At 59.3% G+C, this 57671-nt stretch carries 56 protein-coding genes (1 of these 56 running past the window's edge); 36 read left to right on the top strand and 20 right to left on the bottom strand.

The annotated features are described in order from the left end of the window. A protein-coding gene (locus NTD87_RS03070; protein WP_262111789.1) for an LTA synthase family protein crosses the window boundary here: on the bottom strand, window positions 1-1900 show its 5' portion. The gene continues 188 nt to the left of window position 1, outside the view; the window shows 1900 of its 2088 coding nt (coding positions 1-1900); it begins with the start codon at window positions 1898-1900; its stop codon lies off the left edge, out of view. A gap of 389 nt (window positions 1901-2289) precedes the next feature. Here NTD87_RS03070 and NTD87_RS03065 point away from each other — a divergent pair, with 389 nt between their 5' ends. The 4 genes from NTD87_RS03065 (at window position 2290) to NTD87_RS03050 (ending at window position 8343) form a co-directional block, all read left to right on the top strand. Next, entirely contained in the window at window positions 2290-2631 is a 342-nt protein-coding gene (locus tag NTD87_RS03065; RefSeq protein WP_262111788.1) for a hypothetical protein, read from the top strand. A gap of 98 nt (window positions 2632-2729) precedes the next feature. Next, on the top strand, window positions 2730-3989 hold the full coding sequence (locus tag NTD87_RS03060; protein WP_262111787.1) for a TolC family protein: 1260 nt from the start codon (window positions 2730-2732) through the stop codon (window positions 3987-3989). Beyond that, window positions 3986-5224, top strand: a complete 1239-nt coding sequence (locus NTD87_RS03055; protein ID WP_262111785.1) for an efflux RND transporter periplasmic adaptor subunit — start codon at window positions 3986-3988, stop codon at window positions 5222-5224. Before NTD87_RS03060 ends, NTD87_RS03055 begins: the two co-directional genes overlap by 4 nt. Continuing rightward, complete coding sequence (locus tag NTD87_RS03050) at window positions 5221-8343, top strand: efflux RND transporter permease subunit (RefSeq protein WP_262111783.1); 3123 nt, start codon at window positions 5221-5223, stop codon at window positions 8341-8343. Before NTD87_RS03055 ends, NTD87_RS03050 begins: the two co-directional genes overlap by 4 nt. Before the next feature lie 39 nt (window positions 8344-8382). Here the strand turns inward: NTD87_RS03050 and speE are convergent, their stop codons facing one another. The 5 genes from speE to NTD87_RS03025 all read right to left on the bottom strand — a co-directional run bounded on the left by speE (window position 8383) and on the right by NTD87_RS03025 (window position 13038). Continuing rightward, window positions 8383-9258 (bottom strand): polyamine aminopropyltransferase, encoded by an 876-nt coding sequence (speE, locus tag NTD87_RS03045; protein WP_262111782.1) that lies wholly within the window; start codon window positions 9256-9258, stop codon window positions 8383-8385. A 285-nt stretch (window positions 9259-9543) separates the two neighbouring features. Further along, window positions 9544-9735 (bottom strand): PLDc N-terminal domain-containing protein, encoded by a 192-nt coding sequence (locus NTD87_RS03040; protein ID WP_262111781.1) that lies wholly within the window; start codon window positions 9733-9735, stop codon window positions 9544-9546. Window positions 9736-9823: 88 nt separating this feature from the next. Then, window positions 9824-10354: a hypothetical protein gene (locus NTD87_RS03035; protein WP_262111780.1), complete on the bottom strand. Its 531-nt coding sequence runs from the start codon at window positions 10352-10354 to the stop codon at window positions 9824-9826. A gap of 229 nt (window positions 10355-10583) precedes the next feature. Next, the gene (locus tag NTD87_RS03030) at window positions 10584-11102 is read right to left on the bottom strand and encodes an ankyrin repeat domain-containing protein (RefSeq protein WP_262111779.1); all 519 of its coding nucleotides are present in this window, start codon (window positions 11100-11102) and stop codon (window positions 10584-10586) included. A 97-nt stretch (window positions 11103-11199) separates the two neighbouring features. Next, entirely contained in the window at window positions 11200-13038 is a 1839-nt protein-coding gene (locus tag NTD87_RS03025) for a long-chain-acyl-CoA synthetase (protein ID WP_262111777.1), read from the bottom strand. A 430-nt stretch (window positions 13039-13468) separates the two neighbouring features. On the opposite strand from NTD87_RS03025, the gene NTD87_RS03020 reads away from it, so the two are divergent. After that, window positions 13469-13744 carry a DUF3509 domain-containing protein gene (locus tag NTD87_RS03020; protein WP_262111776.1) on the top strand — a complete coding sequence of 92 codons (276 nt, stop codon included), beginning with the start codon at window positions 13469-13471 and terminating at the stop codon, window positions 13742-13744. Window positions 13745-13814: 70 nt separating this feature from the next. Here the strand turns inward: NTD87_RS03020 and NTD87_RS03015 are convergent, their stop codons facing one another. The 6 genes from NTD87_RS03015 to aroC form a co-directional block, all read right to left on the bottom strand. Further along, window positions 13815-14081 carry a helix-turn-helix domain-containing protein gene (locus NTD87_RS03015; protein ID WP_262111775.1) on the bottom strand — a complete coding sequence of 89 codons (267 nt, stop codon included), beginning with the start codon at window positions 14079-14081 and terminating at the stop codon, window positions 13815-13817. 244 nt (window positions 14082-14325) lie between these two features. Next, window positions 14326-15009, bottom strand: coding sequence for an acireductone synthase (gene mtnC, locus NTD87_RS03010; protein ID WP_262111773.1), 684 nt, complete (start codon window positions 15007-15009; stop codon window positions 14326-14328). A 4-nt stretch (window positions 15010-15013) separates the two neighbouring features. Continuing rightward, window positions 15014-15559: a 1,2-dihydroxy-3-keto-5-methylthiopentene dioxygenase gene (locus tag NTD87_RS03005; RefSeq protein ID WP_262111771.1), complete on the bottom strand. Its 546-nt coding sequence runs from the start codon at window positions 15557-15559 to the stop codon at window positions 15014-15016. Window positions 15560-15652: 93 nt separating this feature from the next. Beyond that, window positions 15653-16273, bottom strand: coding sequence for a methylthioribulose 1-phosphate dehydratase (locus NTD87_RS03000; RefSeq protein WP_262111769.1), 621 nt, complete (start codon window positions 16271-16273; stop codon window positions 15653-15655). Continuing rightward, window positions 16270-17415: an MFS transporter gene (locus NTD87_RS02995; protein ID WP_262111768.1), complete on the bottom strand. Its 1146-nt coding sequence runs from the start codon at window positions 17413-17415 to the stop codon at window positions 16270-16272. The genes NTD87_RS03000 and NTD87_RS02995 overlap by 4 nt, the downstream gene beginning before the upstream one ends. A 34-nt stretch (window positions 17416-17449) precedes the next feature. Then, entirely contained in the window at window positions 17450-18541 is a 1092-nt protein-coding gene (aroC, locus tag NTD87_RS02990; RefSeq protein WP_262111767.1) for a chorismate synthase, read from the bottom strand. A gap of 238 nt (window positions 18542-18779) precedes the next feature. On the opposite strand from aroC, the gene NTD87_RS02985 reads away from it, so the two are divergent. Next, on the top strand, window positions 18780-19790 hold the full coding sequence (locus NTD87_RS02985; RefSeq protein ID WP_262111880.1) for an alpha/beta hydrolase: 1011 nt from the start codon (window positions 18780-18782) through the stop codon (window positions 19788-19790). A 99-nt stretch (window positions 19791-19889) separates the two neighbouring features. Further along, window positions 19890-20681, top strand: a complete 792-nt coding sequence (locus NTD87_RS02980; RefSeq protein WP_262111765.1) for a hypothetical protein — start codon at window positions 19890-19892, stop codon at window positions 20679-20681. A 151-nt stretch (window positions 20682-20832) separates the two neighbouring features. Here NTD87_RS02980 and prmB read toward each other — a convergent pair whose 3' ends face one another. Then, on the bottom strand, window positions 20833-21741 hold the full coding sequence (gene prmB / locus NTD87_RS02975) for a 50S ribosomal protein L3 N(5)-glutamine methyltransferase (protein WP_262111764.1): 909 nt from the start codon (window positions 21739-21741) through the stop codon (window positions 20833-20835). A gap of 238 nt (window positions 21742-21979) precedes the next feature. Between prmB and NTD87_RS02970 the strand changes: the two genes are divergently transcribed. The 7 genes from NTD87_RS02970 to NTD87_RS02940 all read left to right on the top strand — a co-directional run bounded on the left by NTD87_RS02970 (window position 21980) and on the right by NTD87_RS02940 (window position 27295). Beyond that, window positions 21980-22570, top strand: a complete 591-nt coding sequence (locus tag NTD87_RS02970) for a cysteine hydrolase family protein (RefSeq protein WP_262111763.1) — start codon at window positions 21980-21982, stop codon at window positions 22568-22570. A 133-nt stretch (window positions 22571-22703) separates the two neighbouring features. Continuing rightward, window positions 22704-23024 carry a hypothetical protein gene (locus tag NTD87_RS02965; protein ID WP_262111762.1) on the top strand — a complete coding sequence of 107 codons (321 nt, stop codon included), beginning with the start codon at window positions 22704-22706 and terminating at the stop codon, window positions 23022-23024. Between the two features lie 75 nt (window positions 23025-23099). Further along, on the top strand, window positions 23100-23657 hold the full coding sequence (locus tag NTD87_RS02960; RefSeq protein ID WP_095059191.1) for a Smr/MutS family protein: 558 nt from the start codon (window positions 23100-23102) through the stop codon (window positions 23655-23657). A gap of 77 nt (window positions 23658-23734) precedes the next feature. Beyond that, on the top strand, window positions 23735-24280 hold the full coding sequence (gene folE, locus NTD87_RS02955; RefSeq protein ID WP_019693029.1) for a GTP cyclohydrolase I FolE: 546 nt from the start codon (window positions 23735-23737) through the stop codon (window positions 24278-24280). Between the two features lie 100 nt (window positions 24281-24380). Continuing rightward, window positions 24381-24767, top strand: a complete 387-nt coding sequence (locus tag NTD87_RS02950) for a glutathione S-transferase N-terminal domain-containing protein (RefSeq protein ID WP_262111758.1) — start codon at window positions 24381-24383, stop codon at window positions 24765-24767. A gap of 487 nt (window positions 24768-25254) precedes the next feature. After that, window positions 25255-26604 (top strand): NCS2 family permease, encoded by a 1350-nt coding sequence (locus tag NTD87_RS02945; RefSeq protein ID WP_410017451.1) that lies wholly within the window; start codon window positions 25255-25257, stop codon window positions 26602-26604. A 64-nt stretch (window positions 26605-26668) separates the two neighbouring features. Then, on the top strand, window positions 26669-27295 hold the full coding sequence (locus NTD87_RS02940) for a LysE family translocator (RefSeq protein WP_262111757.1): 627 nt from the start codon (window positions 26669-26671) through the stop codon (window positions 27293-27295). A gap of 205 nt (window positions 27296-27500) precedes the next feature. Here NTD87_RS02940 and uraH read toward each other — a convergent pair whose 3' ends face one another. Continuing rightward, window positions 27501-27854 (bottom strand): hydroxyisourate hydrolase, encoded by a 354-nt coding sequence (gene uraH / locus NTD87_RS02935; protein ID WP_262111755.1) that lies wholly within the window; start codon window positions 27852-27854, stop codon window positions 27501-27503. Between the two features lie 435 nt (window positions 27855-28289). On the opposite strand from uraH, the gene puuE reads away from it, so the two are divergent. The 6 genes from puuE (at window position 28290) to NTD87_RS02905 (ending at window position 34333) form a co-directional block, all read left to right on the top strand. Continuing rightward, window positions 28290-29216: an allantoinase PuuE gene (gene puuE, locus NTD87_RS02930; RefSeq protein WP_262111751.1), complete on the top strand. Its 927-nt coding sequence runs from the start codon at window positions 28290-28292 to the stop codon at window positions 29214-29216. Further along, window positions 29213-29728 (top strand): 2-oxo-4-hydroxy-4-carboxy-5-ureidoimidazoline decarboxylase, encoded by a 516-nt coding sequence (gene uraD / locus NTD87_RS02925; RefSeq protein ID WP_262111750.1) that lies wholly within the window; start codon window positions 29213-29215, stop codon window positions 29726-29728. The genes puuE and uraD overlap by 4 nt, the downstream gene beginning before the upstream one ends. A 90-nt stretch (window positions 29729-29818) precedes the next feature. Then, window positions 29819-30814, top strand: a complete 996-nt coding sequence (gene alc, locus NTD87_RS02920) for an allantoicase (RefSeq protein ID WP_262111749.1) — start codon at window positions 29819-29821, stop codon at window positions 30812-30814. A gap of 117 nt (window positions 30815-30931) precedes the next feature. After that, window positions 30932-31435 carry an ureidoglycolate lyase gene (locus NTD87_RS02915; RefSeq protein ID WP_007988150.1) on the top strand — a complete coding sequence of 168 codons (504 nt, stop codon included), beginning with the start codon at window positions 30932-30934 and terminating at the stop codon, window positions 31433-31435. A gap of 50 nt (window positions 31436-31485) precedes the next feature. Then, window positions 31486-32787 carry a urate hydroxylase PuuD gene (locus tag NTD87_RS02910; protein WP_262111747.1) on the top strand — a complete coding sequence of 434 codons (1302 nt, stop codon included), beginning with the start codon at window positions 31486-31488 and terminating at the stop codon, window positions 32785-32787. Between the two features lie 187 nt (window positions 32788-32974). Continuing rightward, entirely contained in the window at window positions 32975-34333 is a 1359-nt protein-coding gene (locus tag NTD87_RS02905; protein ID WP_262111746.1) for a nucleobase:cation symporter-2 family protein, read from the top strand. Between the two features lie 7 nt (window positions 34334-34340). On the opposite strand, the gene NTD87_RS02900 is transcribed toward NTD87_RS02905, so the two are convergent. Together NTD87_RS02900 and NTD87_RS02895 are read right to left on the bottom strand one after the other, a co-directional pair. After that, a complete protein-coding gene (locus NTD87_RS02900; RefSeq protein WP_262111745.1) occupies window positions 34341-35504 on the bottom strand; it encodes a patatin-like phospholipase family protein in 1164 nt (387 codons plus the stop codon). Between the two features lie 47 nt (window positions 35505-35551). Further along, on the bottom strand, window positions 35552-36484 hold the full coding sequence (locus NTD87_RS02895) for a lipid A biosynthesis lauroyl acyltransferase (protein ID WP_262111743.1): 933 nt from the start codon (window positions 36482-36484) through the stop codon (window positions 35552-35554). 121 nt (window positions 36485-36605) lie between these two features. Here NTD87_RS02895 and minC point away from each other — a divergent pair, with 121 nt between their 5' ends. The 8 genes from minC (at window position 36606) to NTD87_RS02855 (ending at window position 44454) form a co-directional block, all read left to right on the top strand. Then, the gene (gene minC, locus NTD87_RS02890; protein ID WP_262111877.1) at window positions 36606-37343 is read left to right on the top strand and encodes a septum site-determining protein MinC; all 738 of its coding nucleotides are present in this window, start codon (window positions 36606-36608) and stop codon (window positions 37341-37343) included. 200 nt (window positions 37344-37543) lie between these two features. Continuing rightward, a complete protein-coding gene (minD, locus tag NTD87_RS02885; protein WP_262111741.1) occupies window positions 37544-38356 on the top strand; it encodes a septum site-determining protein MinD in 813 nt (270 codons plus the stop codon). Next, entirely contained in the window at window positions 38356-38610 is a 255-nt protein-coding gene (minE, locus tag NTD87_RS02880) for a cell division topological specificity factor MinE (RefSeq protein WP_019693048.1), read from the top strand. The genes minD and minE overlap by 1 nt, the downstream gene beginning before the upstream one ends. Before the next feature lie 91 nt (window positions 38611-38701). Then, window positions 38702-39337, top strand: coding sequence for an RluA family pseudouridine synthase (locus NTD87_RS02875; RefSeq protein WP_007940846.1), 636 nt, complete (start codon window positions 38702-38704; stop codon window positions 39335-39337). Window positions 39338-39394: 57 nt separating this feature from the next. Next, window positions 39395-40561 carry a hypothetical protein gene (locus tag NTD87_RS02870; protein ID WP_262111739.1) on the top strand — a complete coding sequence of 389 codons (1167 nt, stop codon included), beginning with the start codon at window positions 39395-39397 and terminating at the stop codon, window positions 40559-40561. A 29-nt stretch (window positions 40562-40590) separates the two neighbouring features. Continuing rightward, the gene (locus NTD87_RS02865; RefSeq protein ID WP_262111737.1) at window positions 40591-41880 is read left to right on the top strand and encodes a M18 family aminopeptidase; all 1290 of its coding nucleotides are present in this window, start codon (window positions 40591-40593) and stop codon (window positions 41878-41880) included. Window positions 41881-42020: 140 nt separating this feature from the next. Continuing rightward, window positions 42021-42197, top strand: a complete 177-nt coding sequence (locus NTD87_RS02860; RefSeq protein ID WP_262111735.1) for a hypothetical protein — start codon at window positions 42021-42023, stop codon at window positions 42195-42197. Window positions 42198-42297: 100 nt separating this feature from the next. After that, entirely contained in the window at window positions 42298-44454 is a 2157-nt protein-coding gene (locus NTD87_RS02855; protein ID WP_262111733.1) for a mechanosensitive ion channel family protein, read from the top strand. 180 nt (window positions 44455-44634) lie between these two features. Here the strand turns inward: NTD87_RS02855 and NTD87_RS02850 are convergent, their stop codons facing one another. Beyond that, window positions 44635-45348 (bottom strand): UTRA domain-containing protein, encoded by a 714-nt coding sequence (locus tag NTD87_RS02850; protein WP_262111732.1) that lies wholly within the window; start codon window positions 45346-45348, stop codon window positions 44635-44637. 349 nt (window positions 45349-45697) lie between these two features. Between NTD87_RS02850 and NTD87_RS02845 the strand changes: the two genes are divergently transcribed. The 6 genes from NTD87_RS02845 (at window position 45698) to NTD87_RS02820 (ending at window position 51084) form a co-directional block, all read left to right on the top strand. Continuing rightward, window positions 45698-46774 carry an ABC transporter substrate-binding protein gene (locus NTD87_RS02845; RefSeq protein ID WP_262111731.1) on the top strand — a complete coding sequence of 359 codons (1077 nt, stop codon included), beginning with the start codon at window positions 45698-45700 and terminating at the stop codon, window positions 46772-46774. Window positions 46775-46950: 176 nt separating this feature from the next. Further along, window positions 46951-47757 (top strand): alkaline phosphatase family protein, encoded by an 807-nt coding sequence (locus tag NTD87_RS02840; protein ID WP_262111730.1) that lies wholly within the window; start codon window positions 46951-46953, stop codon window positions 47755-47757. Beyond that, window positions 47754-48599 (top strand): ABC transporter permease, encoded by an 846-nt coding sequence (locus NTD87_RS02835; RefSeq protein WP_262111729.1) that lies wholly within the window; start codon window positions 47754-47756, stop codon window positions 48597-48599. The genes NTD87_RS02840 and NTD87_RS02835 overlap by 4 nt, the downstream gene beginning before the upstream one ends. Next, a complete protein-coding gene (locus tag NTD87_RS02830; RefSeq protein ID WP_262111728.1) occupies window positions 48586-49386 on the top strand; it encodes an ABC transporter permease in 801 nt (266 codons plus the stop codon). The genes NTD87_RS02835 and NTD87_RS02830 overlap by 14 nt, the downstream gene beginning before the upstream one ends. Continuing rightward, the gene (locus NTD87_RS02825) at window positions 49383-50387 is read left to right on the top strand and encodes an ABC transporter ATP-binding protein (protein ID WP_262111727.1); all 1005 of its coding nucleotides are present in this window, start codon (window positions 49383-49385) and stop codon (window positions 50385-50387) included. The genes NTD87_RS02830 and NTD87_RS02825 overlap by 4 nt, the downstream gene beginning before the upstream one ends. 43 nt (window positions 50388-50430) lie before the next feature. Next, entirely contained in the window at window positions 50431-51084 is a 654-nt protein-coding gene (locus NTD87_RS02820) for an HAD family hydrolase (RefSeq protein ID WP_262111726.1), read from the top strand. 115 nt (window positions 51085-51199) lie between these two features. On the opposite strand, the gene NTD87_RS02815 is transcribed toward NTD87_RS02820, so the two are convergent. Then, window positions 51200-52162, bottom strand: a complete 963-nt coding sequence (locus NTD87_RS02815) for a zinc-binding dehydrogenase (RefSeq protein WP_262111725.1) — start codon at window positions 52160-52162, stop codon at window positions 51200-51202. Window positions 52163-52384: 222 nt separating this feature from the next. Between NTD87_RS02815 and NTD87_RS02810 the strand changes: the two genes are divergently transcribed. Next, on the top strand, window positions 52385-54472 hold the full coding sequence (locus NTD87_RS02810; RefSeq protein WP_262111724.1) for a carboxy terminal-processing peptidase: 2088 nt from the start codon (window positions 52385-52387) through the stop codon (window positions 54470-54472). Between the two features lie 127 nt (window positions 54473-54599). After that, window positions 54600-56399: a bifunctional diguanylate cyclase/phosphodiesterase gene (locus NTD87_RS02805; protein WP_262111722.1), complete on the top strand. Its 1800-nt coding sequence runs from the start codon at window positions 54600-54602 to the stop codon at window positions 56397-56399. A 33-nt stretch (window positions 56400-56432) separates the two neighbouring features. Here the strand turns inward: NTD87_RS02805 and NTD87_RS02800 are convergent, their stop codons facing one another. Together NTD87_RS02800 and NTD87_RS02795 are read right to left on the bottom strand one after the other, a co-directional pair. Continuing rightward, window positions 56433-56846 (bottom strand): hypothetical protein, encoded by a 414-nt coding sequence (locus tag NTD87_RS02800; protein ID WP_262111720.1) that lies wholly within the window; start codon window positions 56844-56846, stop codon window positions 56433-56435. Beyond that, window positions 56846-57671, bottom strand: an 826-nt coding sequence (locus tag NTD87_RS02795; protein WP_262111719.1) for an RHS repeat domain-containing protein, incomplete at its 5' end; no start/stop codon positions are given. The genes NTD87_RS02795 and NTD87_RS02800, both read right to left, overlap by 1 nt.

Below are 57671 nucleotides of genomic sequence, written 5' to 3'. Positions count from 1 at the left end.
TCAGGATCTGGTCAGCCGTGACGATGGCCGTGGTCTGCTCGGTGCCCGATGGCTTGATCACGCCAAAACCGGTGTCGCCTTGCGGCAGATTGAGCAGGTCGCGGCCCCAGCACTGATGACGCACTTCGCCACCGAGACGGCCCATGATGGTCGGCACGATGTCGATCTGAGTGCCCACGGTGTGGTCACGTTGACCGAACTTCTCCTGGATGCCCGGTGCAATCATCAGCATCGGCACGTTGAAGCGGCCCAGGTCCATTTCGGTGATTTGCCGCTCGTTGCCAAAACCATGGTCGCCGACGATGACAAACAGGGTTTCCTTGAAGTACGGCTCTTTACGGGCCTTTTCAAAGAACTGCCCCAACGCCCAGTCGGCGTAGCGCATGGCGGTCAAATGCTCGTTCAGGCTGCCACGATCAGTGACTTGCTCGACCGGCAATGGCGTCGGCAACGCATACGGTGTGTGGTTGGACAGGGTTTGCAGCAGCGCGTAGAACGGCTTGCCTTCGCGCGCCTTGAGCTCCTGCAGGCCACGGTCAAACATGTCCTGGTCGGACACGCCCCAGGTTGGGTCGGAGAACACCGGGTTGACGTAGTCGTTACGTCCGATGAAGTTGGTCATGCCCTGGTTGCTGAAGAAGCCCGACTGGTTGTCCCAGGCGAAATCACCGTTGTAGACATACACATCGTCGTATTTACGGGCGCTGAGCAACTGTGGCAAGCCGGACAGCTTGTGGCTGCCTTCCGGGGTCTGCATCAGGTATTCGAAGCCCGGCAGGTTCGGGAAGCAGGCCATGGTGGCGAACATACCCTGGTGGGTATGGGTGCCGTTAGAGAAGAAACGGTCGAACAACAGGCCTTCTTTCGCCAGTTTGTCGAGGTTCGGCGTGATGTTGCCCGGCGCACCCAAGGCACCTACCGAGTGACCGGCCATGCTTTCCATCAGGATCACAACGACGTTCTTGATCGGCAGGGTTTTGTCGGCCGGCGGTGTGTAGTCGCGGCGTACCGCAGCGATATCGGCGTCAACCAGCTTATCGTCCGGCATTACCAGCATTTCGCGGACAATTTTCTGGGCTTCAGGCTGCTCCATGGTCGCCTTCCAGATGTTGTCGCGCTCTTCGGACATACGGCTCTTCGCAGCCTCAATCAACTGCAGCGTGCCGTTCAGGCCCAACTGGTTGGCGAAGTTCGAGTCGGTGGTGTAAACGTCACCCCAGCGCAGCGGCGGGCCTTGACGCAGGGTGCCACGGGCAGCCACGACGCAGATCAACAGGCAAACCACAAATACCGCGATGCGCGCATACCACGGAGCCACCTGACGGGTGCCGATGCTGCCACCGCTGAACGGGCCACGTGGACGGGTTGCACGGTCGGCGCCCTTGAATGCCAGGCTCAACAGCCAGGTGCCAACGACCCAGGCCAGCAGATAACGCACCACCGGGAAACCGTACCAGAGCATGCTCATCACGGTTTTCGGGTCTTCCTTCACATACTGGAAGACCAGACCGTTGAGGCGCTGGTGAAACTCGCGGTAGAAGTCCATCTCCATCAGGCCCAGGAACAGCGCGATGCTGGAGACGATGGTCAGCCAGAGCCGGAACAGACCACGGGCCGCCATTGCCCGGACACTGAACAGGGCCAGCAACAGCGGAATGCTGAGGTAAACCACCAGACGCAGGTCGAAACGCAGACCGTTGACAAAAGCTTCGAGGAAGGTCGAGGCCGGTGTGTTAAGAATCATCTCCCGGTTGTAAACCAGCAGCGCAACGCGCAGCAGGGAGAGCATCACCATCATGACCAGGGCGCAGAGCAGCGTATAAGACAGATGCGATTTGACGGTCGGTTGCAGCAAGCGATTCGAAGCTCGCTGCGGACTCAGGGCGTCCGGGATTGCCATGTCGTTTTAGGACCCATTGGAAGTTGAAGTTTCAAAGAAAAAGAAATAGCTGCGCCCTGCCCTCTCATTGCAGTGACTTGCAGGAAATGGCCGTAGGAGCTTGCGCGATGCGCAAATGTTGCACGATCACTCACGGCATTGCCATTCATTACTGGCGAGTTCCCCTCAAAGTTTGACTTCCATGGCTCTGGAACAAGAGTAAAGCCAAGGGCTTGGCGTGAAATCTGTGCGGGCGAATTGTCTTGGAGCGTTTGTGAAAATTTCGTACAACGCATATCTGGAAACACAATATACCTTCGGTAAACCGGCCTCCCCGAACATGCACAGAGTTACCCATCTCCCGGGATCGGCAATTGTCGTCAGTCCTTTCTACGACTAGACTCCAGCCCATGAAACACCGACTGCGACTGTTCCTGGTTTTGCTGATCAGCTTCGCCCTGCCCTTGAGCGCGATGGCTGGGGTTGCTGCGCCTACGGAACCCTGCCCGATGACCTCGATGGGCATGGCGATGATGGCCGGCATGGATCAAGGCTGCTGCCATGACATGGACAAAGCTTCGAATCACGGCAACCCGTGCAAGCCCGGTCAGGAATGCAAGTCCGGCGGTATTCTGCAAGTTTCAATGATCAAACCGGCTACCCCCCGGTTCAGCACACTCAGCATTTCCGTTTCCAGCGACTTTCTCCCAGCCCGGACCCTCTCCGGTGTGTGGCGCCCTCCTCGCGTCTGATTCCTGTGCTTCTTTGAACCCCCTCAAGCCATAGCGCCGAGGGACACCTGCGCGCCTGCATAAAAGGCGTGCAGTGGATCATCACAGGAATCATCCACATGAAATCCATGTGCAACTGCACCGGCTGGCCGCTCATGGCCGCCCTGGTGGCAAGCGTGCTTGCCACCCCGAACCTGGCCGCCGCGCCATTGACACTCGATGAGGCCTTGCGCCTGGCCGAGAACAACGCCCCCACCCTCAACGCCGAGGCTGCCCGCCTGCAAGCGGCCACTGCCGACGCCATCCCGGCCGGCGAACTGCCGGACCCCAAGTTACTGCTGGGCGTACAGAACTACCCCATCAGCGGCCCCAATCGCGGCTCCCTCAATGACGACTCCATGACCTCGCAAATGGTCGGGGTCGTGCAGCAGGTTCCTAATCGAGACAAACGCCAGGCCCGAGTCGAAGTCGCGGAAGCCGCCGTCGACCGGGCGCAGGCGCAAGGCCGCATCGAGCGCCTGAGTGTGCGTCAGGCCACCGCCCAAGCCTGGATCAACCTTTATTCGGTAGCGCGCAAAGAGGCGTTGTTCAAGGACTTCTACCAGGAAAACCGCCTGCTGGCCGAGACGGTTCGTGCGCAGATCGCCGGCGGCCGTGGCCAGCCTGCCGATGCGGTGACGCCGAAACAGGAAGCCGCACGCCTGGAGGAGCAACAGGATGAGCTGACCCGCCTGCGCGCCAGCGCCACTGCCGCGCTCAAACGCTGGATCGGTCCGGCCGCCAAGGATTCACCTGTGGGTAACTTGCCGGTGTGGCCGGTCGACGCCTTGGGCTACAGCCATAAATTGCAGGACCACCCGGTGCTTTCGGCCTTCGCGCCCATGACCCGCGAAGCTGAGGCCAAAGTACGGGAAGCCGAAGCGGAGAAAAAGTCCGACTGGAGCTGGGAAGTCGACTACCAACGTCGCAGCCGCGAGTTTGGTGACATGGTCAGCGTGCAACTGAGCTTCGACCTGCCGTTGTTCCCTGATAAACGGCAAAACCCGAAAGTCGCCGCCCGCCACGCCGAACTGAACCAGTTAGAGGCCGAACAGGAAGCGGTAACGCGCAAACACACCGAGGAACTGGAACAGGACCTGGCCGACTACCAACGCTTGAACCGGGCGGTACAACGCAGCCAGGCCAGCCTGCTGCCATTGGCCAGGGAAAAGGTCGAACTGAGCATGGCCAGTTACCGCGCAGGCAAAGGCGACCTGATGTCGGTGATTGCCGCTCGCCGCGAACTCATCGACGCCCGCCTCAAACACACCGATTACGAAGAACAACGAGCCCTGACCGGGGCACGGCTGTACTTCGCTTATGGAGAACACCACCAATGAGCACTTTTATCGTCAAAGGCGCCTTGTTGGCCGGGCTCTCGATCGTGATCGGGGCGGCCGGTGGTTACTGGTTCGCACAAACACACCGCACGGCCATCCCGGCAGCGGCCGCCGAGGCGCAAGACAACCCAAAAAACCCGCTGTACTGGTACGACCCCATGTACCCGCAGCAGAAGTTCGACAAACCGGGGCCGTCGCCCTTTATGGACATGCAACTGGTGCCGCGCTATGCCGACGCCGCAAGCGATACTGCGCCGCTGAGTATCGACCCGGGACTGACGCAGAATCTCGGCCTGCGTCTGGCCACCGTTACCCGCGGTGCGCTCGATCCAGGCACCGAAGTCGCGGGCGTGCTGACCCTCAACGAGCGCGACGTCGCGGTGATCCAGGCACGCGCTGGCGGTTTCGTCGAGCGAGTTTATGCCCGTGCACCCGGTGATGTGCTCAAGGCCAATGCACCACTGGCCGACATTCTGGTGCCGGAATGGGCCGCCGCGCAGGAGGAGTTTCTCGCCCTCAAACGTACGGGCGATGCGAGCCTGCTGAATGCTGCGCGCCAGCGACTGAAACTGGCCGGGATGCCGGCCGCGTTGATCAGTCAGGTGGAGCGCCAGTCGAAGGTCCAGACGGTGCAGACCTTGACCAGCCCGATTGGCGGCGTGTTGCAGACCCTTGAAGTCCGTGAAGGCATGAACGTGACCGCAGGCCAGACGCTGGCGCGGGTCAATGGTTTGAGCAGCGTCTGGTTATCGCTGGCCGTACCGGAATCTCAGGCGGGTTCCATCAGCGAAGGCCAGACCGTCAGCGCCCGTCTGCCGGCCTTCCCGGGCAAAATGCTCAGCGGCACCGTCAGTGCCGTCCTGCCCGAAACCAATACCGACAGCCGCACCCTTCGCGTGCGGATCGAGCTGGCCAACCCGCAGGGACAGCTCAGACCGGGCATGACCGCACAGGTGCAGTTCAAGCATTCAAACGAGCAAACCCGACTGTGGGTGCCAAGTGAAGCGCTGATCCGCACCGGTCGTCGAGTAATCGCGATCATTGCCAAGGACGCCGGGCACTACCAACCGGTCGAGGTCGAGGCCGGGCAAGAAAACGCCGGTAAAACCGTGGTGCTCAGGGGGTTGCAGGAAGGCCAGCAAGTGGTCAGCTCCGGGCAGTTTTTGATCGACTCGGAAGCGAGCCTCAAAGGCATCGTCGCCACACCACTGGATAACACCGGAGGCCAGCCATGATAGCTGCACTGATTCGCTGGTCGGTGGGCAACCGCTTGCTGGTGCTGCTGGCCACACTGTTCGTCACCGCGTGGGGCATCTGGTCGGTGCAAAGCACGCCGATCGACGCCTTGCCGGACCTCTCCGATGTCCAGGTGATCATCCGCACACCGTATGCCGGACAGGCACCGCAAATTGTCGAAAACCAGGTGACCTACCCACTGGCCACCACGATGCTCTCGGTGCCGGGGGCCAAGACCGTGCGCGGTTACTCGTTCTTCGGTGACAGCTTCGTTTATGTGATTTTCGAAGATGGCACCGACCTGTATTGGGCGCGCTCGCGGGTGCTTGAGTACTTGAGCCAGGTCCAGAGTCGTCTCCCGGCCAGTGCCAAACCAGCGTTGGGGCCGGATGCCACCGGGGTCGGCTGGATCTATCAATACGCCCTGGTCGACCGCTCCGGCAGCCATGACCTGGCGCAACTGCGCGCCTTGCAAGACTGGTTTATGAAATACGAGCTCAAGACCCTGCCCAACGTCGCCGAAGTGGCGACCATCGGCGGCATGGTCAAGCAGTATCAGGTACTGCTCGACCCCTTGAAGCTGGCGAATCTGGGGGTGACCCACAGCCAGGTGATCGAGGCCATCGGCAAGGCCAACCAGGAAACCGGCGGTGCCGTGCTGGAGATGGCCGAGACTGAATTCATGGTGCGTGCCTCCGGTTACCTGAAAACCCTCGATGACTTTCGCGCGGTCCCGCTCAAGCTCACCGCTGCGGGTGCTCCGGTGACCCTGGCGGATGTTGCGACGGTTCAATTGGGCCCGGAGATGCGTCGCGGGATCAGCGAACTCGACGGCGAAGGTGAAGCCGTCGGCGGTGTGGTGATTTTGCGCAGCGGCAAAAACGCCCGTGAAACCATCGCCGCTGTCAAAGAGCGCCTCGATGAACTGAAAAGCAGCCTGCCGCCTGGGGTGGAGATCGTCCCGACCTACGACCGCAGCAAACTGATCGACCGCGCCGTGCACAACCTCAGCTTCAAACTGCTCGAGGAGTTCATTGTCGTGGCGCTGGTGTGCGGGCTGTTTCTCTGGCACTTGCGTTCTTCGCTGGTGGCGATCATCTCGCTGCCGGTCGGGGTGTTGATTGCGTTTATCGTCATGCGCCACCAGGGGATCAACGCCAACATCATGTCCCTGGGCGGTATCGCGATTGCCATCGGGGCGATGGTCGATGCGGCGGTGGTGATGATCGAGAACGCCCACAAAAAAGTCGAAGCCTGGCACGTGGCCCATCCCGGCCAGCCCCTCAACGGCGAACATCACTGGCGAGTGATGACCGATGCGGCGACTGAAGTGGGTCCGGCGCTGTTCTTCTGCTTGCTGATCATCACCCTTTCGTTCATTCCGGTGTTCACCCTGCAGGCTCAGGAAGGACGGCTGTTCGGGCCGCTGGCTTTCACCAAAACCTACGCCATGGCGGCCGCAGCAGGGTTATCGGTCACGCTGGTGCCGGTGCTGATGGGCTACTGGATTCGCGGCTCGATCCCCAGCGAACAACGTAATCCGTTGAACCGCTGGCTGATTCGGCTGTATCAACCAGCCCTGAGTGCAGTGTTGCGCCGGCCAAAAATCACCTTGCTGGTGGCGGTGGTGATGCTGCTCAGCGTCGCCTGGCCGCTGTCGCGATTGGGCGGCGAGTTCCTGCCGCCGCTGGATGAAGGGGATCTGCTGTATATGCCCTCGGCATTGCCGGGGTTGTCCGCCCAGAAGGCTGCGCAGCTGTTGCAGCAGACCGACCGGATGATCAAAACCGTGCCGGAAGTGCTGCACGTGTTCGGCAAGGCCGGACGCGGCGAAACCGCCACCGACCCGGCGCCGCTGGAGATGTTCGAAACCACCATCCAGTTCAAGCCGCGTGATCAGTGGCGGCCGGGCATGACCCCGGAGAAACTGGTGGAGGAACTAGACCGGACCGTGCGCGTACCGGGCCTGACCAACATCTGGATTCCACCGATCCGCAACCGCATCGACATGCTGGCCACCGGGGTGAAAAGCCCGATCGGGGTCAAGGTGTCCGGCACCGATCTGACGCAGATCGATCAGGTCGCCCAAGCCATCGAGCAAGTGGCGAAGAAGGTTCCGGGGGTCAGCTCGGCACTGGCCGAGCGCCTGACCGGCGGGCGTTACATCGATGTCGACATCAATCGCCCGGCCGCCGCGCGTTACGGATTGAACATCGCAGAAGTGCAATCGATCGTCGCCAGTGCGATTGGCGGGGAAAACATTGGTGAAACGGTCGAAGGTCTGGCGCGCTTTCCGATCAATCTGCGTTATCCCCGCGAGTGGCGTGACACCCTCGGCGGCCTTGAACAGTTGCCGATCTATACCGCCCAAGGCCTGCAAATCACCCTCGGCAGCGTGGCAAAGATCAAGGTCAGCGACGGCCCGCCGATGCTCAAGAGCGAAAACGCCCGGCCGGTGGGGCTGGTCTACATCGACGTGCGCGGGCGCGATCTGGCGTCGACCGTCGCCGATTTGCGGCAAGCGGTCAGCCAACACGTGACGTTGCAGCCTGGCATGAGCCTGAGCTATTCGGGGCAGTTCGAGTTTCTTGAGCGAGCCAACGCGCGGCTCAAGCTGGTGGTGCCGGCGACGTTATTGATCATCTTCGTGTTGCTCTATTTGACCTTCAAACGCTTCGACGAAGCCCTGCTGATCATGGGCACCCTGCCCTTTGCACTGATTGGCGGTGCGTGGTTCCTGTACCTGCTGGGGTACAACCTGTCAGTGGCGACCGGGGTCGGTTTTATTGCGTTGGCGGGGGTGTCTGCCGAGTTTGGCGTGATCATGCTGCTCTATCTGAAGAACGCCTGGGCTGAACGTGAGGACGCCGGTGACAGCACTGAACGAGGGTTGGTGGAGGCGATTCGCGAGGGTGCGGTGCAGCGGGTTCGGCCCAAAGCCATGACCGTTGCGGTCATCATTGCCGGGTTGTTGCCGATCCTGCTGGGCAGCGGGACGGGAAGTGAAGTCATGAGCCGGATTGCCGCGCCCATGGTCGGTGGCATGCTGACGGCGCCACTGCTGTCGTTGTTCGTGATTCCGGCGGCTTATCGCTTGATGCGCCGCCGCAATCTGTAGACCAGAACCGTGCGGCCGAGCCCCCACGGTGCTCATCGATCAGTCGTTGCTTGGCTTGTTCACCGCTTGCAGCACGTACTGCGGCAAGGCGAAGGCGCCGATGTGGATTTCCGGGTTGTAGTAGCGCGTGATGATGCCGCTGCCGGCAAAACGCTGACTCAGGGTTTCGCGGGACAGTTTGCGGTACGCGGTGTTGGTCGCGCCCCAGGCAAAGGTCATGGCGCCGCCGATGTAGGTCGGCACCGCGGCCTGGTAGAAGTGCCAGTCCGGGAACAGGCTACGCAGGCGGCCGGCGGTGGTTTTCACTTCTTCGATCTGCATGAACGGCGTGCCGTTCTGGGTCACCAGAATGCCGCCTTCGTTCAGGCAACGGCGGCACGCCTGGTAGAAGTTCTCCGAGAACAGCACTTCACCCGGACCGATCGGGTCGGTGGAGTCAGAGATGATCACGTCGAATTTTTCCTGGGTGGTGGCGACGAAACGCATGCCGTCGTCGATCACCAGGTTCAGGCGTGGGTCATCGAACGCACCTTTGGAGTGGTTCGGCAAAAATTCCTTGCACATGTCGACCACGGTGCCGTCGATTTCGACCATGGTGATGTGTTCGATGCTGCGGTGCTTTGCCACTTCACGCAGCATGCCGCCGTCGCCACCGCCGATGATCAGCACGCGTTTGGCGGTGCCATGGGCGAGGATCGGCACGTGGGTGAGCATCTCGTGGTAGATGAACTCGTCGGCTTCGGTGGTCTGGATCACGCCGTCCAGCGCCATCACCCGGCCCATGCGCGGGTTCTCGAAAATCACCAGGTGCTGGTGCTCGGTGCGCACTTCGTGCAGCAGCTTTTCCATGCGAAAACGCTGGCCGTAGCCTTCGTAGAGGGTTTCCAGGTACTCGCTGGTCTTGGTGGTGCTCATGGGAAGTCCCCCGGTGAATGCTGGTGGCAACGGACGGTTACCCGACCATGATGGACAATCGCAGACGCTGGGCAGGCGATTGACCAAGGAAAGGCGCGCATTCTACGACGCCGAACATGACAGGTCGAACCTTCGTCAGACCAAAGATCATTCAAGCACACAGTGAACCCTGTGGGAGCGAGCCTGCTCGCGATGAGCGATGACGCGGTTTACTGAAAAACCGCGGCGCCTGCATCGCGAGCAGGCTCGCTCCCACATTGGAATGTGTTGGATTTGAGGATGGATTCAGAACCGCATATTGCCTCGAGGCCCCGCAATCGCCCAAATAACCAGGCCCAGCACCGGGAGCAGGAGAATCAGCAGCACCCAGATGATTTTCATCCCGGTTTCCGCGCTGCTTCTAAGCACGTTGATGATCGCCCAGATATTCAGCGCGAAGATGATCAGGCCGACCAGGCCATTGAAGGTGGAACCCATGGTGTCGCTCCCAGAAGAAATTATGCCCCCTTAGGATAGTCCGACCTGACGAGGGTTCCGCTTTATTACGCTTGGCGCAGTAACGGCCTTAAACGTGAATCGCCACTTTCAGCGCTTCCAGGGACGGCGCGGCGGCAATCCCGACGTGTGCGCACAACTCCAGCACCCGTGGGACGTCGTTGCCAAAGACCAGCACGACCTGAATCTCGTCATCGAGCAGTTGGCTGAAGTTCATCAGCGTGTAACCGCCGTTTTCCGGGTTCATGCTGCCCATTTGAATCTGGATGCGGTTGAGTGCGGTCAACGCTTCGGTCTTGGCCAACTGCTTGGGCTTGATGTTGAACGCCACACCCGGGCCGAAGGACGCAACGATCTGTGCGAACAGGTCCATGTAGGTGTCGGCCTGGAACAGCACGGTTTGCGGCAGACTGCCGACCACCACCCACTCCCCCAGTGGGATCGGGAAAGTGTCGTCATAGTTGATGTCCGGGTTGGCCGCCAGGAACGCCTCGGGATCGGCATAGGCCTGGGCCGCTTCGTCGGCGATCTGCACAATTTCCGCCTCGCTCATGCAGCCGGAGCTGATTTTGCTGATGAGTTCGATGAGTGCGGCTTTCATGGGCAAATCCTGTAGCGAGGGAGTTTTGAGGGCACGAAGGATAGCGTATTCGCGAAGAGATACCGAGCCCGAGGTCAGGTGCCCATCTGTGGCGAGGGAGCTTGCTCCCGCTCGGCTGCGAAGCAGTCGTAATCCGAAACACTCGGAGTATCAGATAAAACCGGGGTTCAGGATTCAGGGCCGCTTCGCGCCCCAGCGGGAGCAAGCCCCCTCGCCACAGGGGTCGTGATCAGCCGAGCAGTTTTTGCAGTTGTGCGGTGGTATCGGCGGCGCCCATGGTTTTGGCTGCGTCCAGTGCGCTGATGCCATTGGCGTCCTTGGCCTTGGGATCGGCACCTTTGCTGATCAGATAGTCGACGATTGCGCTGCGATTGAACATCGCGGCCATCATCAGCGCGGTGCGGCCATCAAAGGACGAACCTTCAACCTCGGCGCCACCTTCGACCAGCGCGGTGACCACGGCCAGATCACCTTTGAACGCCGCGCCGGCAATCGGGCTTTGGCCATTGTCGTTGCGGATCTCTGGATCGGCCTTGTGCTCAAGCAGCACTTTCACCGCATCGACATGGCCGTGGTAAGCGGCAAGCATCAGCAAAGTGTCGCCCTTGTGATTACGCAGGTTCGGCGGCAAGCCTTTGCTCAGCAGCGCGGCGAGCATCGCCGCGTCGCCATCGCGGGCCTTGTTGAACACCTGCTCGGCAAACTCCGCGGCTTCTTCCGGGGTCATCTGGCGGGATTTGTCTGACATTGGGGACTCCACATTCGGTCGATCGCAAAGCCGCTAGTTTCCTTAAGCGGCCTTACACCTGTCACCCCTTTTTTCTCTCGCCGGGCCATAGCCAGAATCAATAACGGAGCTTGCCACTGTGGATATTCGCCAGCACCTGTTCGGTGATCTGCACGTAAGTGTCCGAGCCCGGTAGCCAGGCATAAATCGGATCGTCACCGGTTCTCCCCGGATCGAATGCTTCATCCTTGAGGCGGGTCTTCTGGTACTTGAACGTCCCGGTGGTCTCCATTTTCACCTTGACCCGTAAAAACAGCGGCACCGCATAGGCCGGCATGTGCTGGCGAGCGAATTTCAGCAATTCACTGAAGTCCAGAGTGGCCAGCGATTCAGCCGGGGTGATTGCCGCCATGCCGGCGCGGCCATTGGTGTTGCTGATCTCCACGCCATAGGCCACCGCCTCGGCGATGTGAGGATGCTGCAAGAGGATGTTCTCGACCTCGGTGGTCGAGACGTTCTCGCCCTTCCAGCGGTAGGTATCGCCGAGGCGGTCGACAAACTGTGCGTGGCCAAAACCGATGTTGCGCAGCAAGTCGCCGGTATTGAAGTAGCGATCGCCCTTCTCGAAGACATCGTGGAGCACGACCTTCTCGGTCTTCTGCGGATCGGTGTAGCCGTCCAGCGGCGCCTTGTCATCGATCTTCGCCAGCAATAGGCCTTGCCCGCCTTTACCGACTTTTTGCATGAAACCCTTGCTGTTGCGGATCGGTGCGCCACTCTCGTGGGCGTACTCGACCAGCTCCCAGGACATCAGCGAGAAGCCGATGGTGTTGTCGAAGTTGAGGATGTTGGTGAAACCGATGTTGCCGTCGCTGGCGGCGTACAACTCGCAGATGTGATTGATCCCGAAGCGCCGCTTGAACTCGCTCCAGACGCCGGGGCGCAAGCCGTTGCCGATCATCTTCACCACCGCGTTATCACGGTCGTCGGCTCTCGGCGGTTGATCGATCAAGTACCGGCACAACTCGCCGACGTAGCCGATGGTGGTGGCCTGATACTTGCGCACGTCGTTCCAGAACTGGCGGGCGCTGAATTTGCGCCGAATGGCAAAGCCCGACGCCCCGCAAATCGCCGAGCCCCAGCACACGCACAACCCTGTGGCGTGATAGAGCGGCAAGGTGCAATAGACGACATCGTCGGGGCGCATATTCAAAGCGATCAAGCCAAAACTGGCAGAGGTCCGCATCCAGCGGCCATGCTTGAACACCCCGGCCTTGGGCAATCCGGTCGTGCCGGAGGTGTAGATATAAAAACAAGGGTCGTCGAGGTACACCTGCTGGCTGCTGGCCGGGTTGCCTGTCGGGCAATCGGCGCTGGCGCGCATCAGGTTGATGAAGCCTGCGGGCACCGAGCCGGGATCACGGGAGGTGTCCTGATCGGCCACACACCAGGTTCTCGCAGCGTCAATTGCAACCTGCTCGCGTATCGCCGAAAACGCCTCGACCAACTCCCCGCCCACCACAATTGCCACCGGCTCGACCAGGTTCAGGCTGTGCACCAGCGCCTGTTGGGTTTGCGAGGTATTGAGCATGGCGCTGATCGCGCCGACCTTGGCCACCGCCAGCACCGTGACCAGCAGCTCCGGGCGGTTTTCGATGAAGATCCCGACCACATCACCTTTGCCAGTGCCTTGAGCAATCAAATGGTGGGCAATGCGGTTGGCCCACTGGTTGACCTGTGCATAACTGAGTTTGACCCCACCTTGCAGCAGCGCCAGGCCATCGGGGTTGCGTTGCGTCGCCTGCTCGAAGCTCCAACCGAGGCCGCAGGGCTGATCCGGCTGTTTGACATTGGCAACTTTGAGGCCCTTGACTACCCGTGGCAGGGCTTTGGCAATGGACGGCAACTTACGGAGCATCATGCCCCAGGTGATCATGTCGTTTGACGCGCTGCTCATGGTTGCTCCCGTTCGGCCCTTGATGTCAGGCCTGTTTTGTTATTGTCGGGCGAACATGTATTCGGGGTGTTCAGGCAACTTCATCCCTGTGTGAGAGACAGCCGATAACCTCTCGTTAGAGATTCAATAAAAGACGTGGTACAGGCCAAAAAGTACGCCCGCACTTATGTCGCTGTACACGCGGTTTTTGAAATGTTTTGTATCCGGGTCGATACTGCCGCTAACCACTGCACGGTCGCCCGCACGTTGTACTGGCGATCTCGCAAAATGCAGGATGCACGATGGCCATTCATGCAGAATGCACGAGGCTGAAAAAACGCTTATTTTCAACTTATTGATTTATAACGACTTTATAAAATATTCGTACTGGCACAATCAGTGCACCTATCACTTCAAGCTAGCCAATTATGTGTAACCGGAGCCGATAGACATGAGCCTGATCCAGGAAAAATTCTCGTCCCTGTTCTCCAACTTCGACGTCACCACGCAGGCACGCCCTGACGGCGGTATTCTGCTGACGCTGAGTAACAGCGAGGGCCGCGTGTTCAAACGCTCGATTTCCTACGCCCAATTACATGCCGGCGATCAACTGTCCTGGGCGATCAGTGCCATTCGCCGTGACGTGGCCGAACAGGCCAGCGAGCTGCCGCAGATTTCCATGCTGCAAAGCCAGCAGCGTTTCGCCCTGCCGACCTATTACTCGTAGCAAACAGTCACCGCTCAAACCCTTCAGGTCGTGCAAGCCTTGCGCTACACGGCCTGAGTGCGTTGTGAGCTCAGCTCAACAAGCCGCGCTTGACCGCCTCGCCGACCGCTTGGGCACGGTTGGAAACGTCAAGTTTGGAATAGATATTGCCCAGGTGATACTTCACCGTCGCCTCGGATATGTTCCGAATCACGCTGATTTCCCACACCGTTTTCCCGGCCTTGGCCCAGCGCAAAATCTCCAGTTCCTTTTCGCTCAAAGGTTTGCCCACCGGATCCGGACGCTGTCGTTTCGGTGTTTTCAACACGGGAGCGCCGGCCCGGTCTTGTGTTTTCATCCTTACTCCTCTCGCCAAGAGTCCGCACCATTACCCAGTACACACAGTGCCTGGATAAGCGAACAAACTTCAGACCGAAGAGTTACACAGGGACGAGATTAAACAAGTAAGGAAAACCACAAACAGGCATGGCCGACTTATCAACAGGCAACTTCCTACACGTCCTACAGACGCAAAGTGGCCGTGATGTTAGTTCCTGATGGAAAGACGGCTGACCGCATAGGTTGCTGTCAGCCGTTGCCACTCAAAAAGTGGCTGGATCGATCTGCGAAAAACTGCTGACACTCGAATGCCCGGCGAGCTCCCCCCCTTCGCGCACCAGTGCGCAGGTGGCCATGCCGGCTTCACGGGCGGCATCCAGTTCCTCAACGATGTCGGAGAGAAACAGGATGTGCGAAGACTCGACGCCAATGGCCTGAGTAATGCGCCGGTAGGATTGCGCCTCACGCTTGGGTCCTGACGTGGTGTCGAAGTAGCCGCTGAACAACGGTGTCAGGTCACCGGCCTCGGAGCAACCGAAGATCAGCTTCTGGGCCTGGATCGAACCGGACGAGTAAACAAACAGTTGATACCCCGCCTGATGCCAACGTTTAAGCGCATCGACCGCGTCCGGGTAGACATGGCCCTTCAACTGCCCGGCCTGATAACCCTGCTCCCAGACCATCCCTTGCAGGGCCTTGAGCGGTGTGGCCTTGCGGTCTTCGGCAATCCAGCCCAGCAGGATTTCAATCACCCGTTCAACGTCAGCGCCAGGCTCGGCGCTGTCCTGGCGAACCGCGTCGATTTGCCGGGCAACGTCGGCCCGTTGCGCCTGCTGACGGACAAAGTCCGGCAAATGTCTGGCGGCGTAGGGAAACAGCACGTCGAACACAAAACTCACCGCACTGGTGGTGCCTTCGATGTCGGTCAGAATGACTTTGATGGTCATGCCTTCAGTCCTCAAGGCGCGGGAAGCGACTGGCGATGTCTTCACCGGTGAAGTTGGCCACCCAGCCTTCGGGGTTGTTGAACAGACGGATCGCCACGAAGTGCGGATGCTCACCCATATCGAACCAGTGCGCTGTGCCTGCCGGCACCGAAATCAGGTCGTTTTTTTCGCAGAGCACGGCGTACACGTAGTCGTCGATGTGCAAGGTAAACAGGCCACGGCCAGCAACGAAAAATCGTACTTCGTCTTCTGCGTGACGGTGCTCATCGAGGAACTTGGCGCGCAATTCGGCTTTTTGCGGGTGATCGCTGTTGAGGCTGACCACGTCGACGGTAATGTAACCGCGCTCGGTCATCAGTTTATCGATCTGTACCTGATAGGCAGCGATCACCTCTTCCTGACTGGCGCCAGGCTGGATCTTCGCCGCCGCTTGCCAACGATCGAAACGGACACCTTTTTCGGCCAGGGTCGAGGCGATATCGTCGAAGTGGGTCAGGACCTTGTTCGGCAGGTCCGGGCTTGAAACGTGGTAAACGGACAGGCTGCTCATGTTGGCAATTCCTCGTTAGCGGCGCTGCCGTCCGGCTTTTACAGACCGGTCAGGCAACGCGTTTCATCAGGCGGTTGGCAACTTCAGGTGAAGTTAACGGTTAGTCAACGCGCGCATTTTCAGCTCGCATTCGAACAGGAACTCAAATGCTTCGATCTGCCGCAGCGCGTCACTCATCTTCGGGCCCCAGGTGTAGAGGCCATGACCGCGAATCAGATAACCGACACAGTCGGGATGGCTGTCGAGCCATGGCTGCACTTTGGACGCCAGACGCTCGATATCCTGATCATTGTCGAAAATCGGCACCCGTACCTTGGACTCATGGGTTGCGATGCCGCTGAAGGCTTTTTGCAATTCGTAGTCTTCGAACGTGATGACCGGACTCTGCTGCAGCCGCGACAACACCGTGGCATTGACCGAATGGGTGTGCAACACCGCACCGATGTCGGTACGCCAGTTATACAGCTGGGTGTGCAACAGGGTTTCGGCGGACGGCTTCTTGCCAGGCTCCAGGCTATTACCCGACAAATCCGTGGCCAGCACGTCATCAATCCCCAACTGACCTTTGTGTTTACCGGAAACGGTCAACAGGGCTTCGCTGGCCGACAGTCGCGTCGAATAGTTGCTGCTGGTAGCGGGCGACCAGCCACGGCCATACAAAAAACGCCCGGCGTCGATGATCTGCTGGGCAAGCTGTTCACGGGTAAGGCTCATGGCCTGTCCTCTTGCATACGTGTGGCAATGATAACGGCTGCAGCGAAAGCTGCGACGCTGGCAATACTAAAGGTCAATGTAGCGCCAAGGGTGTTCCAGCTGTAGCCGGAATACAACGCGCCCAACGCACCGCCGGTGCCGGCCAGTGCCGCGTACAACGCCTGGCCCTGCCCTTGCTGGCGTGCGCCGAAGCTACGTTGCACGAAATGGATGGCCGCGGCGTGAAAGCTGCCGAAGGTCGCTGCGTGCAAAATCTGCGCTATCAGCAGCACCCACAAAAATTCGGCGAACGAGCCGAGCAGCAACCAGCGTAACGCCGCCAGCAGGAAACTCGCCATCAACACCCGGCGCACCGAGAAGCGTGCAAGGATCTTGCTCATGAGCAGAAACATCAAGACTTCGGCGACCACCCCCAGGGCCCAGAGCATGCCGATCACGCCGCGGCTATAACCCAGGCGTTCAAGGTGCAGGGTCAGAAAGGTGTAATACGGCCCATGGCTCATCTGCATCAGTGCTACGCAGCCGTAAAACGCCAACACACCGGGGCTGCGCAGTTGCTTGAAAAACCCTTCGCCCGACAGACGGTTGCCCTGCGCCGGTTGGGCGTTCGGCACCCAGAGGCTGCTGATGACAATCGCGCCCATGATCACCACTAGCGTCACCGGGTAGATGTCCAGGCTCAACCATTCGAACAGCCGCCCCAATGCGACCACGGTGATGATGAAGCCGATCGATCCCCACAAGCGGATCTGGCTGTAGCGCGACGTCTGGCCCTGTAGATGCGCCAGGGTGATGACCTCGAACTGCGGCAACACCGCGTGCCAGAAGAACGCATGCAGCGCCATGACCATCGCCAGCCAGGCGTAGCTTTTACTGACAAAGATCAGCGAAAAGGTCAGCAGCGTACAGATCGCGCCGAAGCGCACGATGGCCAGGCGCCGGCCGGTGTAGTCACCGAGCCAACCCCAGATGTTCGGTGCGACACAGCGCATCAGCATCGGGATCGCCACCAGCTCGCCAATGCGCGCGCTGGAAAAACCCAGGTGATCGAAATACAGCGCCAGGAACGGCGCGGTCGAGCCGAGCAAGGCGAAATAGAACAGATAGAAGCTGGATAACCGCCAGTACGGAAGCGCCGCCACGGCCGTCAGACCGCGGCGACTTCAGGGCATGGCTTCACAGCTGGCCCAGCACCGGGGTGCTGACGCGCACATCGGCGTTCTGCCCGCGATTGCGCAGCAGGTGGTCCATCAACACGATGGCCATCATCGCTTCGGCAATCGGCGTGGCGCGGATGCCGACGCAAGGGTCATGACGGCCCTTGGTGATGACGTCCACCGGGTTGCCATGAATGTCGATCGAACGGCCCGGCGTGGTAATGCTCGACGTCGGCTTGAGTGCCAGGTGCGCAATGATCGGTTGACCCGAAGAAATGCCGCCGAGAATGCCGCCAGCATTGTTGCTGAGGAAACCTTCCGGGGTCATTTCGTCACGGTGCTCGGTACCGCGCTGGGCGACACTGGCGAAACCGGCGCCGATCTCTACGCCTTTCACCGCGTTGATGCTCATCAGCGCATGGGCCAGCTCGGCGTCGAGGCGGTCGAAGATCGGCTCGCCCAGACCCGGCTTCACCCCTTCGGCGACCACGGTGATCTTCGCGCCGACCGAATCCTGGTCGCGGCGCAGCTGATCCATGTAGGCCTCAAGTTCTGGCACTTTGTCCGGATCCGGGCTGAAGAAGGCGTTCTGCTCTACCGAGTCCCAGGTCTTGAACGGGATTTCGATAGGCCCGAGCTGGCTCATGTAACCGCGAATGACAATGCCCTGGGTGGCCAGGTATTTTTTCGCAATCGCCCCGGCCGCCACCCGCATGGCAGTTTCCCGCGCCGAACTGCGACCGCCGCCGCGGTAATCGCGCTCACCGTATTTGTGGTGATAGGTGTAGTCAGCGTGAGCCGGGCGGAACAGGTCCTTGATCGCCGAGTAGTCCTTGGACTTCTGGTCGGTATTGCGGATCAGCAGACCAATGGGGCAGCCGGTGGTGCGGCCTTCGAACACGCCAGACAGGATTTCGACTTCGTCGGCTTCCTGGCGCTGGGTGGTGTGGCGGCTGGTGCCGGGCTTGCGGCGGTCCAGATCGCGCTGCAAGTCTTCCAGAGACAGCTCAAGGCCCGGCGGGCAGCCGTCGACAATGGCGACCAACGCCGGACCATGGCTTTCGCCCGCGGTGGTGACAGTGAACAGCTTGCCGTAGGTATTGCCGGACATGCAGGGCGCTCCGTGAAATCGCTGAGTAACTCAACCTGAATTCTAGGGTTTGAACGAAAAGTCGCCGAGCGAAGGTCAGGCAAGGCAAAAACAAGCGAGGAAGCGGAGTTTACGGGTTGTAAATGAGCATTCCGAGCTTGTTTTTAACGCAGCATCACCGAGCGCAGGCACTTTTCGTTCAAAGCCGTAATGCGCGCAAGTATACGCAGGCTACCCAACTAGTTCATCCTCGAACCTTATCGGTGCCTGCGAGTCCAACCGACACCTTGTGAATGATGGCGTGATGATGCTGCGAGTTATTGCCTTGAGCCTTACCCTGTTTACCGGCCTGCTTGCCAATATGGCCCAGGCCTCTGTCCTGCAACGGCCTATCAGTCTGGATACCGGCAGCGGCGAACTTTTCGGCTCGATGTTGCTGCCAAAGTCCGACAACCCGGTGCCGGTTGTGTTGATCATTTCTGGTTCGGGCCCTACGGATCGCAACGGCAATAACCCGGACGGCGGCAACAACGACAGCCTCAAGCGCCTGGCCTGGGTACTGGCCAAACACAACATTGCCAGTGTGCGTTACGACAAACGCGGCGTGGCGGCCAGCCTCGCGGCGACCCCGGATGAACGCAATCTGACCCTTGAGGCCTATGTTGCCGACGCGGTGGCCTGGGGCCAGAAGCTCAAGTCCGACTCGCGTCTGGGGCCGTTGATCCTGCTTGGGCACAGCGAAGGTGCGCTGGTGGCCACACTTGCCGCCCCTGAGGTCGACGCTGCCGCGGTGATTTCCTTATCGGGTAGCGCTCGACCGGTGGATCAGGTCCTGCGCCAGCAGCTGAGCTATCGCTTGCCACCCCCGCTGATGCTGCGCAGCAATGAGATTCTGGACAGTCTCAAGGCCGGGCATGTCGATGAGAACGTACCGCCGGCGCTGCAAGTGCTCTTTCGCCCCAGCGTGCAGCCGTACCTGATTACCCTGTTTCGCCAGGACCCGGCAGCGGCTTTCGCGAGGCTGAAAATGCCGGCGCTGATTATCCAGGGCAGCAATGACATCCAGGTCGGCGTCGGCGATGCACAGATGCTCAAAGCTGCAAAACCGGATGCCCGGCTGGCACTGATCGAAGGCATGAACCACGTGATGCGCATCGTGCCCAACGATATCAAGCGCCAATTGGCCTCCTACAAAGACCCGCAACTGCCCCTCGCCGCGGAACTCGGGACACAGATCTTGAGCTTTATTGACGGACTTGGCGCCAGTTAAGCCGGTTTTACCCTCCAGTCCTGGAAAAAACGGCCGATAAGCCTGTGTCGGCAGCCCATTGGCTGCCGCCAAGCAGGGCTTGGACAGGATCTCGCCGTTATGACTGATACCCAGAATTCACCCGACACCGCGCCAGAAACCACCGCCGCAGAAGCGGTCGACCTGCCGTGGTCGGACGTCACTGCCGAGCACCACAAGATGCTTCGCCTGGCGCCGCTGAAGACCGACCGAGCGACCGGTGGGCGGCCACTGCGCTTTGTTGAATACGGCTATGCCGAGCGCAACAACAAAGAACGCAGCCTGCTGCGCATGAGCATTTCGTTGCCCGGCCAGCGGGTGCGTAAAGAACAGAACCACCTGGATGTCTGGGTCGACCATGAGACCCGCCGCGTGCACTTCGGGCCTGACAGCGGTCTGCAGATTGAACCGATGAACCGTGGCATTGGACGTTTTCTGGCCGCTCAAGGCATTACGTGGGCGAAGAAAAAGTGGTCGAGCTACACCGTCGACGGTGCGGACCTGAACAACAAGGACGCCTTGAACGAAGATACCCGCCTGCGCCGCGACCACTTCCTGCGGGCGCACGGTTTTGACGTGGTCTACGCCGACGCCCAGCATTTGAAGGGCAGCGTCAAAGAGGTAAAGGTCGGCGATCTGCTGGGGGACTGGAACGCCGAAAAGCTGCAGTTCGTGGAAATCCTCGAAGCCGCGCAGATGCTGCAACAAGCCGAGCAGAACCTGGCGGAGCAGGAAGTCAAACTGCAAAAGCAGGAAGAGAAAGTCAGCAAATACAAACGTGAGGATACCGGACTGCGCTTCACTATCAGCTGTCTGGTGGCGTTTGCCGTGTTCCAGGCGGGGTTGCTGATCTGGATCGCTACGCACCGCTGAAGCTCTTGTGGCGAGGGAGCTTGCTCCCGCTGGGCTGCACAGCAGCCCCCGACCTTTTATCTCAACAATGAGGTAACAGGATTGCGACCGCTTCGCGCTGGAACGCCAGCCCGGTCGAGCGGGAGCAAGCTCCCTCGCCACGTTGACCGCATTAAGTCCTGGCAGCAAACAACGCCTGATGCTGGCGGCATTGCTCGGCGCTGAGCATGAACACGCCATGCCCGCCGCGTTCGAACTCCAGCCAGGCGAAATCGACTTCCGGGTATAACGCCTCGACGTGCACCTGACTGTTGCCGACCTCAACGATCAGCAAACCCTTCTCGGTCAGGTGATCCGCCGCTTCGGCGAGCATGCGCCGCACCAGATTCAAACCGTCGTCACCACAGGCCAGACCCAGTTCCGGTTCATGCTGGTACTCGTCCGGCATGTCGGCAAAATCTTCGGCGTCCACGTAAGGCGGGTTGGACACGATCAAGTCGAAACGCTGCCCCGGCAAACCGTCGAAACCATCGCCCTGAACGGTGAACACCCGCTCATCGACACCATGGCGCTCGATGTTCTGATTGGCCACTTCCAGCGCTTCGAAGGACAGGTCCGCCAACACCACCTCAGCGTTCTTGAACTCGTAGGCGCAGGCAATGCCGATGCAACCGGAACCGGTGCACAGGTCGAGAATTCGTGCAGGCTCGGCGCCCAGCCATGGCTCGAAACGTTTTTCGATCAGTTCGCCAATCGGTGAACGCGGGATCAAGACACGCTCGTCAACGATGAACGACAGGCCACAAAACCAGGCCTCGCCCAACAGGTAAGCCGTCGGGATGCGCTCTTCGATCCGACGCTTGAGCAAACGCTGCAGGTTCACCAGTTCGTCGTCTTCCAGACGGCAGTCCAGGTAACTGTCGGCGATTTCCCACGGCAGGTGCAAGGCACCCAACACCAGTTGACGGGCTTCGTCCCAGGCGTTGTCGGTCCCATGGCCGAAAAACAGATCCTCCCCATGAAAACGGCTGACAGCCCAACGAATGTGGTCGCGCAAGGTGCGCAGGCGGGAAGTGATCACGGGGCAAACTCCTGAAAAAACGACTGGCGATTCTAACAGCCTAAACCCGCCCCGACGACGCAAGAAAGATCACGAGACGAACGTAGGAATTATCCTGATTTTCAGCTTTTGGTTGAACATCCGGTCAGCTCTTGACAGGCTGCAGGCCAGCAACGACGGTGCCTACGATGGTAGCGATTCACAGAAGCGCTCAGCCAGAGGACAATGTCGCAAAAGCCCCACTCGAAGGAGCCCCAGAATGCCCGTTCCAAAAACGATGTTTCAACTCAGCGGTCGTGGTTACGCGCCGGCCAATATGGCCCACGCGACGCTGGTGATCATCGATGCCCAGAAAGAATATTTAAGCGGCCCGTTGGCCCTTTCCGGCATGGACGCCGCTGTCGACAACATCAAGCAATTGCTCGCGGCTGCCCGCAAGGCGGGTCGGCCGATCGTTCATGTACGCCACCTCGGCACCGTCGGTGGCCTGTTCGACCCACAAGGCGAACGCGGTGAATTCATCCCGGGCCTTGAGCCTCTGGCTGACGAAACCATCATTGGCAAATTGCTGCCCAGCGCTTTCCACGGCACCCCGCTGGAAAAACGCCTGCAAGACCTCGGCTCGCTGGACCTGATCGTCTGCGGTTTCATGAGTCACTCCAGCGTCAGCACCACCGTGCGCGCAGCCAAGAACCTGGGCTTTCGTTGCACCCTGGTCGAAGACGCCTGTGCTACGCGGGACCTGCCTTACAAAGGTGGAATCCTCAGCGCCGACCATGTCCAACAGACTGAAATGGCGATCATGGCCGACAACTTCGCCACCCTCGCCCAGACCCAAGACCTGATCTGATCGAGCGCTTGATGAGCGGCCAGCGCAGCCGCTCATCCGCAAAAGCCTCTCATCCCCCTGCAATTGCCTTAGCCTCAGGAACCACCCGGTCAACTCCCGGTCGAAGGGCCGATACCCATTGAGGAAGGTCGGAATGAAGATATCCGATGGTTTTGACGCTCGCCGCTTGCGGCCCAAAGGCCCACGCAACTGGCGTTATCGCTTTGGCGCGGCATTTTCCGCGCTGCTGGCGACCCTCGGCGTGTTGCTCGCGATGGCCGGTGCCGCCAGCCTGTTGGGTCACCCGCCGGCCCTGGGCGAACTGAATGCCAGCCCGGCTGGCGCGGCGGTCGTCCTGGCGATTGGCCTGTTGCTGCTGTATGTCGGTGTTTCACTGTGGCGTCGCTGCCGCCGCCGGATGCGCCAACCCCGTGAGCTGAATCTGGCGCCGCATTTGATGAAAAAACATGACTGAGTGGCGCGCGTTGCGTTTTGACGCGCCCGATTCACCTCGACTTGGGTAAACTGGCCGCCCTTCGCGGAGGCTGACATGCAAGACGACGATTTTTCCCTGTTCAAAAGCGCGATCCAAGGCGTCAAGCCGATCAAGCACGATCGCGCTGAAACCGGCAAACCCAAAGCTGACCGCGCGCAAATCGCCAAGCTGCGTCAGGCCGCCACGGTGCGCACCGATGCCACCACCGTTGACGGTCTGTCCGACCAGTTCGTGATCGATGTCGGTCCGGAAGACGAGTTGATGTGGGCGCGTGACGGTGTGCAGGAAAGCCAGATGCGCAAGCTGAAGATCGGGCAGATCCCGTTCGAAGGCAGCCTCGACCTGCACGGCATGAACGTCGAAAAAGCCCGCGAGACGTTGTGGGCCTTTCTCGCCGAAGCCACAAAATTCGAAATCCGCTGTGTACGCGTGACCCACGGCAAAGCGGTGCGCCTGGACGGCAAGCGGCCGATGATCAAAAGCCACGTCAACACGTGGCTGCGTCAGCATCCACAGGTGCTTGGCTTCACTTCGTGCCAGGCGAAACACGGCGGTGCCGGAGCGGTTTATGTGATGCTCAAACGGACCATGATGGAAGGTCGAGACGAGTAAAGCTGTTGCTCTACGCTTGCAGCGCCGTGCCCGCCACCGTACCCTTGTCCTTTGCGTAAAATCCCACAGGTAGTTTCATGTCCCTGGAACAGAATTACACGGCGATCCTCGGCCAGCTTGGCGAAGACGCCACCCGCGAAGGTCTGCTCGACACGCCAAAGCGTGCCGCCAAAGCCATGCAGTACCTTTGCCGCGGTTATGAACAGACGCTCGAAGAAGTCACCAACGGTGCCTTGTTCAGCTCCGACAACAGTGAAATGGTGCTGGTCAAGAACATCGAGCTCTACTCGTTGTGCGAACACCACTTGCTGCCGTTCATCGGCAAGGCACACGTTGCCTATATCCCGAGTGGCAAGGTGCTGGGCCTGTCGAAAGTCGCGCGGATCGTCGATATGTACGCCCGCCGCCTGCAGATCCAGGAAAACCTCAGCCGGCAGATCGCCGAAGCGGTCCAGCAAGTGACTGGCGCCCTGGGCGTGGCCGTGGTGATCGAAGCCCAGCACATGTGCATGATGATGCGCGGTGTGGAGAAACAGAATTCGTCGATGATCACTTCGGTGATGCTCGGTGAGTTCCGCGAAAACGCGGCGACCCGCAGCGAGTTTCTCAGCTTGATCAAGTAATCCGCAGCACGAAGAAAACCGGCATTCATCGCCGGTTTTTTTTCGTCTGTGAAAAATCAGGTAAGCTGCGCGCCTTTCTTCTTCGCCCTGTGAGGCTACCGTGTCAGTAAAAGCACAACTTATCAAAGGGCTACGTGTCGGCCTCGGCCAGCTGATCATCTTCATCGACTTCCTCACCCGCCCGAGCAAAAAGAAGCGCCCCGCTGCCGCTCAGGCCCAGGTCGAAAACGCCGCGAAAGGCCTGACGCTGTATCAGTTCCACGCCTGCCCGTTTTGTGTAAAAACCCGCCGCACCCTGCGCCGCCTGAACGTGCCAGTGGCTCTGCGTGACGCGAAGAACAGCGAACAGGATCGCCAGACCCTGCTGGAGCAAGGCGGCAAGATCAAAGTGCCGTGCCTGCGCATCGAAGAAAACGGCCAGACCACCTGGATGTATGAATCCAAGGTGATCATCGATTATCTGGACAAGCGATTTGCGGCGGCTTGATGGTTTTGTGGTGTTCTGACTGACGCCATCGCGAGCAGGCTCGCTCCCACATGGGATTTGTTTTGAATACAAATCTTATCCACAACACAGAACCAACGTGGGAGCGAGCCTGCTCGCGATGAGGCCCGCATAGACACCGCAGATTTCAGACAAAAATAAACCGGCCCATTCGCCGGTTTATTTGTATTTACCCTTCCCTCACGCCGCTTTGGCGGCCAGTGCCTGACGCACCACCCCGGCCAATCGCTTAAGCCCTTCGTCAGGCCGCTACGGAACAGCCCTATCTCCTGCATATAGCTTTCCCTCCAGACTTTTCGTCTACAAAATCAAAAACATTATTTGCTTTATTTGTATACAAAAGCATAATTCGCTTCGTGCGAGTTCCTGACCAACCGGTCAAGAAATTCGCAAGCACCTCAAAGAGCCGCTGCCCACCTCATGTGTCCGGCTCTGGAAATAACAATAAAACTCTTGAGGAGTACTCGCTGTGGAAAGCCGCAAATCCGAAGCATCGACGCTGGAACTCTCGCCGCCGTTACGCAATGGCTGGCTGGAGCGCATCTTTAAACTCAGCTTGCATGGCACCACGGTGAAAACCGAGCTGATCGCAGGTCTTACAACCTTCATCACCATGGCCTACATCATCTTCGTCAACCCCAACATCATGGCAGACGCCGGGATCGATCACGGCGCAGCCTTCGTCGCGACCTGTATCGCCGCAGCTCTCGGTTGCCTGTTGATGGGCCTGTACGCCAACTGGCCGGTCGGCCTTGCTCCAGGCATGGGCTTGAACGCCTTCTTTACTTACACCGTGGTCGGCACCATGGGCTACCACTGGGAGGCTGCGCTGGGTGCGGTGTTCATTTCCGGTGTGTTGTTCATGTTCCTGACCCTGTCACGCGTTCGGGAATGGCTGCTCAACAGCATTCCAGTGAGCTTGCGCCACGCCATGGGCGCGGGTGTTGGCTTGTTCCTGGGGATCATCGGCCTTAAAACCGCTGGAATCATTGTCGCCAGCCCGGCCACGCTGATCAAACTGGGCAATCTACGTGATCCCGCCCCCCTGCTGGCAGCCGTTTGCTTCCTGATGATTGCGGTGCTGAGTTACCACCGCGTGTTCGGCGCGATTCTGATCAGCATCATCACCGTGACCCTGGCCGGTTGGGGTCTGGGCCTGGTGCACTACGACGGTATTCTGTCGACGCCGCCAAGCCTGGCACCGACCTGGATGGCCATGGACATCGCCGGCGTGTTCAACGTCAGCATGATCAGCGTGGTGCTGGCGTTCCTCTTCGTGCACATGTTCGACACCGCCGGCACCCTGATGGGCGTGGCACAACGGGCGGGTTTGGTAGGCGCAGACGGGAAGATCGAAAACCTCTCCCGCGCGCTGAAAGCTGACAGTGCTTCGAGCGTGTTCGGTGCGATGGTCGGTGTACCGCCCGTCACCAGCTACGTGGAAAGTGCTGCCGGTGTGGCCGCTGGTGGCCGGACCGGTCTTACCGCAGTCACCGTAGGTGTGCTATTTATTGCCGCAATGTTCTTCGCCCCGCTGGCCGGCATGATCCCCGCTTACGCCACTGCTGGTGCGCTGATTTACGTGGCCATGCTGATGATGAGCGGCATGGAGCACATCAAGTGGAGTGAAGCAACCGACAGTATTCCGGCGATCGTCACGGCCATCATGATGCCGCTGACCTTCTCGGTTGCCGACGGCATCGCGCTGGGCTTTATCACCTACGTGGTGCTCAAGGCCGGTACCGGTAAGTACAAGGAAATTTCCATCAGTCTTTGGGTGCTGTGCGCGATCTTTATCGCCAAGTTCATTTTCTTGTAAGCGATTCAAGCGTCACCCAGCCTCACCCCGTCGGGTGGGGCTTTTGCGCATTTGGAGGAAAGTGATGAGTCTGGAAACCTGGCTGCTGTTCAGCGGCGCTGCCCTGGTGGTGATCCTGATCCCGGGCCCCCTGTCGTTGTTGATGATCAGTAACAGCCTGAACTACGGTTTGCGCCGTTCGTACCCGGCGTTTCTCGGCGGGGTGTTTGCCTCGATCTGCTTGTTGAGTGCTTCGGCATTGGGGCTGGGCGCCCTGCTGTTGGCTTCGGAGCAACTCTTCAGCGCGCTGAAAATCGTCGGCGCGCTGTACCTGTTCTACCTCGCCTGGCAGAGCTGGCAGCAATCGCGACAACCGGCCCATGCCACTGAAGTACCGCAGGCCGCACCGGCTCCGCGCTTTCGTGCCCTGTTCGGGCGCGCGTTTGTATTGGGCGCGAGCAACCCGAAAGACATTCTGTTCTTCGCCGCCTTCCTGCCGCAGTTTTTAAGCGCACAGCAGCCATTTCTGCCGCAGTTGCTGATCATGATCGCCACCTGGACCCTGCTCGACCTCTGCTGCAAGGTGGCCTATGGCCTCGGCGCACATGGCGCAGCGCGCTACCTGCGCAGCGGCAAGGGCCAGAGCTGGTTCAACCGGATCAGCGCCGGGTTGTTCGGGGGGGCGGGTGCGGCATCGTTGTTGAGCCGCTGAAGCTAAAAGCATCGCGAGCAGGCTCGCTCCCACAAGGGATTGTTGTCGAACACACATTTTGCGTTCGCCGAGATCAAATGTGGGAGCGAGCCTGCTCGCGATGGGGCCTTTCCAGACACCACATTTCTCAAGACGAAAAAAAGCCCGCAGTGTGAGCGGGCGAAAGACCAAAGAAGCTTATGCGCAGGATTCTGGGGGGAAAGTCCTAGCTTCCTCTGTAGGTCGAATAGCTATAGGGCGAAATCAACAACGGCACATGGTAGTGATCCTGCTCTGCCGAGATACCAAACCGCAGCACCACCACATCCAGAAATGCAGGTTCCGGCAGTTGTACACCGCGTGCACGGTAGTAATCACCGGCATGAAACTGCAGCTGATAAACCCCGGAACGGTAGTCATCGCCTTGCAACAAAGGTGCGTCGCAACGGCCGTCGCTGTTGGTCTGTGCGCTGGAGACCAATTCCAGCTGCGAACCTTCAACGCGGTACAACTCGACCTTGATCGAGCTGCCCGGGCAACCGTGTGCTGCGTCCAAAACGTGTGTAGTCAAACGTCCCATTGATTCTGCGCGCCTGCCTGCGTTTGCAGCAGTCAGACCTCGCGCCTCCCGGAGTCAGTTAAAAAGGAGACCGCACCTTTTCGGAGCACGAAAAGCGGCGGCGAGCGACTGATTAAGACACTTTTCAAAAAAATTGTACACAATAAAAATGACATTTTTCCGCGCATCCCGATAAACCGGGTTGTCACGCCAATTGTCGGTCAAACCAAGTGTGGTAACGACCTGCCATCTATTAGCTGACCACTCAGGCAGATTTCTTGCTGTACCAGCGAAAGATGACACTTGATGAAAAATGCAAAAAATCAGGCTTACAAAGTGGATATAAAGTTGTATACAATCAGCCCATCGCTGTGATGCCAGCCTGTTACCTCACCATCAGGCCGCCACACCACCCTTATCGCGAATAAGCAACCCCGAATAAGAAGGAAGACTGCAGTGAGCGCTGACTACCCACGCGACCTGATCGGTTACGGCAGTAACCCTCCCCACCCACACTGGCCGGGCAATGCCCGCATCGCCTTGTCCTTCGTGCTCAATTACGAAGAAGGCGGCGAGCGCAACATCCTGCACGGTGATAAAGAGTCGGAAGCCTTCCTCTCGGAAATGGTCTCGGCGCAGCCGCTGCAAGGCGAGCGCAACATGAGCATGGAATCGCTGTACGAGTATGGCAGTCGTGCCGGCGTCTGGCGGATCCTCAAGCTGTTCAAGGAATTCGACATCCCGCTGACCATCTTCGCCGTGGCCATGGCTGCCCAGCGCCATCCGGACGTGATCCGCGCCATGGTTCAAGCCGGCCACGAGATTTGCAGCCACGGTTATCGCTGGATCGACTACCAGCACATGGACGAAGCGCAAGAGCGCGAGCACATGCTCGAAGCCATCCGCATCCTCACCGAAATCAGCGGTGAGCGCCCTCTGGGCTGGTACACCGGCCGTACCGGGCCGAACACCCGTCGACTGGTGATGGAAGAAGGCGGTTTCCTGTACGACTGCGATACCTACGACGACGACCTGCCGTACTGGGAACCGAACAACCCGACCGGCAAACCGCACCTGGTGATCCCGTACACGCTGGACACCAACGACATGCGCTTCACCCAGGTTCAGGGGTTCAACAAGGGCGACGATTTCTACCAGTACCTCAAGGACGCGTTCGACGTGCTCTACGCCGAAGGTGCCGAATCGCCAAAAATGCTTTCCATCGGTTTGCACTGCCGCCTGATTGGCCGTCCTGCCCGCCTGGCCGCATTGAAGCGTTTTATCGAATACGCGAAAAGCTTTGATCAAGTCTGGTTCAGCCGCCGGGTTGATATCGCCCGCCACTGGCACGAAACCCACCCGTACCAAGGTGCTTCGAAATGAGTACTTTCCAAACCTTGAAGCCATCGACCCTGAGCCGTGACGCTTTCGTCGCTGCCTTTGCCGACATCTACGAACATTCGCCATGGGTCGCCGAAAAGGCGTTCGACCTGGGCCAGGACGCGGCGATCAACGAGATCGAAAACCTGCACCAGCGCATGAGCGACATCCTGTTGAGTGCCGATCACGAAAGCCAGCTGGCCCTGATCAACGCTCACCCGGACCTGGCCGGCAAAGCCGCCGTCCAGGGCCAACTGACCGAAGCCAGCACCAACGAGCAAGCTGGCGCCGGTATTCACCAATGCTCGAGCGAGGAGTTCCAGCGCTTCACCGAGCTGAACGACGCCTACAAAGCCAAGTTCCAGTTTCCCTTCATCATGGCGGTAAAAGGCAGCAACCGGCATCAGATCCTCGCAGCGTTCGAAACGCGCATTCACCATTCGGTCGACACCGAATTCAAATGCGCGCTGGCAGAGATCAACAAGATTGCGTTGTTTCGATTACTGACTCTTTAGCAATCCTGGCCCGAGAAACCTCATGAACGCTTGCGTTTCCCTGGGCCCCGAGAGTATCCCAAGCCACTTTATTAAAGGCAGACAAGAAGAATGAAAGCTTACGCCGTACCTTTCGAGAAGTTCGTCAACCTGGCCGATGCCCGCCTGGGCACCAAAATCATCTCGGTCACCGATGACTGGTTCGCTGATGCCAACCGCCTGTTCCAGCCGACCCCGGCGGTGTGGAAAGAAGGCGTGTTCGATGACAACGGCAAGTGGATGGATGGCTGGGAGTCGCGTCGCAAGCGCTTCGAAGGCTACGACAGCGCCGTGATCCGCTTGGGTGTACCCGGCTCGATCAAGGGCGTGGACATCGACACCTCATTCTTCACCGGCAACTTCCCGCCGTCCGCCTCCCTGGAAGCCTGCTTCCTGGCCTCCGGCGAGCCGACTGAAAACACCCAGTGGGTTGAAGTGCTGTCGGCCGTCGAGCTGCAAGGCAACAGCCACCACTTCCACGAAATCAACAACGACCAGGCCTTCAGCCACCTGCGTTTCAACATCTACCCGGACGGCGGTGTCGCTCGTCTGCGCGTGTACGGCATTCCGTTCCGCGACTGGTCGGCGGTTGGCGACAACGAACAAATTGACCTGGCCGCCGCCCTGAACGGCGGTCGCGCACTGGCTTGCTCCGACGAGCACTTCGGTCGCATGAGCAACATCCTTAACCCGGGCCGTGGTATCAACATGGGTGATGGCTGGGAAACTGCCCGTCGTCGCACCCCGGGCAATGACTGGGTGATCGTCGCGCTGGGTCACCCGGGTGAGATCGAAAAAATCATCGTCGACACCCTGCACTTCAAGGGCAACTACCCGGACACCTGTTCGATCCAGGGCGCGTTCGTCAAGGGCGGCACCGACAGCCAGATCGAGACCCAGTCACTGTTCTGGCGCGAACTGCTGCCAGCCCAGAAGCTGGAAATGCACGCCGAACACACCTTCGCCGAGCAGATCAAAGCCCTGGGGCCGATCACCCACATCCGTCTGAACGTGTTCCCGGACGGTGGCGTGAGCCGCTTGCGCGTTCTCGGCAAGGTAGCGAAGTAAGCGGTGAGGCCAATCGCGAGCAGGCTCGCTCCCACATTTGAAATGCATTCCCCTGTGGGAGCGAGCCTGCTCGCGATAGCAATAGAACTATCAATACAGAATCTGGATTAGAACAGCATGCGCACATTGACGATTGAACCGCTGACCAAAGAAGCCTTCGCCCCTTTCGGTGACGTGATCGAAACCGATGGCAGCGATCACTTCATGATCAACAACGGTTCGACCATGCGCTTTCACAAACTGGCCACGGTTGAAACCGCCACGCCAGAAGACAAGGCGATCATCAGCATCTTCCGCGCCGACGCGCAGGACATGCCGCTGACCGTCAGCATGCTGGAGCGCCATCCGCTGGGCAGCCAGGCTTTCATTCCGCTGCTCGGCAACCCCTTTCTGATCGTGGTCGCGCCACTTGGCGATGAACCTGTATCAGGCTTGGTCCGCGCCTTCGTCACCAACGGCAGGCAGGGCATTAATTACCATCGCGGCGTTTGGCACCACCCGGTGCTGACGATCGAAAAGCGGGATGACTTCCTGGTGGTTGATCGCAGTGGCACAGGCAATAACTGCGATGAGCATTTTTTCAAAGAGGATGAGCGTTTGATCCTCGCCCCCCACCAATAAGAGAAGGTCTGATCACTCGACTACAGAGTGACAGGCGAGAGGTAAAGACTGTGGAAGCACATTTGATGGAATGGCTGAACCTGAGCATCCGCTGGGTTCATATGATCACTGGCGTGGCCTGGATCGGCGCGTCGTTCTACTTTGTCTGGCTGGAAAACAACCTCAATCGGGTCAACCCGAAAAACGGTCTGGCCGGCGATCTCTGGGCGATTCACGGTGGCGGTATCTACCACCTGGAGAAATACAAACTGGCCCCACCGACCATGCCGGACAACCTGCACTGGTTCAAATGGGAAGCCTACTTCACCTGGATGTCGGGGATCGCGCTGCTGTGCGTGGTGTTCTACTCCAACCCGACGCTGTACCTGCTGGCACCTGGCAGCAGCCTGAGCGGACCTGAAGGCGTGGCCATCGGTCTCGGCTCGCTGTTCATCGGCTGGTTCATCTACTCCTTCCTGTGTGACTCGGCGCTGGGCAAACGCCCTGCCCTGCTTGGTTTCATCCTGTTCGTGCTGATCATTGGCGCCGCTTACGGCTTCAGCAAAGTGTTCAGCGGTCGCGGTGCGTACCTGCACGTTGGCGCCATGATCGGCACCATCATGGTCGGTAATGTGTTCCGCATCATCATGCCGGCCCAACGGGCACTGGTCGCGGCCATCGCCGAGAACCGCACACCGGATCCGGCACTGCCAGCCAAAGGTTTGCTGCGCTCGCGCCACAACAACTACTTCACCTTGCCGGTGCTGTTCATCATGATCAGCAACCACTTCCCGAGCACCTATGGCAGCCAGTACAACTGGTTGATCCTGGCCGGGATCGCGGTACTGGCGGTGTTGGTGCGTCATTACTTCAACACCCGTCACCAGAGCCACAAGTTCGCCTGGACCCTGCCCGTCGCGGCAGTGGGCATGATCTGCCTGGCTTATGTGACCGGCCCGGCGCCGATGAACAGCCCGGAAGTGGCCAAGGCACCGGCGAAGATCGAGTACCAACCGTTGCCGGAAACCGCCCTCGGCGGTGGTGTCAAACCTGCTGAAACAGCGCCCGCAGCAGCGCCTGCGCCAGCCCCGACCCAGGCATCCAATGCAGGTCCGGACTTCAGCAAGGTGCACAGCGTGATTCAGGAACGTTGCGCGGTCTGCCATTCGGCCAAACCGACCAGCCCGCTGTTCAGCGCCGCACCGGCCGGCGTGATGTTCGACACCCCGGAACAAATCCGCCAAAACGCTCCGCGGATTCAGGCCCAGGCCGTCGCCAGCCAGATCATGCCGTTGGGTAACATCACGCAGATGACCCAACAGGAACGTGACCTGATCGGCGCCTGGATCAACCAGGGAGCCCGTACCAACTGAGTCGACACTAAGCCCTGTGGTATCGGGCTTTTGTGGCGAGGGAGCTTGCTCCCGTTGGACTGCGCAGCAGTCCCCTTTCCTCCGGGAGAAAGTGGGGCCGCTTCGCGACCCAGCGGGAGCAAGCTCCCTCGCCACAGGTCTGCCTGATGCAAAAAATCACAAGAATAAAAAAGATCCGAGGTGTTGCATGTCCGTGTCATCCGAAGCACGCATCCCCGACGCACCCGCCATTCAACGACTACCCCTTTTGCAACTGATCCTGGTCGGTCTGCAACACGTTCTGCTGATGTACGGCGGGGCCATCGCGGTACCGCTGATCATCGGACAGGCCGCAGGCCTGAATCGTGAAGAAATCGCCTTCCTGATCAACGCCGACTTGCTGGTCGCCGGTATTGCGACCGTCGTGCAATCACTCGGTATCGGCCCCATGGGCATTCGCATGCCGGTGATGATGGGGGCCAGTTTCGCGGCGGTCGGCAGTATGGTGGCCATGGCCGGTATGCCAGGCATCGGCCTGCAAGGGATCTTCGGCGCGACCATCGCCGCCGGGTTCTTCGGCATGCTCATCGCGCCGTTCATGTCCAAGGTGGTGCGCTTCTTCCCGCCGCTGGTGACCGGGACCGTCATCACCTCGATCGGTTTGTCGCTGTTCCCCGTGGCCGTGAACTGGGCCGGCGGCGGCAACGGCGCCGCACAGTTCGGCTCCCCCGTTTACCTGACTATCGCCGCGCTGGTGCTGGGCACGATCCTGTTGATCCATCGCTTCATGCGCGGGTTCTGGGTCAACATTTCAGTGCTGATCGGCATGGGCCTGGGTTACATCCTCTGCGGCCTGATCGGCATGGTCGACCTCAGCGGCATGGCGCAGGCGCCGTGGGTGCAAATCGTCACCCCGCTGCACTTCGGCATGCCGCAATTCCATCTCGCGCCGATCCTTTCGATGTGCCTGGTGGTGGTGATCATCTTCGTCGAGTCCACCGGGATGTTCCTCGCGCTGGGCAAGATCACCGGCCAGGAAGTCTGCCCACGGATGCTCCGTCGTGGTTTGCTGTGTGATGCCGGCGCATCGTTCTTCGCCGGGTTCTTCAACACGTTCACCCACTCCTCCTTTGCCCAGAACATCGGTCTGGTGCAGATGACCGGCGTGCGCTGCCGCTCGGTGACCATTGTTGCTGGCGGATTGCTGGTGGTGCTGAGCCTGCTGCCTAAGGCGGCATTTCTGGTAGCCTCGATTCCGCCGGCGGTACTCGGCGGCGCGGCGATTGCCATGTTCGGCATGGTCGCGGCCACCGGGATCAAGATTCTCCAGGAAGCCGACATCGCCGACCGTCGCAACCAGTTGCTGGTCGCGGTGAGTATCGGCATGGGCCTGATCCCGGTGGTGCGTCCGGAATTCTTCGCCCACCTGCCATTGTGGATGAGCCCGATCACCCACAGCGGCATTGCCATGGCGACCCTCAGCGCGCTCTCTTTGAACCTGCTGTTCAACATTCTCGGCGGCGCAGAACGGGCCGCCAACAACGACTGCCACGCTCATCAGCACTGACGCTGGCTTACGCTGTGACCGTCAACCCCAAAAACCGACACAACTCTTCGCGCTTGGCCAACGCATCGTGACGGCCAAGCTCGATCAATTCGCTGCAATACCCCGCCTCGAACAACAAATAACTCAACACCCCGGCACCGCTGGTCCTGGTCGCACCCGGCCCGCGCAAGAACAGCCGTAACGCTGCCGGCAGCTCTTGCCGATGCCGCGCGGCAATCTCGTCGATCGGCTGACTCGGCGCAATCACCAAGACTTCCACAGGTGCCACGCCGAGGTTGCGGGCCGGTGTACTGGCGGGCAACAAGTGACTGAACTGGTTCAAGCGTTGCAACAGCTCGATGTCGCTCTCCAGGCTGTCAATGAAGGTACTGTTGAGCATGTGCCCGCCGATCTGTGCGAGCGACGGCTGCTGACCGGTGTAGGTGCGCTGCAAGGGGTTCTCGGGATCAACGCCGCGCGGGTTACCACTGACGCCCACCACCAGCACCCGGCTGGCCCCCAGGTGTAAGGCCGGGCTGATCGGCGCCGACTGACGCACCGCACCGTCGCCGAAATACTCGTTATCGATCTTCACCGGCGCAAACAACAATGGGATCGCGGAACTGGCGAGCAAATGGTCGACCGTCAATTGAGTGGGCACGCCAATGCGTCGATGGCGCAGCCAGGCATCAATGCTTCGGCCGCCCTGATAGAAGGTCACGGCTTGCCCGGACTCATAACCGAATGCAGTGACGGCCACGGCGTGCAGTTGCTTTTGCTCAATGGCTTCATGGATTCCGGACAGGTGCAGCTTGTCATTCAACAGATCACGCAGCGGTGAGCTGTTGAGCAGCGCCACCGGCACTTTTGCGCCAATCCCCAGCAGGCTGTGGCTGACAAAACGGCTGGCCTGGCTGATCACCCCCGGCCAATCGCTGCGGAGCACCAGGTGGCTGCGAAAGCCCTGCCAGAAGGCGGTCAACCGCTCGATGGCCCCGGTAAAGTCCATTGCGCCGCTGGCCAGGCTCACCGCATTGATCGCCCCGGCCGAGGTACCGACAATCACCGGAAACGGATTGGCAGAACCTGCCGGCAGCAGCTCGGCAATCGCCGCCAGCACCCCGACCTGATACGCCGCCCGAGCCCCGCCACCGGAAAGAATCAAACCTGTAACCGGCTCAGCTGAACTCATCGCAACACTCCATGGCGCTTAGGGCTTTTCAATTCAGCGGGTCTGGTTCAACCACGCTTGGCATACAGTTTCGGTTCACCGGGTGGACGGCTCTTGAAGCGTCGATGGGTCCAGAGGTATTGCTCAGGGCAATCGCGCACGCAACGTTCGACCCACTGGTTGATCCGGATGCAGTCGACCTCGTCGCTTTCACCCGGAAAATCGCTCAGCGGCGCATGGATCACCAGGCGGTAGCCACTGCCATCGGCCAGGCGTTCCTGGGTGAACGGCACCACCAGCGCCTTGCCCAACTTGGCAAACTTGCTGGTGGCGGGAACGGTCGCGGCCTGAATGCCGAACAATGGCACGAAGATACTTTGCTTGGCGCCGTAGTCCTGATCCGGCGCATACCAGATCCCCCGGCCGGCGCGCAGCAATTTGAGCATGCCGCGTACGTCATCGCGCTCTACTGCCAGCGAATCGAGGTTATGCCGCTCACGACCGCGTCGCTGAATGTAATCGAACAGCGGGTTTTTATGCTCGCGGTACATGCCGTCGATGGTGTGCTGCTGACCGAGCAACGCCGCGCCGATTTCCAGGGTGGTGAAGTGCAACGCCATGAGGATCACGCCCTTGCCGTCGCGTTGAGCCTGTTTGAGGTGCTCCAGCCCTTCGACATGGGCCAGACGCGCCAGGCGCGCCCGTGACCACCACCAGCTCATGGCCATCTCGAAGAAGGCAATACCGGTCGAAGCGAAGTTATCCTTGAGCAGACGCTTGCGCTCGGCAGGCGTTTTTTCCGGAAAACACAGTTCCAGGTTGCGTTTGGCAATGCGCCGACGGTCGGTAGCGACCCGATACATGCCGGCCCCCAACAGGCGACCAATGCGCAGCAGCACCGGGTACGGCAACTGAACGACCAGCCACAGCAGCCCTAGACCGCACCATAGCAGCCAAAAACGCGGATGAAAAAATGCAGCTCGAAATTGCGGGCGATCCATTAACGATTCCGGACAGACAACAAGGCCGCGCATTCTACATCGGTTCGACCCGGCTTGCGGCTCGCGGGCGTTCTCGTTATAAGTCTCGGCACTTTTAGTGACAAGCCGTTTTATGCCGACCATGAGCCAAACCGAACCGCTAGACCAAGATCCCGTGTTCCAGTTGAAGGGCAGCATGCTCGCCATTACGGTGCTGGAACTGGCCCGCAATGACCTCGAAAGCCTTGACCGACAACTGGCTGCGAAGGTCGCCCTGGCGCCTAATTTTTTCAGCAATGCACCGTTGGTGCTGGCCCTGGACAAGCTCCCGGCCACTGAAGGCGCTATTGACCTGCCCGCACTGATGCGCGTTTGCCGCCACCATGGCTTGCGCACGCTGGCCATCCGCGCCAGCCGCATCGAAGACATCGCCGCCGCCATTGCCGTCGACCTGCCGGTGCTGCCGCCTTCTGGCGCGCGCGAGCGAGCACTCGATCCGCACGAAGGTGAAGTCCGGAAAAAACCGGAAAAACCGCCTGAGCCGACGATCAAACCGACGCGGATAATCACTTCGCCAGTACGTGGTGGGCAGCAGATTTATGCCCAGGGTGGCGATTTGGTAGTGATTTCTTCGGTCAGTCCGGGGGCGGAACTTCTCGCCGATGGCAACATCCATGTATACGGACCGATGCGCGGTCGTGCACTGGCCGGTGTAAAGGGTGACACCAAGGCACGGATTTTCTGTCAGCAATTGAGCGCTGAACTACTCTCCATCGCCGGTCATTACAAGGTTTCCGAAGATCTGCGCCGCGACCCGCTGTGGGGGGCCGGCGTACAAGTCAGCCTGTCGGGCGACGTGTTGAACATCATTCGGCTTTAACGGATACTGCCGCATTTTCCAAGCATCTCTAAAACGTAGCGAATACGGCTCAAACGAAGTAGGAAAAAGGCATAAGGCAGTGTTTACCCGAGGTAAACCCCGCCCCAGACCGGATTCCAGCCAAGGCTGTCCGACTGCAGTAGTTTTCAAGAGATGTTTTTCAGGGGCTAAAAGTCCTTTTTCCTTAGGGGTGAAACACCTTGGCCAAGATTCTCGTGGTTACATCCGGCAAGGGTGGTGTGGGTAAGACCACCACCAGCGCCGCTATCGGTACCGGCCTCGCTCTGCGCGGCCACAAAACAGTTATCGTCGACTTCGACGTCGGTCTGCGTAACCTCGACCTGATCATGGGTTGCGAGCGGCGCGTGGTGTATGACTTCGTCAACGTGGTCAACGGCGAAGCCAACCTGCAGCAAGCCCTGATCAAAGACAAACGTCTGGAAAACCTCTACGTGCTGGCCGCCAGTCAGACGCGCGATAAAGACGCGCTGACGGTAGAAGGCGTGGAAAAAGTGCTCATGGCACTTAAAGAAGACTTCGAATTCGTGGTCTGCGACTCTCCGGCGGGCATCGAGAAAGGCGCCCACCTGGCCATGTACTTCGCTGACGAAGCGATCGTGGTGACCAACCCGGAAGTCTCGTCGGTACGCGACTCGGACCGCATGCTGGGCCTGCTGGCGAGCAAGTCGCGTCGCGCCGAAAACGGCGAAGACCCGATCAAGGAACACCTGCTGCTGACCCGCTACAACCCGGAGCGCGTCAGCAACGGCGAAATGCTCGGCGTCGAAGACGTCAAAGAGATTCTGGCGGTCACCCTGCTGGGCGTGATTCCGGAATCGCAAGCCGTACTCAAGGCTTCCAACCAGGGCGTGCCGGTGATTCTCGACGACCAGAGCGACGCCGGTCAGGCGTACAGCGATGCCGTCGATCGTCTGCTGGGCAAAACCGTGCATCACCGGTTCCTTGACGTTGAGAAGAAGGGATTCTTCGAGCGCCTGTTTGGAGGTAGATAATGAATCTTTTTGACTTCTTTCGTGCCAACAAAAAAGTAAGCACCGCGTCGGTAGCGAAAGAGCGTCTACAGATCATCGTGGCGCATGAACGCGGCCAGCGCAGTACCCCTGATTACTTGCCAGCCTTGCAGAAGGAACTGGTCGAAGTGATCCGCAAGTACGTCAATATCGGGTCCGATGACGTGCACGTCGCCCTGGAAAACCAGGGCAGCTGCTCGATTCTGGAACTCAATATCACCCTGCCAGATCGCTGAGTCGATCCGGCGGGAACCACGGCGGCTCAGGTCCTTTCCAACACAGAAAGGGACCTGAGCCGCCGTTGGCGTTTGTTACGAGGCTGTTTTAATGCCGCTGTCGAATATCCGCATCATCCATCAGGACGCCGCCGTTTTGGTGGTGGACAAGCCTACCCTGCTGCTCTCCGTGCCCGGTCGCGCCGATGACAACAAGGACTGCCTGATCACCCGCCTGCAAGAAAACGGCTACCCGGAAGCGCGCATCGTCCATCGGCTGGACTGGGAAACCTCCGGGATCATCCTGCTGGCCCGCGACCCGGATACCCATCGCGAACTGTCTCGGCAGTTTCACGACCGCGAAACCGAAAAAGCCTACACCGCACTGTGCTGGGGCCAGCCGGAACTGGACAGCGGCAGCATCGACTTACCGCTGCGCTACGACCCGCCGACCAAACCCCGCCACGTCGTGGACCATGAATTCGGCAAACATGCGCTGACCTTCTGGCGCGTGCTGGAGCGTTGCGGTGACTGGTGCCGAGTGGAACTGACGCCGATCACCGGTCGTTCGCACCAGTTGCGCGTGCACATGTTGTCCATCGGTCATCCGCTGCTGGGCGACGGGCTTTACGCTCACCCGCAAGCCCTGGCCGCCTGGCCGCGCCTGTGCCTGCACGCCAGCATGCTCAGCTTCACCCACCCACAAAGTGGCGAACGCCTGCGCTTCGAGTGCCCGGCACCGTTTTGAACACTCGTCAGCGGCCCGTCGTGGCAGCCATCGATACTCGTAAGGACATAGAACCCGATGACGCATAAAGCCCCCGACTCAAGCGCCCTCGCAAAAGTGCCGCAGCAACTGCTGTACCTGGTGTACGGCAACCAGGACGTTTATCGCAGAGAGGCCAAGTTCAGTATTTTGACTGCGTTGTCGCAACTCAAGAAAGGCGAGTCCCTGTGCATCAGGATCTTTACTGACAGACCTGAAGACTATGCCGGCTGGCCTGTTGAAACCCTGGCCCTGAATGAACAGACCTTGACCTTATGGCAAGGTGAAAACGGTTACCACCATCGCCGCAAGGCCTGTGCCATTGCTGCCGGGTTGAAGCTGGCCGGAAAAACCCTGTTCGTTGATACCGACACGCTGTTTCTCGAAAACCCCACTCTGATCCTCAAACGAATTCAGCCTCAGCAGTATTTGATGGACCGTTTCGAGTACGACTGGAGCTACGTCTGCAATCGCCCGGACTATGTGAAGCTCGGCACTTGCCTGCAGGCCCACGGCATCAATGCCGATAACAGCTTCAAGCTGTACAACAGCGGCCTGTGCGGCGTCACGGACAGCGATACACCGCTGCTTGAAAAGTCCATCACGCTGATCGATGAATGGACTCAAGGCTCGTTCGATATACACACGATCGAACAAATCGCCCTGTCATTCGCCATGCGCGGCAAACCGGTACAAGAAGCGAAGAAATTCATTTATCACTACTTTGCCGAGAAAAGATTCTTTCATGCCATGCAGAAGCACTTCTTTGCCCTGCATGGCGAACAGTACCGCCCACAATTGCCGGGGCTTTGCCGTGAGGTTCCTCGTAGCAAACCATTCCCCTCAGCCTGGCAGCGCCTGCGTATCAAATGGCTATTGCGCAACAAGCGTGGAGAGTTGAGGAAAGTCGGTCGCGATCTTCTGTACGGAAGTGCCGCGCCCGATCACCCGTATTACGCGGTCTGCCGACATGAATGGTGGGAAAGCGCGTCCCGAGAAATTCTGCGCTGGGACGAGAGCCAAAAGAGAAAACTCCGGCACCTGGATCAGGGCCACTGGCCAAAACAATTGCCCAAACCAACAAAACCGGAAGATGAGCAGGCAATCATTGCTTATCTGCAAAAACGATCATCCGAAACGAGCCAGGGCCAGCCTCATGACAGTGCCGTCAAAGCACTTGCCCAATGCCCCGAGCCAATACGTTAAACTCGCGACACCGCTGTCTGGAGCTACTTATGCGCGAAGAGTTGAACCAAGGCCTGATCGACTTCCTCAAGGCCTCCCCTACCCCATTCCATGCCACCGCCAGCCTTGTTCAGCGTCTGGAAGCGGCGGGTTATCAGCGCCTTGACGAGCGCGAGACCTGGACCGTCGAAGCCAACGGTCGCTACTACGTCACACGCAACGACTCCGCGATCGTGGCCATTAAGATGGGCCGCAATTCCCCGTTGCACGACGGCATTCGCCTGGTCGGTGCCCACACCGACAGCCCCTGCCTGCGGGTCAAGCCACAACCTGAACTGCAACGCCAGGGTTTCTGGCAACTGGGTGTCGAAGTCTATGGCGGCGCATTGCTCGCCCCCTGGTTTGACCGTGATCTGTCGCTGGCCGGCCGCGTGACCTTCCGCCGCGATGGCAAGGTCGAAAGCCAGCTGATCGACTTCAAGGCACCGATCGCCATCATTCCCAACCTGGCCATTCACCTCAACCGTGAAGCCAACATGGGCTGGGCGATCAACGCACAGACCGAGCTGCCGCCGATCCTCGCGCAATTTGCCGGTGACGAGCGCGTGGACTTCCGCGCCGTGCTCACTGATCAACTGGCCCGGGAGCACGGCCTGAACGCCGACGTGGTGCTCGATTACGAGTTGAGCTTCTACGACACCCAAAGCGCCGCCGTTATCGGCCTGCACGGCGACTTCATTGCCGGCGCGCGCCTGGACAACCTGCTGTCATGCTACGCCGGCCTGCAAGCCTTGCTGACGGCTGACACCGATGAAACCTGCGTGCTGGTGTGCAACGACCACGAAGAAGTCGGCTCCTGCTCGGCGTGCGGTGCCGACGGCCCGATGCTCGAACAAACCCTGCGTCGTCTGCTGCCTGAAGGTGACGAGTTCGTCCGCACCATTCAAAAATCGCTGCTGGTCTCGGCTGACAACGCTCATGGCGTGCACCCCAACTACGCCGACAAGCACGACGCCAACCACGGTCCGAAACTCAATGCCGGCCCGGTGATCAAGGTCAACAGCAACCAGCGCTACGCCACCAATAGCGAAACCGCAGGGTTCTTCCGTCATCTGTGCATGGCCGAAGAAGTCCCGGTACAAAGCTTCGTGGTGCGCAGCGACATGGGCTGCGGCTCGACCATCGGCCCGATCACCGCCAGCCATCTGGGCGTGCGCACCGTGGACATCGGCCTGCCGACGTTTGCCATGCATTCGATCCGCGAACTGTGCGGCAGCCACGACCTGGCGCACCTGGTCAAAGTGTTGAGCGCCTTCTACGCTTGTCGCGAGTTACCGTAACGCAGTCCCGGTGGCGAGGGAGCTTGCTCCCTCACCACCGTAATTGCGGGATGCTGCCAAGTCATTTCTAATACGCATCAACCCACGTCGCAAAAAAGCCACCTAGACTTACATCACTCCCCCAGGACAAGGCTGTCGCCATGATCTCGATGTCTGTTTTCAACTCCATGCTCATTCCAATTCTCTCGGGCATGATCCTGTTGGCCATCGGCTTCAACTTTCGCGACAAGAACGCCGGGGTATTCTCGATGTGGATCGGCATGCTACTGATCCTCGCCACCGTGGTTTACAAGATCCTCGCCAAACTCAACGAATAAAAACGCTCACGACCAGGCGGTGTGAAAGCTACCGCGCTCGCATTGGCGTTGCCCTCCTCGTACACTCGCTCGACCTGCACCTGTTGAGGTTGACCGCCTAGTGTTCGCTCGTCTTTTCGCCCTGCCGTCTACGTTGTTCATCTGCCTGTTGATGCTGCTTCCCATGGCACCCGCTCAGGCCGTCGGCCTGCCGAGCCTGCTCAACGGCTCACCAAAAGCCCAACCGCAAGCCACCGAACCGCTGGGGCAATCGCTGGACGAAGTGATCAAATCGCTGGAAAACGATCAGCAACGGGCCAGGTTACTGGTCGACCTGAAGAAACTGCGCGACGCCACCAAAAAGGCCCAGGTACCCGACGAAGAAGGCGTACTCGGCTTGATCGGCGGTACGCTGGCCAGCCTCGAACAACAGTTTTCCGGTGCCGACAGCCCGCTGAATCGCTGGTCGGAAGAGTTCGACCTGGCCAAGGAAGAACTCAGTGCGCTGATGCTGCCGGCCAGCGAATGGCTGCCAATGCTCTTTGCCTTCGCCTTGATTCTGATGCTCTGGAGCCTGCTCGCCGCCGCGCTGATCTGGCTTGGCCATCGCGTACGAACGCGCTTCGGCCTTACTGAAGAATTGCCGCAACACCCCAAGACCTGGGACATGCTGCGCTTTGCCCTGCGCAAACTCGGTCCCTGGCTGATTGCCCTGCTGATTACCGTCTACATGAGTTACGCCCTGCCATCATCGCTGGGTAAATACCTGGCCATGGTGCTGGCCTATGCACTGGTCGTCGGCACCTGTTTTTCGGCGATCTGCGTGATCGCGTTTTCCGTGCTCGACGGTCCGCATCGGCATCGCGCCCTGTACATCCTGCGGCATCAGGCCTTCCGCCCGCTGTGGCTGATCGGCAGCTTTGCAGCCTTCGGTGAAGCCTTGAACGACCCACGGTTGGTCGGCAGCCTCGGCATTCACCTGGCCCACACCACCGCGACCATCGCCAATGTGCTGGCAGCGATTTTCACCGGTCTGTTCATCCTGCGATTCCGCCGACCCATCGCCCACCTGATCCGCAACCAGCCATTGTCGCGACGCCTGACCCGTCGTGCGCTCAGCGATACCATCGATATTCTCGGGACCTTCTGGTACTTGCCCGCACTGGTGCTGGTGGCAATCTCGCTGTTCGCCACCTTCGTGTCTGCCGGCGACACCAGCACCGCACTGCGCCAATCGCTGATTTGCACCGTGTTGCTGGTGTTGTGCATGGTCATCAACGGGCTGGTCCGCCGCCATGCACTCAAGCCGCAACGCGGGGCAAAACGTCACGCGCTGTATTCGGATCGCCTCAAAAGCTTCTTCTATACCCTTGCGCATTTGATGGTGTGGCTGACCTTCATCGAGCTCGGCCTGCGGGTCTGGGGCATGTCGATGATCCGCTTCACCGAGGGCGAAGGCCATGAAGTCAGTGTCAAACTGTTCAGCCTGGGCGGCACGCTGATCTTCGCCTGGTTGATCTGGATCCTCAGCGACACCGCCGTGCACCATGCCCTCACCCGCTCGCGCAAAGGCCTGGCCAACGCACGCGCGCAGACCATGATGCCGCTGATCCGCAACGTGCTGTTCGTAACGATTTTCATCATTGCGCTGATCGTCGCCCTGGCCAACATGGGCATGAACGTCACGCCGTTGCTGGCCGGTGCCGGTGTGATCGGTCTGGCCATCGGTTTTGGCGCCCAGTCGCTGGTATCCGACCTGATCACCGGGCTGTTCATCATCATCGAAGACTCCCTGGCCATCGACGACTACGTGGATGTCGGCGGCCACCTCGGCACTGTCGAAGGGTTGACCATCCGCACCGTGCGGCTGCGGGACATCGACGGCATCGTGCACACCATCCCGTTCAGCGAAATCAAAAGCATCAAAAACTACTCGCGGGAATTCGGCTACGCGATCTTCCGCGTGGCGGTGCCATACAACATGGAAATCGACGACGCGATCAAACTGATGCGCGACGTCGGCCACAAGATGCGTACCGACCCCCTGCAACGCCGCAACATCTGGTCGCCGCTGGAGATTCAGGGTGTCGAAAGTTTCGAGTCCGGCAGCGCCATCCTTCGCGCCAGGTTCAAGACCGCGCCGATCAAGCAATGGGAAGTGTCGCGTGCGTTCAACCTGTCGCTCAAACGCCATCTGGATGAAGCCGGGCTGGACCTGGCCACACCGCGCATGAGCATTCAGGTGGTGACGGCGGGAGGTGGTTTAGAGAAGGAATAACACCTGCACTTATTGTGTGGCGAGGGAGCTTGCTCCCGCTCGGCTGCGAAGCAGTCGCAAATCAGCGGATACGATCTAACTGACAAGCCACAGTGGCCGCTTTTTGGGGGGGGCTGCGCCTCCCAGCGGGAGCAAGCTCCCTCGCCACAGGTATTTCCCGGCGTACCAGAAAAACCTTGGTCAAACCACATCCACCCCGACATGAATCGCATCATGTCGCCAGAACTCCAGGTCACAATCGATCAGCCGCTGATGCTGATCATAATTGACCCGAGCAATCCGTAACCCCGGACTCCCCAGTGACACTTTCAGCGCCGCCGCTGCATCCACCGGCAACGAGGTCGGCACGATCTCGAAGCGCACCCGCCCGTAGTGCAAATCGTAATGCCGCGCATACAACTCGGTGATTGACTGATTCAAGTCGAACTCAAGAATCCCCGGGAAAAACTGTGGGTTGAGGTAGTGCTCCACGTACAACACCAACCGCCCGTCAATACGCCGGGTCCGGCAGATCTGGATCACACTCGACAGCGCCGGCAATTGCAACCAGGCACACACCGCCGCTGACGCCGGTTGCAAACGCGCCGAAATCACCTCGGTCGACGGCACCCGCCCTTGGGCACTGACCATCGCGTGAAAGTGGCTGCGCTGCATCAGGTTGTAGGCCAGCCGCGGCGGCGAGACGAACCAGCCACGCCGCTCTTCGCGATAAATCTGCCCCTGCGCTTCCAGCTGCAACAATGCCTCACGCACAGTAATCCGCGTGGTGCCAAACAACTCACTGAGTTTGCGCTCGGCCGGCAGCTTGCTCGCGGGCGCCAGCAGACCGTGGTCGATCTGCTCCTGCAGCACCTGACCGATGGCTGTCACCGCTTTGGTTGCCTCTTCGCGCATTAACGTTACCTATCTGGACTAGACCAGCACTGTTTCAGGGCAGGACCGCGTCCAAAAACGCGTCCTGAAGCGTGTTGCAAGCCTAGGCAATACATATGACTGATCGATGACAAAGCCGCCGAACGGCTGATCAAGACCTTTGCAAATAAGCGGCCAAGTCCTTGCAAACCGGCCTCCTGACCATGGTCTACGCTTATCTCGCAGCCCTCACTACCGAGCGAAAAGAATGCGAGCGCGCCTGACACCGACATCAAAGTGTCATCCAGCTCACCTAAATTGGCTCAGGTATTGCTGACCTAGACCAACAAACCGCAAAACGCAGCGTTGAATACGCCCAAAGGAGCTTCGGATGAAACAGCTTTTCCTGGCATCACTGTTAGGCTCGACCATTGCCATGTGCACTGCCGCGATGGCGGCTGATACCGATTTAAAAGCCCTGGAAGCCGCTGCGAAAGCGGAAGGCGCCGTCAACAGTGTCGGCATGCCCGATGACTGGGCCAACTGGAAAGGTACCTGGGAAGACCTGGCCAAGAACTACGGCCTCAAGCACATCGACACTGACATGAGCTCGGCCCAGGAAGTGGCCAAGTTCGCCGCCGAAAAAGACAACGCCAGTGCTGACATCGGCGACGTCGGCGCCGCCTTCGGCCCGATCGCGGTCAAGCAAGGCGTGGTTCAACCGTACAAGCCAAGCACCTGGGCGCAAGTCCCGGACTGGGCCAAAGACAAGGACGGTAACTGGGCACTGGCCTACACCGGCACCATCGCCTTTATCGTCAACAAGAAGCTGCTGCACGGTTCTGAAGCACCCACCAAGTGGGCTGACCTCAAGACTGGCAAATACAAGGTGTCCATCGGTGACGTGAGCACCGCCGCACAAGCCGCCAACGGTGTACTGGCCGCCGCCATCGCCAACGGTGGTGATGAAAAGAACATTCAGCCGGCATTGCTGATGTTCGCCGAGATCGCCAAGCAAGGTCGCCTGTCGCTGGCCAACCCGACAATCGCCACCATGGAAAAGGGTGAAGTCGAAGTCGGTGTGGTCTGGGACTTCAACGGCCTGAGCTATAAAGCCAAGATGGCAAACCCGGATGACTACGTCGTGCTGATCCCGTCCGATGGTTCGGTGAAGTCCGGTTACACCACCATTATCAACAAATACGCCAAGAATCCGAACGCTGCCAAACTGACCCGCGAGTACATCTTCAGCGACGCCGGCCAAATCAACCTGGCGCGTGGTAATGCTCGCCCGATTCGTGCTGAAACGGGCTTGAAACTGCCGGCTGATGTAGCGAAAAACCTGATCCCGGCCGCGCAATACGAAGCCGCCAAGCCCAAGCCGATCACAGACGCCGACGCCTGGGAAAAAACCTCCAAGGCCCTGCCGCAGAAGTGGCAGGAAGAAGTCATCATCAATATGCAATAACGCTGTAGATCCCCTCGGGGGATCTGATGAGGATCCCTGTGGGAGCGAGCCTGCTCGCGATTGCAGTCTGACATTCAACACATGTGTCGAATGTTGAGCAGCCATCGCGAGCAGGCTCGCTCCCACAGTAGATTGAATTGATTTCGAGATTTCTGTTTCGCGGAGTTTTTGCCCCTATGCAGCACAACGTCATCCTTGTCGTTCTCGACGGCCTGAATTACGAGGTCGCCCGCCACGCCATGGGGCATCTTCAGGCTTACGTCGGTGCAGAACGTGCGGCCCTCTACAAACTCGAATGCGAACTGCCGTCTCTGTCGCGCCCGCTCTACGAATGCATTCTGACCGGCGTCACGCCGATCAACAGCGGCATCGTCCACAACAATGTGTCGCGCCTGTCCAACCAGCGCAGCGTGTTCCACTACGCCACCGCCGCCGGGCTCAGCACCGCCGCCGCGGCCTACCACTGGGTCAGCGAACTGTATAACCGCTCACCGTTCATTGCGGCACGCGACCGTCACACCGACAACACCGAACTGCCGATCCAGCACGCGCATTTCTACTGGTCCGATCACTACCCGGACTCGCACCTGTTCGCCGACGCCGAGCACCTGCGTCTGCGCCATGCGCCGAACTTTCTGCTGGTTCACCCCATGAACATCGACGACGCCGGGCACAAGCACGGCCTCGACACCGCGCAATACCGCAACAGCGCACGTTCGGCCGACATCATCCTCGCCGACTACCTGCAAGGCTGGCTCGACGCCGGTTATCAGGTGCTGGTGACCGCCGACCATGGCATGAACAACGACCGTTCCCACAATGGCCTGCTCGCCGAAGAACGCGAAGTGCCACTGTTCGTCATCGGCGATGCCTTCAGCTTCAATCCCGACGCGGCCCCCAAACAAACCGAACTGTGCGGCACCGTCTGCGAGTTGCTGGGTGTTGCCCACGACAAACCTGTGTGCCGGGAGCTGCTCAAGTGAACTCAATCACCCGTGGCAAATGGCTGGCGGCGTTGTGCCTGGTGCCCTTCGCCATTTTCTTTATCGTGTTTCAGATCGCCCCGCTGTGCTGGGTGCTGATCAACAGCGTGCAATCGGAAGAATTCGGTTGGGGCCTGGCCAACTTCAACAAGATCTTCAGCTCGAAGTTCTATCTGCAGGCGATCCAGTACAGCCTTGAGATCAGCTTCTGGTCCAGCGTGTTTGGCATCGTCATCGCCATCCTCGGCAGCTATTCGCTGCGCCGGGTGGATTCGAAGCTGCGCAATTTCGTCAACGCCTTCGCCAACATGACCAGCAACTTCGCCGGTGTACCGCTGGCCTTTGCGTTCATCATCCTGCTGGGCTTCAACGGCAGCTTCACCATCATGCTCAAGCAGGCCGGGCTCATTCAGGACTTCAACCTGTATTCGAAAACCGGGCTGATTATCCTCTACACCTACTTCCAGATTCCCTTGGGCGTGCTGCTGCTTTACCCGGCATTCGACGCCCTGCGTGAAGACTGGCGCGAATCGGCGGCCCTGCTCGGTGCCAACGGCTGGCAGTTCTGGCGGCACATCGGCTTGCCGGTGCTGACCCCGGCATTGCTCGGCACCTTCGTGATCCTGCTGGCCAACGCCCTCGGTGCCTATGCCACGGTCTACGCCCTGACCACCGGCAACTTCAACGTGCTGCCGATCCGTATCGCGGCGATGGTCTCGGGCGACATTTCCCTGGACCCGAACATGGCCAGTGCCCTGGCCGTTGTGCTCGTGGCGTTGATGACCCTGGTGACCGTGGTCCATCAGTTGCTGTTGAAGAGGAGCTACCATGTCTCGCGCTGAACTGGGCCCCGCCGGTGTCTACCACCGGGTCGTGGTGTACCTGCTGTTTACCATCCTGTTACTGCCGCTGGCCGGGACGCTGATCTATTCGATCGCCAGTAGCTGGTCGGCAACCGTTCTGCCTAGCGGTTTTACCTTCAAGTGGTACATCCAGCTGTGGAGCGACCCGCGTTTCCTCAATGCCTTTGGTCAGTCTCTGCTGGTCTGCGTGGGGGCGCTGATTTTGTCGGTGGTGCTGATCCTGCCGCTGCTGTTCGTGGTGCATTACCACTTCCCGAAACTCGACGCACTGATGAACATCCTGATCCTGCTGCCCTTCGCGGTACCGCCGGTGGTCTCTTCCGTGGGGCTGTTGCAACTCTATGGTTCGGGGCCGTTTGCGATGGTCGGCACACCGTGGATTCTGGTGGGTTGCTACTTCACCGTAGCGTTGCCATTCATGTACCGGGCGATCACCAACAACCTGCAAGCGATCAACCTGCGCGACCTGATGGATTCCGCCCAACTGCTCGGCGCGAGTACCTGGCAAGCGGCGTTCCTGGTGGTGCTGCCGAACCTGCGCAAGGGTTTGATGGTGGCGTTGCTGCTGTCGTTCTCGTTCCTCTTCGGCGAGTTCGTGTTCGCCAACATCCTCGTCGGCACGCGCTACGAAACCCTGCAGGTCTACCTCAACAACATGCGTAACAGCAGCGGTCACTTCACCAGCGCGCTGGTGATTTCCTATTTCTTCTTTGTGCTGGTTCTGACCTGGGCGGCCAATATCTTGAACAAGGACAAAAGCCAATGAGCTATGTCAGCGTCCAACACCTGCAAAAAAGCTACTCACAAAAAGGCTCCGCCGGCACCCCGGTGTTCAGCGACATCAACTGCGAAATCCAGAAAGGCGAGTTCGTCACCCTGCTCGGCCCGTCCGGTTGTGGCAAGTCGACCCTGCTGCGCTGCATCGCCGGGCTGACCGCGGTGGACGACGGCAAGATCCTGCTCGACGGTCAGGATCTGGTGCCGCTGAGCCCGCAAAAACGCGGGATTGGCATGGTGTTCCAGAGCTATGCACTGTTCCCCAACATGACCGTGGAGCAGAACGTCGCCTTCGGTTTGCGCATGCAAAAGGTCAACGCCGACGACAGCCGCAAGCGTGTGCTGGAAGTGTTGCAACTGGTGGAACTGAATGACTTCGCCGCCCGTTATCCCCATCAACTGTCTGGCGGCCAATGCCAGCGCGTCGCCCTCGCCCGCTCGCTGGTGACCCGACCACGCTTGCTGTTGCTCGACGAACCGCTGTCGGCGCTGGATGCACGAATCCGTAAACACCTGCGTGAGCAGATCCGGCAGATCCAGCGCGAATTGGGGCTGACCACCATTTTCGTGACTCACGATCAGGAAGAAGCCCTGACCATGTCCGACCGGATCTTCCTGATGAACCAGGGCAAGATCGTCCAGAGCGGCGACGCCGAAACGCTCTACACCGCACCGGTCGATGTGTTTGCCGCCGGCTTCATCGGCAACTACAACCTGCTCGACGCCGCCAGTGCCAGCAAGCTGCTGCAACGGCCGATCAATGGCCGCATCGCGATCCGCCCGGAAGCCATCGAACTGAGCCTCAATGGCGAGCCGGATGCGCTTATCCGTAGCCACAGCCTGCTGGGCAACGTGATCCGTTATCGGGTCGAGGCTCGCGGCGTGGAACTGGTGGTGGATGTGCTGAACCGTTCGGCGGCTGATTTGCATGCCGACGGTCAACGGCTGGCGCTTTCTATCGATCCGACGGCCCTGTGTGAGGTAGCCTGATGCTTTTGTTGTGCACACTGATGTTAAAGAGAGAGCTGCACTGATGGCCTTGGCAATTTTTGATCTGGACGAAACCCTCATCCATGGCGACTGCGCCTCGCTGTGGAGCGAGCAGATGGTCCGCCTCGGTTGGGTCGATGGCGAATCCTTCCTGCGTCGCGACAAGGAATTGATGGACTCCTACGGCAAGGGCCACCTGGCCATGGAGGACTACATGACCTTCAGCCTGGAGCCGATGGCCGGACGCACCCCGGAAGAAGTCGAGCACCTTGTGGCGCCGTGGGTTGAAGACGTGATCGAACCGATCATCTTCAGCGACGCCTGCAAAGCCATCGCCGAACACCGCAAGGCTGGCGACCGGATTCTGGTGATCTCCGCTTCGGGCACACACCTGGTCAAACCCATCGCCGAACGTTTGGGCGTCGACGAAATCCTCGGTATTGAGCTGGAAGTCACTCACGGGGTCTACAGCGGCAACACGGTCGGCACCCTGACCTACCGCGAAGGCAAAATCACTCGCTTGCTGGAGTGGCTGGACGCCGAAGAGGAAAACCTTGAAGGCGCGAGTTTCTATTCGGACTCACGTAACGACTTGCCATTGCTGCTCAAAGTCGACCATCCGCATGTGGTCAACCCGGATCCGGTATTGCTTGAGCACGCCGAAAAGGCTGGTTGGCCGATTCACACCTGGAAGTAACCGAGAACCTGTGTGGGAGCGAGCCTGCTCGCGATGAACGATAACGCGGTCTCACAGGTAGACCGCGTCGCCTGAATCGCGAGCAGGCTCGCTCCCACAGGTTCAATGAAGCCCTTTAGACCAGGCTCTCGTCGATCACCAACACCACTTTGCCCGACACCTGATTGGTCGCAAGCTCGGCGAACGCCGCTTCGGCGTCCTTGATCGGGAAGGTCCTGGCCAGTTGCGGGCTCAGGCGTCCTTCGGCGAACAGCGGCCAGACATGCAGACGTAAATCACTGAACAGGTCGGCCTTGAACTGCTCGTCGCGGCTGCGCAGGGTCGAACTTAGCAAATGGATCCGCTTGGCCAGCATTTGCGCCAGATCCAGTTGTGCTTCACGACCGCCCATCAGGCCGATCAATACCCAACGACCGTCACGTGCGAGCAACTTCAGGTTCAGTGCCGCATAGTTGCCGCCGACCGGGTCGAGGATCACATCAAACGGCCCCAGGTCACTCAAACCGTCCAGGTGATCAGTGCGCACCACCCCGCCTTGCGCGCCCAGGGCCTCGCAGTAGGCCAGCCGATCCGCCGAACCGACGCTGACCCAGCACGGGTTGCCGAACGCCTTGCAAAGCTGAATGGCAGCTGAACCAATTCCACTTGCCCCGGCGTGCAGGAGAACTTTCTCACCCGGTTTGAGCGCAGCCAGTTGAAACAAATTCAGCCAAACGGTGCTGTAGACCTCGGGCAAGGCTGCCGCTTCAGCCAGCGACAGCCCCTCTGGCACCGGCAATACGTGACGGCCATCGACCACCACCTCTTCGGCCATCCCGCCGCCCGCCAGCAGTGCGCAAACCCGATCACCGACCTGCCAGGACGACCCCGCGCCGACCTCGCTGATCACACCTGAACACTCTAGACCGAGCACCTGACTGGCCCCCGGCGGCGGCGGATAGAGCCCCGCTTTCTGTAACAAATCGGCTCGGTTGAGACCTGCTGCCGCCACTCGAATGCGAACTTGTCCTACGTCACACGTCGGACGCAGTGCTTCAACCCACTCCACTTGACCTTCAACGCCTTGCAATGCTTTCACAGTGCCTCCATAGTGAGTCTGGACTGAGCCCGATGCTGTAGCGACGGGCTTTTTGCATTATGCGACCGGCCCGAGGGTCGTACGAGAACTCGTCGAGTGGCGATCAGCCTGATTTTAGCGCGGCATGATCGACACGCAGGCAGTTTGCGTAGAGCCTTGTGGAACCGGCGACTTTAAAGACGGCCTAATATGCGTTATCAATTGCCCCCGCGTCGAATCAGCATGAAGCATTTGTTCCCCAGCACCGCACTCGCGCTTTTCATTGGCCTGGGCAGCTTGTCGCTGTCGCCCACTACGTTCGCAGCCAATAGCTGGGACAACCTTCAGCCCGATCGTGACGAGGTGATTGCCAGCCTGAACGTCGTCGAGTTGCTCAAGCGCCACCATTACAGCAAGCCGCCGCTCGATAACGCGCGCTCCGCGATCATCTACGACAGCTACCTGAAGCTGCTGGATCCGTCGCGCAGTTATTTTCTGGCCAGCGACATTGCCGAATTCGACAAATGGAAAAACCAGTTTGACGACTTCCTCAAAAGCGGCGACCTGAACGCCGGGTTCACCATCTACAAGCGTTACCTGGACCGCGTCAAAGCGCGTCTGGACTTCGCCTTGGTCGAGCTGAACAAAGGCGTCGACAAGATGGACTTCACCACCAAGGAAACCTTGCTGATCGATCGCAAGGATGCCCCGTGGCTCAAGACCAGTGCCGAGCTCGACGACCTGTGGCGCAAACGCGTCAAGGACGAAGTGCTGCGCATGAAGATCGCCGGCAAAGACCCGAAACAGATTCAGGAAACCCTGACCAAGCGTTACAAGAATCAGCTGTCGCGCCTGGACCAGACCCGTCCGGAAGACATCTTCCAGGCGTACATCAACAACTTCGCCATGTCTTACGACCCGCACACCAACTATCTGTCACCGGATAACGCGGAGAACTTCGACATCAACATGAGCCTGTCGCTGGAAGGCATCGGCGCCGTGTTGCAGAGCGATAACGACCAGGTGAAAGTCGTGCGTCTGGTGCCGGCAGGCCCGGCGGACAAGACCAAGCAGGTTGCACCGGCCGACAAGATCATCGGCGTTGCCCAGGGCAGCAAGGAGATGGTCGACGTGGTCGGCTGGCGCCTGGACGAAGTGGTCAAGCTGATCCGTGGACCGAAAGGCACCGTGGTGCGCCTGGAAGTGATCCCGGCCAGCAATGCGCCAAACGACCAGACCACCAAGATCGTGCAGATCACCCGCGAAGCGGTGAAGCTTGAAGATCAGGCGGTGAAGAAGTCGATCCTCAACCTGAAACAGGACGGTAAGGACTACAAGCTCGGCGTCATCGAGATCCCCGCTTTCTACCTGGACTTCAAGGCCTTCCGCGCCGGTGATCCGGATTACAAGAGCACCACTCGCGACGTCAAGAAGCTGCTGACCGAACTGCAAAAAGACAAGGTCGACGGCGTGGTCATCGACCTGCGCAACAACGGCGGTGGCTCCTTGCAGGAAGCCACCGAGCTGACCAGTCTGTTCATCGACAAAGGTCCGACCGTACTGGTGCGTAATGCCGATGGTCGGGTCGATGTACTGGAAGACGAAAGCCCGGGCGCCTTCTACAAAGGCCCGATGGCGTTGCTGGTCAACCGCCTGTCTGCTTCGGCTTCGGAGATTTTTGCCGGCGCCATGCAGGACTACCACCGCGCGCTGATCATCGGCGGTCAGACCTTCGGTAAAGGCACTGTGCAGACCATCCAGCCGCTGAACCATGGCGAGCTGAAACTGACGCTGGCCAAGTTCTACCGGGTTTCCGGTCAGAGCACCCAGCATCAGGGCGTGCTGCCGGATGTCGATTTCCCGTCGATCATCGACACCAAGGAAATCGGCGAGAGCGCTCTGCCGGAATCCATGCCGTGGGACACCATTCGCCCGGCCATCAAGCCGGCAGTCGATCCGTTCAAACCGTACCTGGCACAGCTCAAATCCGAGCATGACGCCCGTTCGGCCAAGGACGCGGAGTTTGTGTTCATTCGCGACAAACTGGCGCTGGCGCAGAAGCTGATGGCAGAAAAAACCGTCAGCCTCAACGAAGCTGAACGTCGCGCACAACACGCTGACATCGATGCCAAGCAACTGGCGATGGAAAACACCCGCCGCAAGGCCAAGGGCGAAGAGCCGCTCAAAGAACTGAAGAAAGAAGACGAAGACGCCATCGCGGCGGAGCCGGAAAAGACCAAACCGGAAGACGATGCCTACCTGAGCGAAACCGGGCGGATTCTGCTGGATTACTTGAAGCTCAACACGGCGGTCGCCAGCAACAAAAAGTGATGGCAATTTAATGCTGACGCTCCCCGGATCGTCATCAAACAGTCATCATTCTGTCGTGAAATACAGGACTGGGCGCACTCTCTAATCAAGAGCGCGCCCAGTCCTTTTTTTATCGCCAGAGATCGCCATGACCACGACCGAACAGCTGAGTGCCTTGAGTTCAATCCTGGCTCAAAGTGGTTTGCACAGTCTGTTCCAGCCGATCGTTTCTCTGTCCGAACGGCGCATCCTCGGTTACGAAGCGCTCAGTCGCGGTCCCTCCAACAGCCCATTGCATTCGCCCATCGCATTGTTCGCCGTGGCCCGCCAGGCTGGCCGTCTCAGCGAACTGGAAATGGCCTGTCGGCACAGCGCCTGTCGTCGTTTCAACGAACAACAGTTACCGGGCAAACTCTTTCTCAACGTCTCCCCCGAATCGCTGCTCGAAGCCGGCCACCAACCCGGTAGAACCCTGCAAATGCTGCAGGATTTCGGCATCCCGCCGAGCCAGGTGGTGATCGAACTGACCGAGCAAACCCCGACCGACGACTTTCAGTTGCTGCAAAACGCGCTGCATCACTATCGGGCCATGGGCTTTTCGATAGCACTGGATGACTTGGGGGCCGGTTATTCGAGCCTGCGACTCTGGTCGGAGTTGCGTCCGGACTACGTGAAGATCGACCGGCATTTCATCGACGGTATCCACCAGGACGCGCTGAAACGCGAATTCGTCGGCTCGATCCTGCAAATCGCCAAAGCCTCACGGGCGCAAGTTATCGCCGAAGGTATCGAACTGCCTGAAGAGCTCGCAGTGTTGACCGAGATGGGGGTCGACCTGGTGCAGGGCTATCTGTTGTGCCGTCCGCAAGAGCATCCGCCACGGGACGCCCGGACGATGATGCCCAAGCACGACATCAGCGCAGTGACGCTCAGCGATGAAGTCAGTGACCTCAGCGCGCTGCTCAACGAACATCCGGCCGTAGCCCGCGACACACCCACCGCTGACGTACTGGAAGCCTTCCGTCGTCAGGCCAACCTGAACTCGCTGGCAGTGCTCGACGAACTCGGCCATCCCTGCGGCATCGTCCACCGCCATTCGCTGTCCGATGCGCTGCTCAAGCCGTTTGCCACCGACCTGTTTGCACGCAAGCCGATCAGCCGTCTGATGAGCGGCGACTTCCTCGCCGTAGAGCTCAGCCAGTCGCTGCAACAGGTCAGCCGACTGATCACCAGTCGCGCCCGGCAACGTATCGAAGAGGATTTCATCATCACCCTCAACGGCGGCTATCTGGGCCTGGGTCGGGTGATCGACGTGCTCAAACTGATTACCGAGCTGAAGATCCAGCAAGCCCGCTACGCCAACCCACTGACCCTGTTGCCGGGCAACGTACCGATTCAGCAATGCCTGACGCGACTGCTGCAACAGAGCCGCGAGTCAGTGATCTGCTACGTCGACATCGACAGCTTCAAACCTTTCAACGATATCTACGGCTACGGCCGTGGCGACGAAGTCCTGCTGTGCTTGGCGCAATGCCTGAATGACCGCGTCGACCCCAGCCGCGATTTCGTCGGTCATATCGGCGGCGATGACTTCCTGCTGGTCCTCGGCCCGGAAGACTGGCGCAAGCGCCTGAACCAACTGTTCGAGGACTTCCACAGCCAATGCCGACGTTTCTACCGCGCGGAACACCTGGAAGCCGGCTGTTTCATCGCCCCCAACCGTCAAGGAGTTCGTCAGGAGTTTCCGCTGCTGTCGCTGTCGATTGGCGTGGTGCATTTACACCCGCAGGCCTGCGAACAGCTCGATTCCAGCCAGCTCGCGGAGATGGCCTCACAGGCCAAGCATCATGCGAAGAATGTGCAGGGGTATAGTATTCATGTGATTGATAGTTTGGAGCGGGAGGAGCAGGTTCATTCCCCTATAGCAACCAATGCAACTTTAATCTGATGCAGGGTGGCAAACAAATCGCCCCCCTCTTCTTTACTCGGAATCCATCAGAAACCGATACTCAGCAAACAATGTAACGGCGTCTCCCTCCCCGTCAATAAGACGCTCGTAAAAGGCACTATCCCTAGCCCATTCCTCGAATACAAGACGCGTTGAGTTTTCGTCCCCTTCACAAGGACTGGTCACCAGCGTCCAGCATTTAGAAATACGCTTATCTGTAGTTTCAAAAAAATCTGCTGCAAAGGGTTTTGGATATTCATCATCGTCCTCAGTACATAGATAGAACCATGGGCAGTTATCCCAAAACTCCACACCATAAACCACGTACTCCCTACCAACTTGGAGATCCAGCACTCCATTTGAGTCGGAGATATAGCGTTTGAGCCTAGCGAAAACGCTCGAGTCTTCCACGCTATGCAAGTTATCGATTTTGCACACTACTTTCATTATGGGTAATCTCCAGGTGGTACCACAGGGTCATTACCCCAAGGTTTCATTCGCTCGACGCTATGCTTCTTAAACTTAAAATCCAATAGACTCCCCGTTTTTTGATCTCTAACAAAGTGAACAACAGAGTCATTTCCGTTTACTGACTTTACTTTCAACTCCATTTTTTCCATGCCTTTAAAATCAGGGTCACTAAGGTTTCTAATGATGACGTTACCTTCCCCCGACTGAGCTGCTTTCAAAGTCATCTGATCTTGGATGCTTTTAGGCTCACGGCTCCACTTGTCCGTTACTCTTACAGAGGGCGGTACCACCTCCCCCTCATCAACCCCCGCCTTCCCCGCCGGATTTTCCGCCTCCCCCGGCTTCTTGCATTTACCCGCCCCCGGGCAGTCATTCAACCCCAACGGATCCACCCACCCCGTCGGGTTCGGGGTGTACTGATACCCGTTAGTCCCACCGGCGAGTTTGCTCGGATCCGGCGTCAGGTAGCGGCCAATGTCCGGATTGTAGTAGCGATGCCGGTTGTAATGCAGGCCTGATTCAGCGTCGAAGTACTGCCCTTGAAACCGTAGCGGTTGCTCCAGTTGCTCTTCGCCAAACTGCTGGAGGCTGGCGAGTTTGCCGTAGGCCTTGTAGGTGGCGGACCAGACGATCTCGCCGCTGTAATCGGTGAGTTCCTGTGGGGTACCGAGGTGGTCGAGTTGGTAATAAAACGGGCAGGCTTTTTTCGGGCCGTAGCCGTCGAGCATGGCCAGCGGGCGGAAGCTGCCGGGCTCGTAGACATAGCTGCGGTGGTGCTCGCGGCTGTGTTCGGCGATCAGC

Origin of the sequence: Pseudomonas sp. 6D_7.1_Bac1 (genome assembly GCF_025465945.1) — a bacterium.
In the GTDB taxonomy this organism is placed as follows: Bacteria; Pseudomonadota; Gammaproteobacteria; order Pseudomonadales; family Pseudomonadaceae; genus Aquipseudomonas.
This window is presented reverse-complemented; position numbering and strand designations above follow the sequence as displayed.

Bases quoted from the DNA above. Each gene is read 5' to 3' on its own strand.
- NTD87_RS02960 (WP_095059191.1), top strand. From the start codon at position 23,100: ATGCAAGACGACGATTTTTCCCTGTTCAAAAGCGCGATCCAAGGCGTC.
- NTD87_RS02905 (WP_262111746.1), top strand. From the start codon at position 32,975: ATGTCCGTGTCATCCGAAGCACGCATCCCCGACGCACCCGCCATTCAA.
- NTD87_RS02840 (WP_262111730.1), top strand. From the start codon at position 46,951: ATGCAGCACAACGTCATCCTTGTCGTTCTCGACGGCCTGAATTACGAG.
- NTD87_RS03040 (WP_262111781.1), bottom strand. From the start codon at position 9,735: ATGGGTTCCACCTTCAATGGCCTGGTCGGCCTGATCATCTTCGCGCTG.
- NTD87_RS02970 (WP_262111763.1), top strand. From the start codon at position 21,980: ATGCCCGTTCCAAAAACGATGTTTCAACTCAGCGGTCGTGGTTACGCG.
- NTD87_RS02965 (WP_262111762.1), top strand. From the start codon at position 22,704: ATGAAGATATCCGATGGTTTTGACGCTCGCCGCTTGCGGCCCAAAGGC.
- NTD87_RS02825 (WP_262111727.1), top strand. From the start codon at position 49,383: ATGAGCTATGTCAGCGTCCAACACCTGCAAAAAAGCTACTCACAAAAA.
- mtnC (WP_262111773.1), bottom strand. From the start codon at position 15,009: ATGACCATCAAAGTCATTCTGACCGACATCGAAGGCACCACCAGTGCG.
- NTD87_RS03025 (WP_262111777.1), bottom strand. From the start codon at position 13,038: ATGAGCAGCGCGTCAAACGACATGATCACCTGGGGCATGATGCTCCGT.
- NTD87_RS02915 (WP_007988150.1), top strand. From the start codon at position 30,932: ATGCGCACATTGACGATTGAACCGCTGACCAAAGAAGCCTTCGCCCCT.
- uraD (WP_262111750.1), top strand. From the start codon at position 29,213: ATGAGTACTTTCCAAACCTTGAAGCCATCGACCCTGAGCCGTGACGCT.
- minC (WP_262111877.1), top strand. From the start codon at position 36,606: ATGAGCCAAACCGAACCGCTAGACCAAGATCCCGTGTTCCAGTTGAAG.
- folE (WP_019693029.1), top strand. From the start codon at position 23,735: ATGTCCCTGGAACAGAATTACACGGCGATCCTCGGCCAGCTTGGCGAA.
- NTD87_RS02875 (WP_007940846.1), top strand. From the start codon at position 38,702: ATGCCGCTGTCGAATATCCGCATCATCCATCAGGACGCCGCCGTTTTG.
- NTD87_RS03020 (WP_262111776.1), top strand. From the start codon at position 13,469: ATGAGCCTGATCCAGGAAAAATTCTCGTCCCTGTTCTCCAACTTCGAC.
- minE (WP_019693048.1), top strand. From the start codon at position 38,356: ATGAATCTTTTTGACTTCTTTCGTGCCAACAAAAAAGTAAGCACCGCG.
- NTD87_RS02940 (WP_262111757.1), top strand. From the start codon at position 26,669: ATGAGTCTGGAAACCTGGCTGCTGTTCAGCGGCGCTGCCCTGGTGGTG.
- speE (WP_262111782.1), bottom strand. From the start codon at position 9,258: ATGAGCACCACCAAGACCAGCGAGTACCTGGAAACCCTCTACGAAGGC.
- NTD87_RS02865 (WP_262111737.1), top strand. From the start codon at position 40,591: ATGCGCGAAGAGTTGAACCAAGGCCTGATCGACTTCCTCAAGGCCTCC.
- NTD87_RS03015 (WP_262111775.1), bottom strand. From the start codon at position 14,081: ATGAAAACACAAGACCGGGCCGGCGCTCCCGTGTTGAAAACACCGAAA.
- NTD87_RS02830 (WP_262111728.1), top strand. From the start codon at position 48,586: ATGTCTCGCGCTGAACTGGGCCCCGCCGGTGTCTACCACCGGGTCGTG.
- NTD87_RS03000 (WP_262111769.1), bottom strand. From the start codon at position 16,273: ATGAGCCTTACCCGTGAACAGCTTGCCCAGCAGATCATCGACGCCGGG.
- NTD87_RS03065 (WP_262111788.1), top strand. From the start codon at position 2,290: ATGAAACACCGACTGCGACTGTTCCTGGTTTTGCTGATCAGCTTCGCC.
- NTD87_RS03005 (WP_262111771.1), bottom strand. From the start codon at position 15,559: ATGAGCAGCCTGTCCGTTTACCACGTTTCAAGCCCGGACCTGCCGAAC.
- NTD87_RS02805 (WP_262111722.1), top strand. From the start codon at position 54,600: ATGACCACGACCGAACAGCTGAGTGCCTTGAGTTCAATCCTGGCTCAA.
- NTD87_RS03060 (WP_262111787.1), top strand. From the start codon at position 2,730: ATGAAATCCATGTGCAACTGCACCGGCTGGCCGCTCATGGCCGCCCTG.
- NTD87_RS02980 (WP_262111765.1), top strand. From the start codon at position 19,890: ATGACTGATACCCAGAATTCACCCGACACCGCGCCAGAAACCACCGCC.
- alc (WP_262111749.1), top strand. From the start codon at position 29,819: ATGAAAGCTTACGCCGTACCTTTCGAGAAGTTCGTCAACCTGGCCGAT.
- NTD87_RS03055 (WP_262111785.1), top strand. From the start codon at position 3,986: ATGAGCACTTTTATCGTCAAAGGCGCCTTGTTGGCCGGGCTCTCGATC.
- NTD87_RS03035 (WP_262111780.1), bottom strand. From the start codon at position 10,354: ATGAAAGCCGCACTCATCGAACTCATCAGCAAAATCAGCTCCGGCTGC.
- NTD87_RS02810 (WP_262111724.1), top strand. From the start codon at position 52,385: ATGAAGCATTTGTTCCCCAGCACCGCACTCGCGCTTTTCATTGGCCTG.
- NTD87_RS02895 (WP_262111743.1), bottom strand. From the start codon at position 36,484: ATGGATCGCCCGCAATTTCGAGCTGCATTTTTTCATCCGCGTTTTTGG.
- uraH (WP_262111755.1), bottom strand. From the start codon at position 27,854: ATGGGACGTTTGACTACACACGTTTTGGACGCAGCACACGGTTGCCCG.
- NTD87_RS02860 (WP_262111735.1), top strand. From the start codon at position 42,021: ATGATCTCGATGTCTGTTTTCAACTCCATGCTCATTCCAATTCTCTCG.
- NTD87_RS02820 (WP_262111726.1), top strand. From the start codon at position 50,431: ATGGCCTTGGCAATTTTTGATCTGGACGAAACCCTCATCCATGGCGAC.
- NTD87_RS02870 (WP_262111739.1), top strand. From the start codon at position 39,395: ATGACGCATAAAGCCCCCGACTCAAGCGCCCTCGCAAAAGTGCCGCAG.
- NTD87_RS02850 (WP_262111732.1), bottom strand. From the start codon at position 45,348: ATGCGCGAAGAGGCAACCAAAGCGGTGACAGCCATCGGTCAGGTGCTG.
- NTD87_RS03030 (WP_262111779.1), bottom strand. From the start codon at position 11,102: ATGTCAGACAAATCCCGCCAGATGACCCCGGAAGAAGCCGCGGAGTTT.
- NTD87_RS03050 (WP_262111783.1), top strand. From the start codon at position 5,221: ATGATAGCTGCACTGATTCGCTGGTCGGTGGGCAACCGCTTGCTGGTG.
- NTD87_RS02845 (WP_262111731.1), top strand. From the start codon at position 45,698: ATGAAACAGCTTTTCCTGGCATCACTGTTAGGCTCGACCATTGCCATG.
- NTD87_RS02900 (WP_262111745.1), bottom strand. From the start codon at position 35,504: ATGAGTTCAGCTGAGCCGGTTACAGGTTTGATTCTTTCCGGTGGCGGG.
- aroC (WP_262111767.1), bottom strand. From the start codon at position 18,541: ATGTCCGGCAATACCTACGGCAAGCTGTTCACTGTCACCACCGCGGGC.
- NTD87_RS02800 (WP_262111720.1), bottom strand. From the start codon at position 56,846: ATGAAAGTAGTGTGCAAAATCGATAACTTGCATAGCGTGGAAGACTCG.